At 60.8% G+C, this 54,339-nt stretch carries 62 protein-coding genes, 4 tRNA genes and 1 pseudogene (2 of these 67 cut by a window edge); 15 read left to right on the top strand and 52 right to left on the bottom strand.

Annotated features, from left to right (window positions below):
* The 11 genes from ACSMEV_RS20150 to ACSMEV_RS20200 form a co-directional block, all read right to left on the bottom strand.
* A protein-coding gene (locus tag ACSMEV_RS20150) for a YkgJ family cysteine cluster protein (RefSeq protein ID WP_459206691.1) crosses the window boundary here: on the bottom strand, window positions 1-111 show its 5' end (the start). 276 nt of this gene lie to the left of the window's left edge; 111 of the gene's 387 nt are visible here — the first part of the coding sequence; the start codon lies at window positions 109-111; its stop codon lies beyond the left edge, outside the window.
* Between the two features lie 163 nt (window positions 112-274).
* Window positions 275-1,483 (bottom strand): alanine transaminase, encoded by a 1,209-nt coding sequence (gene alaC / locus ACSMEV_RS20155; protein ID WP_459206692.1) that lies wholly within the window; start codon window positions 1,481-1,483, stop codon window positions 275-277.
* A 171-nt stretch (window positions 1,484-1,654) separates the two neighbouring features.
* Window positions 1,655-2,782 carry a hypothetical protein gene (locus ACSMEV_RS20160; protein WP_459206693.1) on the bottom strand — a complete coding sequence of 376 codons (1,128 nt, stop codon included), beginning with the start codon at window positions 2,780-2,782 and terminating at the stop codon, window positions 1,655-1,657.
* A 124-nt stretch (window positions 2,783-2,906) separates the two neighbouring features.
* A complete protein-coding gene (gene cyoE, locus ACSMEV_RS20165; protein WP_459206694.1) occupies window positions 2,907-3,794 on the bottom strand; it encodes a heme o synthase in 888 nt (295 codons plus the stop codon).
* A gap of 11 nt (window positions 3,795-3,805) precedes the next feature.
* Entirely contained in the window at window positions 3,806-4,147 is a 342-nt protein-coding gene (gene cyoD / locus ACSMEV_RS20170) for a cytochrome o ubiquinol oxidase subunit IV (RefSeq protein ID WP_459206695.1), read from the bottom strand.
* Complete coding sequence (gene cyoC / locus ACSMEV_RS20175) at window positions 4,147-4,770, bottom strand: cytochrome o ubiquinol oxidase subunit III (RefSeq protein WP_459206696.1); 624 nt, start codon at window positions 4,768-4,770, stop codon at window positions 4,147-4,149. The genes cyoD and cyoC overlap by 1 nt, the downstream gene beginning before the upstream one ends.
* Before the next feature lie 3 nt (window positions 4,771-4,773).
* Window positions 4,774-6,792 carry a cytochrome o ubiquinol oxidase subunit I gene (gene cyoB / locus ACSMEV_RS20180; RefSeq protein WP_313738538.1) on the bottom strand — a complete coding sequence of 673 codons (2,019 nt, stop codon included), beginning with the start codon at window positions 6,790-6,792 and terminating at the stop codon, window positions 4,774-4,776.
* A 3-nt stretch (window positions 6,793-6,795) separates the two neighbouring features.
* Window positions 6,796-7,740, bottom strand: coding sequence for a ubiquinol oxidase subunit II (cyoA, locus tag ACSMEV_RS20185; RefSeq protein WP_459206697.1), 945 nt, complete (start codon window positions 7,738-7,740; stop codon window positions 6,796-6,798).
* Window positions 7,741-8,300: 560 nt separating this feature from the next.
* The gene (locus ACSMEV_RS20190) at window positions 8,301-8,807 is read right to left on the bottom strand and encodes a disulfide bond formation protein B (protein WP_459206698.1); all 507 of its coding nucleotides are present in this window, start codon (window positions 8,805-8,807) and stop codon (window positions 8,301-8,303) included.
* Between the two features lie 385 nt (window positions 8,808-9,192).
* Window positions 9,193-9,381: a hypothetical protein gene (locus ACSMEV_RS20195; protein ID WP_296262981.1), complete on the bottom strand. Its 189-nt coding sequence runs from the start codon at window positions 9,379-9,381 to the stop codon at window positions 9,193-9,195.
* Window positions 9,382-9,532: 151 nt separating this feature from the next.
* Window positions 9,533-10,453, bottom strand: coding sequence for a LysR family transcriptional regulator (locus tag ACSMEV_RS20200; protein ID WP_459206699.1), 921 nt, complete (start codon window positions 10,451-10,453; stop codon window positions 9,533-9,535).
* A 116-nt stretch (window positions 10,454-10,569) separates the two neighbouring features.
* On the opposite strand from ACSMEV_RS20200, the gene ACSMEV_RS20205 reads away from it, so the two are divergent.
* Window positions 10,570-11,487 (top strand): DMT family transporter, encoded by a 918-nt coding sequence (locus ACSMEV_RS20205; protein ID WP_459206700.1) that lies wholly within the window; start codon window positions 10,570-10,572, stop codon window positions 11,485-11,487.
* Window positions 11,488-11,540: 53 nt separating this feature from the next.
* On the opposite strand, the gene ACSMEV_RS20210 is transcribed toward ACSMEV_RS20205, so the two are convergent.
* Complete coding sequence (locus tag ACSMEV_RS20210; protein WP_459206701.1) at window positions 11,541-12,428, bottom strand: LysR family transcriptional regulator; 888 nt, start codon at window positions 12,426-12,428, stop codon at window positions 11,541-11,543.
* 214 nt (window positions 12,429-12,642) lie between these two features.
* Between ACSMEV_RS20210 and ACSMEV_RS20215 the strand changes: the two genes are divergently transcribed.
* The 4 genes and pseudogenes from ACSMEV_RS20215 (at window position 12,643) to ACSMEV_RS20230 (ending at window position 17,205) form a co-directional block, all read left to right on the top strand.
* Entirely contained in the window at window positions 12,643-13,803 is a 1,161-nt protein-coding gene (locus ACSMEV_RS20215) for an alpha/beta hydrolase (protein ID WP_459206702.1), read from the top strand.
* A gap of 115 nt (window positions 13,804-13,918) precedes the next feature.
* Window positions 13,919-15,124, top strand: a complete 1,206-nt coding sequence (locus tag ACSMEV_RS20220; RefSeq protein ID WP_459206703.1) for an MFS transporter — start codon at window positions 13,919-13,921, stop codon at window positions 15,122-15,124.
* A gap of 440 nt (window positions 15,125-15,564) precedes the next feature.
* Window positions 15,565-16,089, top strand: a pseudogene (locus ACSMEV_RS20225) (MCP four helix bundle domain-containing protein); the annotation flags it as partial.
* Between the two features lie 408 nt (window positions 16,090-16,497).
* Window positions 16,498-17,205 (top strand): methyl-accepting chemotaxis protein, encoded by a 708-nt coding sequence (locus ACSMEV_RS20230; protein ID WP_459208391.1) that lies wholly within the window; start codon window positions 16,498-16,500, stop codon window positions 17,203-17,205.
* Window positions 17,206-17,292: 87 nt separating this feature from the next.
* On the opposite strand, the gene ACSMEV_RS20235 is transcribed toward ACSMEV_RS20230, so the two are convergent.
* Complete coding sequence (locus ACSMEV_RS20235; RefSeq protein ID WP_459206704.1) at window positions 17,293-17,526, bottom strand: hypothetical protein; 234 nt, start codon at window positions 17,524-17,526, stop codon at window positions 17,293-17,295.
* Window positions 17,527-17,644: 118 nt separating this feature from the next.
* Between ACSMEV_RS20235 and ACSMEV_RS20240 the strand changes: the two genes are divergently transcribed.
* On the top strand, window positions 17,645-17,896 hold the full coding sequence (locus ACSMEV_RS20240) for a helix-turn-helix transcriptional regulator (RefSeq protein WP_314487876.1): 252 nt from the start codon (window positions 17,645-17,647) through the stop codon (window positions 17,894-17,896).
* Window positions 17,897-18,022: 126 nt separating this feature from the next.
* On the opposite strand, the gene thrH is transcribed toward ACSMEV_RS20240, so the two are convergent.
* The 3 genes from thrH to ACSMEV_RS20255 are packed head-to-tail and all read right to left on the bottom strand — an operon-like array spanning window position 18,023 to window position 20,072.
* Entirely contained in the window at window positions 18,023-18,628 is a 606-nt protein-coding gene (gene thrH, locus ACSMEV_RS20245) for a bifunctional phosphoserine phosphatase/homoserine phosphotransferase ThrH (RefSeq protein WP_314487873.1), read from the bottom strand.
* Window positions 18,628-19,245: a LysE family translocator gene (locus tag ACSMEV_RS20250; protein ID WP_314487870.1), complete on the bottom strand. Its 618-nt coding sequence runs from the start codon at window positions 19,243-19,245 to the stop codon at window positions 18,628-18,630. Before ACSMEV_RS20250 ends, thrH begins: the two co-directional genes overlap by 1 nt.
* Window positions 19,246-19,292: 47 nt before the next feature.
* A complete protein-coding gene (locus ACSMEV_RS20255) occupies window positions 19,293-20,072 on the bottom strand; it encodes a 2OG-Fe dioxygenase family protein (protein ID WP_459206705.1) in 780 nt (259 codons plus the stop codon).
* 118 nt (window positions 20,073-20,190) lie between these two features.
* Here ACSMEV_RS20255 and ACSMEV_RS20260 point away from each other — a divergent pair, with 118 nt between their 5' ends.
* Window positions 20,191-21,075 carry a LysR substrate-binding domain-containing protein gene (locus ACSMEV_RS20260; RefSeq protein WP_459206706.1) on the top strand — a complete coding sequence of 295 codons (885 nt, stop codon included), beginning with the start codon at window positions 20,191-20,193 and terminating at the stop codon, window positions 21,073-21,075.
* Between the two features lie 361 nt (window positions 21,076-21,436).
* On the opposite strand, the gene ACSMEV_RS20265 is transcribed toward ACSMEV_RS20260, so the two are convergent.
* The 28 genes from ACSMEV_RS20265 to ACSMEV_RS20400 all read right to left on the bottom strand — a co-directional run bounded on the left by ACSMEV_RS20265 (window position 21,437) and on the right by ACSMEV_RS20400 (window position 40,375).
* Window positions 21,437-22,426 carry a hypothetical protein gene (locus tag ACSMEV_RS20265; RefSeq protein ID WP_459206707.1) on the bottom strand — a complete coding sequence of 330 codons (990 nt, stop codon included), beginning with the start codon at window positions 22,424-22,426 and terminating at the stop codon, window positions 21,437-21,439.
* A 159-nt stretch (window positions 22,427-22,585) separates the two neighbouring features.
* Window positions 22,586-22,789, bottom strand: coding sequence for a hypothetical protein (locus tag ACSMEV_RS20270; protein ID WP_459206708.1), 204 nt, complete (start codon window positions 22,787-22,789; stop codon window positions 22,586-22,588).
* 154 nt (window positions 22,790-22,943) lie between these two features.
* Window positions 22,944-23,552 carry a lasso peptide biosynthesis protein gene (locus tag ACSMEV_RS20275; RefSeq protein ID WP_459206709.1) on the bottom strand — a complete coding sequence of 203 codons (609 nt, stop codon included), beginning with the start codon at window positions 23,550-23,552 and terminating at the stop codon, window positions 22,944-22,946.
* A 798-nt stretch (window positions 23,553-24,350) separates the two neighbouring features.
* Window positions 24,351-25,019: a hypothetical protein gene (locus ACSMEV_RS20280; RefSeq protein WP_459206710.1), complete on the bottom strand. Its 669-nt coding sequence runs from the start codon at window positions 25,017-25,019 to the stop codon at window positions 24,351-24,353.
* A 451-nt stretch (window positions 25,020-25,470) separates the two neighbouring features.
* Window positions 25,471-26,253, bottom strand: a complete 783-nt coding sequence (locus ACSMEV_RS20285) for a hypothetical protein (RefSeq protein WP_459206711.1) — start codon at window positions 26,251-26,253, stop codon at window positions 25,471-25,473.
* Window positions 26,254-26,578: 325 nt separating this feature from the next.
* Window positions 26,579-27,430, bottom strand: a complete 852-nt coding sequence (locus tag ACSMEV_RS20290; protein WP_459206712.1) for a hypothetical protein — start codon at window positions 27,428-27,430, stop codon at window positions 26,579-26,581.
* 141 nt (window positions 27,431-27,571) lie between these two features.
* Complete coding sequence (locus tag ACSMEV_RS20295) at window positions 27,572-27,748, bottom strand: hypothetical protein (RefSeq protein ID WP_459206713.1); 177 nt, start codon at window positions 27,746-27,748, stop codon at window positions 27,572-27,574.
* A gap of 237 nt (window positions 27,749-27,985) precedes the next feature.
* The gene (locus ACSMEV_RS20300) at window positions 27,986-28,441 is read right to left on the bottom strand and encodes a hypothetical protein (RefSeq protein ID WP_459206714.1); all 456 of its coding nucleotides are present in this window, start codon (window positions 28,439-28,441) and stop codon (window positions 27,986-27,988) included.
* Complete coding sequence (locus ACSMEV_RS20305) at window positions 28,438-29,037, bottom strand: tail assembly protein (RefSeq protein WP_459206715.1); 600 nt, start codon at window positions 29,035-29,037, stop codon at window positions 28,438-28,440. Before ACSMEV_RS20305 ends, ACSMEV_RS20300 begins: the two co-directional genes overlap by 4 nt.
* A 71-nt stretch (window positions 29,038-29,108) precedes the next feature.
* A complete protein-coding gene (locus tag ACSMEV_RS20310) occupies window positions 29,109-30,053 on the bottom strand; it encodes a hypothetical protein (RefSeq protein ID WP_459206716.1) in 945 nt (314 codons plus the stop codon).
* Between the two features lie 3 nt (window positions 30,054-30,056).
* Window positions 30,057-30,656 carry a hypothetical protein gene (locus ACSMEV_RS20315; RefSeq protein ID WP_459206717.1) on the bottom strand — a complete coding sequence of 200 codons (600 nt, stop codon included), beginning with the start codon at window positions 30,654-30,656 and terminating at the stop codon, window positions 30,057-30,059.
* Window positions 30,653-30,889, bottom strand: coding sequence for a hypothetical protein (locus ACSMEV_RS20320; protein WP_459206718.1), 237 nt, complete (start codon window positions 30,887-30,889; stop codon window positions 30,653-30,655). Before ACSMEV_RS20320 ends, ACSMEV_RS20315 begins: the two co-directional genes overlap by 4 nt.
* Window positions 30,890-31,291: 402 nt before the next feature.
* Entirely contained in the window at window positions 31,292-33,091 is a 1,800-nt protein-coding gene (locus ACSMEV_RS20325; RefSeq protein WP_459206719.1) for a DUF927 domain-containing protein, read from the bottom strand.
* Window positions 33,078-33,968, bottom strand: a complete 891-nt coding sequence (locus ACSMEV_RS20330; protein WP_459206720.1) for a toprim domain-containing protein — start codon at window positions 33,966-33,968, stop codon at window positions 33,078-33,080. The genes ACSMEV_RS20325 and ACSMEV_RS20330 overlap by 14 nt, the downstream gene beginning before the upstream one ends.
* Complete coding sequence (locus tag ACSMEV_RS20335) at window positions 33,965-34,192, bottom strand: hypothetical protein (protein WP_459206721.1); 228 nt, start codon at window positions 34,190-34,192, stop codon at window positions 33,965-33,967. Before ACSMEV_RS20335 ends, ACSMEV_RS20330 begins: the two co-directional genes overlap by 4 nt.
* On the bottom strand, window positions 34,185-34,469 hold the full coding sequence (locus ACSMEV_RS20340; RefSeq protein ID WP_459206722.1) for a hypothetical protein: 285 nt from the start codon (window positions 34,467-34,469) through the stop codon (window positions 34,185-34,187). The genes ACSMEV_RS20335 and ACSMEV_RS20340 overlap by 8 nt, the downstream gene beginning before the upstream one ends.
* Window positions 34,470-34,471: 2 nt before the next feature.
* Window positions 34,472-35,188 (bottom strand): hypothetical protein, encoded by a 717-nt coding sequence (locus tag ACSMEV_RS20345; RefSeq protein WP_459206723.1) that lies wholly within the window; start codon window positions 35,186-35,188, stop codon window positions 34,472-34,474.
* Window positions 35,185-35,400 (bottom strand): hypothetical protein, encoded by a 216-nt coding sequence (locus tag ACSMEV_RS20350; RefSeq protein ID WP_459206724.1) that lies wholly within the window; start codon window positions 35,398-35,400, stop codon window positions 35,185-35,187. Before ACSMEV_RS20350 ends, ACSMEV_RS20345 begins: the two co-directional genes overlap by 4 nt.
* Window positions 35,397-35,696 carry a hypothetical protein gene (locus ACSMEV_RS20355; protein WP_459206725.1) on the bottom strand — a complete coding sequence of 100 codons (300 nt, stop codon included), beginning with the start codon at window positions 35,694-35,696 and terminating at the stop codon, window positions 35,397-35,399. Before ACSMEV_RS20355 ends, ACSMEV_RS20350 begins: the two co-directional genes overlap by 4 nt.
* Window positions 35,693-36,025 (bottom strand): hypothetical protein, encoded by a 333-nt coding sequence (locus tag ACSMEV_RS20360; protein ID WP_459206726.1) that lies wholly within the window; start codon window positions 36,023-36,025, stop codon window positions 35,693-35,695. Before ACSMEV_RS20360 ends, ACSMEV_RS20355 begins: the two co-directional genes overlap by 4 nt.
* The gene (locus tag ACSMEV_RS20365; RefSeq protein ID WP_401374849.1) at window positions 36,022-36,171 is read right to left on the bottom strand and encodes a hypothetical protein; all 150 of its coding nucleotides are present in this window, start codon (window positions 36,169-36,171) and stop codon (window positions 36,022-36,024) included. The genes ACSMEV_RS20360 and ACSMEV_RS20365 overlap by 4 nt, the downstream gene beginning before the upstream one ends.
* A complete protein-coding gene (locus ACSMEV_RS20370; protein WP_401374846.1) occupies window positions 36,171-36,398 on the bottom strand; it encodes a hypothetical protein in 228 nt (75 codons plus the stop codon). The genes ACSMEV_RS20365 and ACSMEV_RS20370 overlap by 1 nt, the downstream gene beginning before the upstream one ends.
* A 317-nt stretch (window positions 36,399-36,715) precedes the next feature.
* On the bottom strand, window positions 36,716-37,018 hold the full coding sequence (locus ACSMEV_RS20375) for a helix-turn-helix domain-containing protein (protein ID WP_459206727.1): 303 nt from the start codon (window positions 37,016-37,018) through the stop codon (window positions 36,716-36,718).
* Window positions 37,018-37,278: a helix-turn-helix transcriptional regulator gene (locus tag ACSMEV_RS20380; RefSeq protein ID WP_459206728.1), complete on the bottom strand. Its 261-nt coding sequence runs from the start codon at window positions 37,276-37,278 to the stop codon at window positions 37,018-37,020. Before ACSMEV_RS20380 ends, ACSMEV_RS20375 begins: the two co-directional genes overlap by 1 nt.
* A gap of 104 nt (window positions 37,279-37,382) precedes the next feature.
* The gene (locus ACSMEV_RS20385; RefSeq protein WP_459206729.1) at window positions 37,383-38,204 is read right to left on the bottom strand and encodes a hypothetical protein; all 822 of its coding nucleotides are present in this window, start codon (window positions 38,202-38,204) and stop codon (window positions 37,383-37,385) included.
* Window positions 38,205-38,343: 139 nt separating this feature from the next.
* Complete coding sequence (locus ACSMEV_RS20390) at window positions 38,344-39,657, bottom strand: tyrosine-type recombinase/integrase (RefSeq protein WP_459206730.1); 1,314 nt, start codon at window positions 39,655-39,657, stop codon at window positions 38,344-38,346.
* Between the two features lie 161 nt (window positions 39,658-39,818).
* A tRNA-Thr gene (locus tag ACSMEV_RS20395) sits at window positions 39,819-39,894 on the bottom strand.
* A gap of 52 nt (window positions 39,895-39,946) precedes the next feature.
* Window positions 39,947-40,375, bottom strand: a complete 429-nt coding sequence (locus ACSMEV_RS20400) for a pilin (RefSeq protein WP_459206731.1) — start codon at window positions 40,373-40,375, stop codon at window positions 39,947-39,949.
* Window positions 40,376-40,597: 222 nt separating this feature from the next.
* Between ACSMEV_RS20400 and ACSMEV_RS20405 the strand changes: the two genes are divergently transcribed.
* The 6 genes from ACSMEV_RS20405 (at window position 40,598) to ACSMEV_RS20430 (ending at window position 45,852) form a co-directional block, all read left to right on the top strand.
* A complete protein-coding gene (locus ACSMEV_RS20405) occupies window positions 40,598-41,803 on the top strand; it encodes a type II secretion system F family protein (protein WP_459206732.1) in 1,206 nt (401 codons plus the stop codon).
* 1 nt (window position 41,804) lies between these two features.
* Complete coding sequence (locus ACSMEV_RS20410; RefSeq protein WP_459206733.1) at window positions 41,805-42,671, top strand: prepilin peptidase; 867 nt, start codon at window positions 41,805-41,807, stop codon at window positions 42,669-42,671.
* Complete coding sequence (gene coaE, locus ACSMEV_RS20415) at window positions 42,671-43,294, top strand: dephospho-CoA kinase (protein ID WP_459206734.1); 624 nt, start codon at window positions 42,671-42,673, stop codon at window positions 43,292-43,294. Before ACSMEV_RS20410 ends, coaE begins: the two co-directional genes overlap by 1 nt.
* On the top strand, window positions 43,291-43,491 hold the full coding sequence (yacG, locus tag ACSMEV_RS20420) for a DNA gyrase inhibitor YacG (protein WP_296262966.1): 201 nt from the start codon (window positions 43,291-43,293) through the stop codon (window positions 43,489-43,491). Before coaE ends, yacG begins: the two co-directional genes overlap by 4 nt.
* Window positions 43,492-43,575: 84 nt before the next feature.
* The gene (locus ACSMEV_RS20425; protein WP_413046353.1) at window positions 43,576-44,205 is read left to right on the top strand and encodes a DUF1780 domain-containing protein; all 630 of its coding nucleotides are present in this window, start codon (window positions 43,576-43,578) and stop codon (window positions 44,203-44,205) included.
* A 351-nt stretch (window positions 44,206-44,556) separates the two neighbouring features.
* Window positions 44,557-45,852, top strand: coding sequence for an NAD(P)/FAD-dependent oxidoreductase (locus ACSMEV_RS20430; protein ID WP_459206735.1), 1,296 nt, complete (start codon window positions 44,557-44,559; stop codon window positions 45,850-45,852).
* A gap of 188 nt (window positions 45,853-46,040) precedes the next feature.
* On the opposite strand, the gene ACSMEV_RS20435 is transcribed toward ACSMEV_RS20430, so the two are convergent.
* The 7 genes from ACSMEV_RS20435 to rluD form a co-directional block, all read right to left on the bottom strand.
* Window positions 46,041-47,252, bottom strand: a complete 1,212-nt coding sequence (locus tag ACSMEV_RS20435; protein ID WP_459206736.1) for an MFS transporter — start codon at window positions 47,250-47,252, stop codon at window positions 46,041-46,043.
* 456 nt (window positions 47,253-47,708) lie between these two features.
* Window positions 47,709-47,784 (bottom strand) — tRNA-Lys (locus tag ACSMEV_RS20440).
* A gap of 6 nt (window positions 47,785-47,790) precedes the next feature.
* Window positions 47,791-47,867: transfer RNA gene (locus ACSMEV_RS20445), tRNA-Pro, on the bottom strand.
* Window positions 47,868-47,871: 4 nt separating this feature from the next.
* Window positions 47,872-47,947 (bottom strand) — tRNA-Asn (locus ACSMEV_RS20450).
* A gap of 383 nt (window positions 47,948-48,330) precedes the next feature.
* On the bottom strand, window positions 48,331-50,895 hold the full coding sequence (clpB, locus tag ACSMEV_RS20455) for an ATP-dependent chaperone ClpB (protein WP_296262958.1): 2,565 nt from the start codon (window positions 50,893-50,895) through the stop codon (window positions 48,331-48,333).
* A gap of 123 nt (window positions 50,896-51,018) precedes the next feature.
* Window positions 51,019-51,759: a peptidoglycan editing factor PgeF gene (gene pgeF / locus ACSMEV_RS20460; RefSeq protein ID WP_459206737.1), complete on the bottom strand. Its 741-nt coding sequence runs from the start codon at window positions 51,757-51,759 to the stop codon at window positions 51,019-51,021.
* Window positions 51,756-52,718, bottom strand: a complete 963-nt coding sequence (gene rluD, locus ACSMEV_RS20465; RefSeq protein WP_313738516.1) for a 23S rRNA pseudouridine(1911/1915/1917) synthase RluD — start codon at window positions 52,716-52,718, stop codon at window positions 51,756-51,758. Before rluD ends, pgeF begins: the two co-directional genes overlap by 4 nt.
* Before the next feature lie 148 nt (window positions 52,719-52,866).
* On the opposite strand from rluD, the gene ACSMEV_RS20470 reads away from it, so the two are divergent.
* Both ACSMEV_RS20470 and ACSMEV_RS20475 read left to right on the top strand, forming a co-directional pair.
* A complete protein-coding gene (locus tag ACSMEV_RS20470) occupies window positions 52,867-53,886 on the top strand; it encodes an outer membrane protein assembly factor BamD (protein ID WP_459206738.1) in 1,020 nt (339 codons plus the stop codon).
* 92 nt (window positions 53,887-53,978) lie between these two features.
* Window positions 53,979-54,209, top strand: coding sequence for a PP0621 family protein (locus ACSMEV_RS20475; protein WP_459206739.1), 231 nt, complete (start codon window positions 53,979-53,981; stop codon window positions 54,207-54,209).
* A 47-nt stretch (window positions 54,210-54,256) separates the two neighbouring features.
* On the opposite strand, the gene thiO is transcribed toward ACSMEV_RS20475, so the two are convergent.
* Window positions 54,257-54,339, bottom strand: partial view of a glycine oxidase ThiO gene (thiO, locus tag ACSMEV_RS20480; RefSeq protein WP_459206740.1) — the 3' end only. It continues 1,015 nt past the right edge of the window; only the last 83 of its 1,098 coding nucleotides appear in the window; the start codon falls outside the window, past its right edge; the stop codon is at window positions 54,257-54,259.

A 54,339-nucleotide genomic window follows, 5' to 3' on the forward strand; every position in this document is an offset into this window, starting at 1 on the left:
CAGATCGTCGGGCACCAAGCCGCCGGACGACTGGCATTCGCCCCAGAAGAAGGACACACGGAAGTACCCGCAGCAGGCGCCGCAGTCAAGGCAAGGGTTGTTTTCGGACATGATGCCACGGAGAGGGAAGGATTGAGGGAAGCGGGCCTGGCCCGCCGCTCTTTGTAATCCAAGCCCAGGCGGCTGAGAAGAGGGGCGATGAAAAATAAATGGGCAGCCGATAGCTGGTCGAATCGGCCCCACCACGGGTCGATACCCGTGGCGAGGCGAAAGCCTACTTGTGGATCAGGCCATCGGCCCGGAACATCTGCCGAATGCCACGAATGGCCTGGCGGATGCGGTCCTGGTTCTCGATCAGGGCGAAGCGCACGTGGTCGTCGCCGTAATCACCGAAACCGATGCCCGGCGACACACAGACCTTGGCCTCGGCCAGCAGCTTTTTGGCGAACTCCAGCGAACCCAGGTGCGCATAGGCCTCGGGGATCTTGGCCCAGACGTACATCGACGCTTTGGGGTTCTCGACCATCCAGCCCAGCTCGTGCAGCCCCTTGACCAGCAGGTTGCGCCGCTGGCGGTACTGCTCGGCGATGTCGCGCACGCATTGCTGGTCGCCTTCCAGGGCCGCGATGGCCGCCACCTGCAGAGGCGTGAAGGTGCCGTAGTCGTGGTAGCTCTTGATCCGCGCCAGAGCACTGACCAGCTCGGGGTTGCCGACCATGAAGCCGATGCGCCACCCGGCCATGTTGTAGCTCTTGGAGAGGGTGAAGAACTCCACGGCAATGTCTTTGGCGCCGGGCACCTGCATGATCGACGGCGCCTTCCAGCCGTCGTAGACGATATCGGCGTAGGCCAGGTCGTGGATGACCAGCACGTTGTACTGCTTGGCCAGCGCCACCACGCGCTCGAAGAAGTCCAGCTCGACGCACTGCGCAGTGGGGTTGGAGGGGAAACCCAGGATCATCATCTTCGGCTTGGGGATCGACTCGCGGATCGCCCGCTCCAGCTCGTTGAAGAAGTCCACCCCCGGCACCAACGGCACCGAACGCACCTGGGCACCGGCGATCACCGCGCCGTAGATGTGGATGGGGTAGCTGGGATTGGGCACCAGCACCGTATCGCCCTGGTCGAGGGTGGCCAGCATCAGGTGCGCCAGACCTTCCTTGGAGCCGATGGTGACGATGGCCTCGTCGTCCGGGTCGATGTCAACCTCGTAGCGGTCCTTGTACCAGCGGGAAATGGCGCGGCGCAGGCGTGGGATACCGCGGGAGGTGGAGTAGCCGTGGGTGTCGTCGCGCTGCGCGACCTGTACCAGTTTCTCGACGATGTGCGGCGGCGTGGCGCCGTCGGGGTTGCCCATGCTCAGGTCGATGATGTCCTCGCCACGGCGGCGGGCGGCCATCTTGAGTTCGGCGGTGATGTTGAAGACGTAGGGAGGAAGACGATCGATGCGCGCGAAACGGCGCGGCGAAGGGGTATCAGCCATGGAAGCCTCTAAGACGTAAGCGCCCGGAACCGTCCGAGCGACGTTGGCCACTGCGGTGGCCGAAACAGACGATACTGCCGTTCGACCACTCTTGCAAAGCGATATTTCTTGTTTAAGGCATCAATTCAGGCTTTTTTAATTGAAATCAGTTTCATGGATAGCGCTTGCACATCATCGCAGGTGTCGGTAGCTGTCCACGCTGATCTGCGTTGCATGCAATCCTTCGCAAGGCTCGAGCGAATCGCCGGTGATCTTGCTGAACAGGGTATCGCCGATGCCCAAATGCACCAGCCGATCGTCCGGCTCTCCCTCGGTCATCATCGTATAGGACACCGAGCGCATGGCCACGTACTGCCCGTCGTCCTGGACCATCTGCTGGTGGTGGCCCATCAGTTGCCGATCGTCCAAGCCCAGCGTTTTATCCAGCTTCGTACCCCAACGCGCCAGGCACACCTCGGCGAAATGCCGCACCACCAGGCCCGGCGCTTTCAGCGCATCGCCCTCGCCATCGCCATGTATCGAAGCATTGCCGACCAGCGTGGCGTGACGACCGGGCATCGGATAGACGTGCAGGTGCGTCGTCGATTCGACCTTGGGAATCACGCAGGCGAAACCTTTGGAGCGCTCGTCGCGCGAGTAGAAGCCCACATACTCCTGGACGTTTTCTGCCAGCTCGACCCGCTCGGTGCACATGTTGCCCACCCCCGGCACCGGGTCGATGGCGAAGATGCTCACCGGCACCGCGCTCAACTCCGGATCTTGGGCCATGGCGTTGGCCAGCATGTGACAACTGATCCCGCCCCTGCTCCAGCCCACCAGGTTCACGCGCTCCGGAATCACCGACTTGCGGAACTGCTTGATGATCTGCTCCTGCAACTGCTGTGGCGTGGTCTTGCGTTCGCCATAGTCGTAGGTGCGCCAGAACCAACTGCCCGTTTCGCTGGGCGGCGGGATTTCGACGCCGGCGCTCTGCAGCTTCTGGTACTCCTCTTCGCTCAAGTGCTGGCGCTGCCAGTCGGCCTTGCCCTTGATGACCTGAAGGGCATGCTGGACGTTTTCCTCCCAGCCCTTGCCGAACAGCTGGCCGGTCCAGTTGAAGTAGCGTCCGGGTTCGACGAACAGCTGGTCGTCCTGAAGATTGCCGCTGCCCGGCCCGTCCATGACGATCCAGTCGGCGAACTCGCGGCCCTGGTCATGGCTGGCCAGGGTCGAGACCAGCTCGCCGTTCCAGTAGTTGGCGTTGTGGGCGTCGAAGCTCTGCGAGCCGGTGCCACAAAAATATACGGTGAATACGCTCATGGGTTTGCGTCCTGATCAGTAAGGAGGCGCAAGACTGGAACGATTTTCGCCGCCACCGCAGAGGGAATCGCGCGCATAAAAAAACCCTGACACCAGGCCAGGGTTTTCGATTACCGCACTGTCGTCACCGCGCGTAGGTCATCAGCACATCGGCAGCGGTCTGGCTGTCCACCGACATCATCAGGCTCAGGGCCATGACGGTGAGGATGGAGAAGCCGAACACCTTGCGTGCCCACTTGCTGTCGTCCTGGGCCTTGTAGCCGCCCCAGGCCATGTACAGCCAGTACAGGCCCATCGCCGCCGCTACTACCAGATAGCCGATACCGGCGTATCCGCCGAGGGTCAGCATGAGGGTGGCCAGCACGAAAGCCAGAATGTACAGCAGGATCTGCTTCTTCGCGGCCAGCACGCCACGCGCCACCGGCAACACCGGAATGTTGGCGGCGCGGTAGTCGTTGAAGCGGAAGATGGCGATGGCGAAGCTGTGCGGCATCTGCCACAGGCTGAACATCACCAGCAGGGTCACGGCGGCCAGGTCGAAGCTGTTGCTCACGGCGCAGTAACCGATCACCGGAGGCATGGCACCGGACAGGCTGCCGACCAAGGTGCCGTGCACCGATTTGCGCTTCAACCATAGGCTGTAGAAGCCGACGTAGACCACGAAGCCTGCCAGCGCGCAGTAGGCCGCCAGCGGGTTGGCCTGGACGTACAGCAAGCCGAAGCCGGCCACGCCCAGCAGCGTCGCGTAGACCAGCGCCACGGTCAGGGACATACCGCCCTGGACCATGACGCGGTTCTTCGTACGCTCCATCTTCTGGTCGATGTCGCGGTCGATGCAGTTGTTGAACGCACAACCGGAAGCCACCACCAGGCACGTACCGACGACCACTGCCAACAGCAGCGTGAAGTCGATGTGGCCCTTGGCAGCCAGAAAGAAACCGCCTGCCACGGAAATCACGTTGCCGAAAATGATGCCGGGCTTGGTGATCTGGATGAAGTGCTTCACGGACATGCAGTCTTACCTCACTTGGCCATCATTTCGAAGTGGATGCTGAAAATGATCCACAGCGACAGGCCGACCAACAGTGCGATCACCATGATGGTGAAGAGGAACGTCGTCAGGTTGTTGCGTTGCGCTTTCGAGCGGTCCATGTGCAGGAAGTAGAACAGGTGAACTACGACCTGGACGACGGCGAGCGCGACGATGACCAGGATGGTCGTGCTCTTGGTCAGGTTGAACATGCCCGGGTACATCGCCATCGCGAACGGAATCGCGGTCAGGATCACCGACAACACGAAGCCGATGGCGTAAGACTTCACGCTACCGTGGTTGTCTTCGTGGTGCGTGTCGTGTGCATTGGCCATTACAGAACCCCCAGCAGGTAGACGACGGTGAAGACGCAGATCCAGACCACGTCCAGGAAGTGCCAGAACAGGCTCAGGCAGCTCATGCGGGTCTTGACGCTCGGCGTGATGCCTTGAGTCTGCAGCTGGTACATCAGTACCGCCATCCAGATCAGACCCGAAGTCACGTGCAGACCGTGGGTGCCTACCAGGGCGAAGAAGCCCGACAGGAAGCCGCTACGGGTCGGCCCGAAGCCCTCGTTGATCAGGTGGTGGAACTCGTAGATTTCCATCCCGATGAAGCCGGCACCGAACAGGAAGGTGACGGCCAACCAGCCCAGCACACCGGCCTTGTTGCCCTTGAACATCTGCAGCATGGCGAAGCCGAAGGTGATACTGGACAGCAGCAGCAACCCGGTTTCGACGGCCACGAATGGCAGTTCGAAGATGTCGTGACCCGACGGGCCGCCGGCAAAACTGCCGGACAGCACCGCGTAGGTGGCGAAGAGCGACGCAAACAAAATGCAGTCGGTCATCAGGTAGAGCCAGAAACCGAAGACGGTCATCTGGCCCGAGTCGTGGTGGTGATCGTCGTGACCATGGTCGTGACCATGATCACCAGCGTGGATTACATGACTGGACATTGATTAAACCCGTTCAAACGTTTCGACACGAGCGCTACCGGTAGGTACGCCGGCGAGCTGCAGGGCCCGTTGACGTTCACCTTCGATGCGCGCGACTTCCTCGGCAGGCACCATGTAGCCCTGGTCGTCACGTGCAGCGTGGCGAACGAAGACTGCGATGGTCGCAACCAGGCTGACGCCGACCAGCCACCAGATGTGCCAGACGAAGGCGAAACCGAAGACCGCCAGCAACAGGCCCATGAACACACCGGTGGAGGTGTTGTTCGGCATGTGGATCGCTTCGTACTTGGCCGGAGCCTTGTACGCAACGCCCGCATCCTTGGCTTCGTGCCAGGCGTCCAGGCCGACTTTTTCCGGCATGGTGGCGAAGTTGTAGAACGGTGGTGGCGACGAAGTCGACCATTCCAGGGTACGGCCGCCCCATGGGTCGCCCGACACGTCCAGGTTCTGGTTGCGGTCGCGAACCGATACGTAGAGCTGGATCAGCTGGCAGGCGATACCGCAAGCGATCAGCGCGGCACCGGCGACGGCGACGTACAGGTAGGGTTCCCACAGTGGGTTGTCGGTGTGGTTCAGACGACGGGTCATGCCCATGAAGCCCAGCGCGTACAGCGGCATGAACGCCACGTAGAAGCCGGAGATCCAGAACCAGAACGCGGCCTTGCCCCACTTCTCGTTCAGGGTGAAACCGAACGCTTTCGGGAACCAGAACGCGAAGCCTGCGATGTAACCGAAGACGGCGCCACCGATGATCACGTTGTGGAAGTGCGCGATCACGAACAGGCTGTTGTGCAGCACGAAGTCCGCGCCCGGTACGGCCAGCAGTACGCCGGTCATGCCACCGATCGAGAAGGTGACCATGAAGCCCAGGGTCCACATCATCGGCGGGGTGAAGCGCACACGGCCTTGGTACATGGTGAACAGCCAGTTGAACAGCTTCACACCGGTCGGGATGGAGATCAGCATCGTCGCCAGGCCGAAGAAGGTGTTGACGCTCGCGCCGGCACCCATGGTGAAGAAGTGGTGCAGCCAGACCGCAAAGCCGAGGATGGCGATCGCACCCGATGCGTAGATCATCGCGTGGTGGCCGAACAGGCGTTTGCTGGAGAACGTCGAGGTGACTTCCGAGAACACGCCGAAGGCCGGCAGGATCAGGATGTAGACCTCAGGGTGACCCCACGCCCAGAACAGGTTGACGTACATCATCGGGTTCCCACCAAGCGAGTTGGTGAAGATGTGGAAGTCCAGATAACGGTCAACGGTCAGCAGTGCCAGTGCGGCGGTCAGGATCGGGAACGAAGCCACGATCAGGACGTTCGCCCAGGTGCAGGTCCAGGTGAAGATCGGCATGTCCATCAGTTTCATGCCAGGCGCGCGCATCTTGGCCACGGTGACCAGGAAGTTCACGCCGGTGAGCGTCGTGCCTAGACCCGATAGCTGTAGCGCCCAGATGTAGTAGTCGACACCTACCCCCGGACTGTACTCGATGCCGGACAGCGGCGGATACGCGACCCAACCGGTCTTGGCGAACTCGCCGACACCCAGGGAGACGTTGACCAGGATGACGCCTGCGACCAGTAGCCAGAAGCTCAGGGAGTTCAGGAACGGGAAGGCAACGTCGCGCGCACCGATCTGCAGAGGCAGGGCCAGGTTCATCAGGCCGGTGAAGAACGGCATCGCCATGAAGATGATCATGATCACACCGTGGGCGGTGAAGATCTGGTCATAGTGCTCAGGCGGCAGATAGCCTTCGGAGCCACCGGTGGCGAGGGCTTGCTGGGAACGCATCATGATGGCGTCGGCGAAGCCGCGCAGCAGCATGACCATGGCGACGATGATGTACATCACGCCGATCTTCTTGTGGTCGACCGAAGTCAGCCACTCGCTCCACAAGTAGTTCCACTTGCGGAAGTAGGTGATGCCACCTGCCACAGCGATACCGCCGAGCGCGATGATGGCAAGCGTCACCATCACGATCGGCTCGTGATACGGTATCGCCTCCAGACTTAATTTACCGAACATCTCTTACTCCTCTGCCCCGGCAGCTGGTTGCTTACTCGAATCCACACCCTGGGTTGTGGCCAGATCCTTGCTGCCTTCTTTTTCGTGGCTAACACGGCCGCGGTTCATGCCTTCGTACTTGTCGACGATCAGCTGGAACTGCTCAGGCGATGCCTCGCTGTACAGCACGACTGGATTGTTTTCAGTAGGTTTGGCCAAGGCCTCGTAGGTGGCCTTGTCCAGCTTCAACGGCGAACGCTTCACTTCGGCGACCCATGCATCGAAGTCAGCCTGGGAAGTGGCCGTCGCCTTGAACTTCATGCCGGTGAAACCGGCGCCGCTGTAGTTGGCGCTGATACCGTCGAATACACCTTCCTCGTTGGCGATCAGGTGCAGCTTGGTGGTCATGCCCGCCATCGCGTAGATCTGGCCACCCAGGCCCGGGATGAAGAACGAGTTCATCACGGCATCGGAGGTGACGCGGAAATTGATCGGGGTGTTGGCCGGGAAGTTGATCTTGTTCACCGTGGCAATGCCTTGCTCGGGATAGATGAACAGCCATTTCCAGTCTAGCGCGACCACGTCGATCTGCACCGGCTTGACGTCGGAGTCGAGCGGACGGTACGGGTCCAGGCGGTGCGTGGACAGGTAGGTGACATAACCCAGGGCGATGATGATCAGGATCGGGATGATCCACACCGCAGCCTCGATCTTGGTCGAGTGCGACCAGTCGGGGGTGTAGGTGGCCGACTTGTTGGAAGCGCGATACTTCCAGGCGAAGGCCAGGGTCATGATGATGACCGGCACTACCACAAGCAGCATCAGGCCGGTTGCGATCAGGATCAGGTTCTTTTGCTCAATGCCGACCTGGCCCTTGGGGTCGAGCAGGGTCCAGTTGCACCCACTGAGTAAAAGCATGCCTAAAACGGGCAATATGCCAAACAGTCTGGGGTAACGCTTTTTACTCATCTCACGACCTCTAGATCAGCTTGCTTCAATGCAATTGTGTTTTGGTAGCCGACGTTCCTTCCTGCCAAACGCCAGCATTTCTTAGCTCGAATACGCGCCGGCCAATGATCCGACTGCAGGATTTGGCGAGGAACGTGTTCGACGGTGCTTTAGGTACTATAGGCAAACGGCCTGTGCTGCAGACCAAGTCCATTTGGTGCGAGAAAAACGCGGAGGGGTATCCGCCCGGAATCGCCGCAGGCGAAACTTGACGAAGTCAGCAAAAAGGAGCGCTGAGGCTTCCTTCTATCCTGCGACTCGCAAGCAGTTGCCGAACGGAAATTGGGGGCGATTGTAGTTAGCTAGCCAGACGGTGACTATGACTTATTGAGCAACAGTCCTTTACATAAACCGTAACAATAGGCCATGCAAAATCAACTTTGCGACAGTTTGTCGCACCCCCCACGAAGACCCTGAAAGCCTTTGGCGATGCGGCTTTCAGCGTTCTCGCAAGCGCCTCCGGGCTAGTTGCCGCCGTTGCCGGGGACTTCTTGAAAGCCCCCTGCCCTGCGGCATTTTGTCTAACCCTTGCGGCGGTTGCGCACGATGCCGAGCGGCACCAGCACCGCAGTGAGCACGAAGGCCACCAAGGCCCATTGCGCCAGCGACAAACCCAGGATCGGCGGGTAAGGCGTGCTGCAGAAACCGTCGACCTGGAACGCCAGAGGCCACAGCTTGGCGAGCGGCAAATCGTCGACGATCGGTTGCAGGGTATCGATGCCGCAACTGACCATGGGGTTGGCGAGTATATAGACATGGTTGCCCGCCGCAACAATCCCACCGATGGCACTGACCACCACCAGCGCCTCGCAGACCGTCAGGCTGCGCCGCCCGGGCATGGCCGCGCCGAGGAAGGCGAACACCGCGATGAACAGCAAGGCGTAGCGTTGCAGGATGCACAGCGGGCAAGGCGCCTCGCCCAAGACGACTTGCATGTACAGCGCACCGCCGATCAACGACAGGCAGATGACTCCAAGCAAAACCAGAAAGCGCCGTTCCCGGTTCAAGGTGGAGGAGAGTTCGTTCATTGCCGGGTCCTTCGGTGAAAGAGGCTTGGGTGGAAAATCACGGCGCACACCTGAGTCGCTAGGACTCGAAGTAGGTGAATCGGTTCAACGAAGGGGTCGATTCCGATACGCCCCAATGTCGGCAACCGAGGTTGCGACAGCGGGAGTGAAGAATACAGAGATTAATGAAGGATTAAAGGTAAACGAGAGGAAGGCGCTTTCATTTAAGACGCGCAGGAGTGTGGGTGCCAATATGGCCAGGATGGCGAGCAGTCAGAAGGTTTTACGGGGCGAAGCGGCACGTACGGCGCGTGCGAGGGCGATCGGTGACGCTACCGGGCCCTCGTGTGTGCGAATCTACTTTGATGAGCACCTATCGGGCGCAAGCCGCGCCCCAGGGCTAGGATCATGGACGTTTCTCGTTCAGCGACTCCTGCAGTGCGAGGGAGGCCGCCAGGCGGGTCACTTCCAGATCGTTGTCGGAATACAACCGCTGACCGGTCTCGTCTTCGATGCAAAACGCTTGGGTAACCCCTGACTCGCGCAGCTCTTCAGGGACATCGCTACCGTGGACCTTGATGACATGAATGGACATGACGCTCTCCTAACCAGGACGTTGAATCTTTTGGATGGAGGCGAACGGCGATAGGTTCGAACGGGGGTGGGGGTGATCCCGACCAACGGATTTGCGGGGATAGTTCCCTCGAAAAGATGTAATGCCGAGCGCTTTGCGGGTGCCGCCAAGGTCATGCCGACCCGCCGGTGTGAGCGATCAGATAGTCGATGAGCACGCGCACCTTCGCCGGCAAAAAGCGCGTCGGATGATAGAGCAACCAGATCTCGCCCTGGTACTTGCCTGGATCGAGCTCCCACTCGGGCAACACGTGGAGGACCGTTCCACGCAGCAGGGCGTCTCTGGCGATGAAGTCCGGAAGATTGGCAACGCCCAGACCACTCTCCGCGGCACTCAACCGTGCACCCGCATGGTTGGCGGCATAGCGGCCGCTGACCTGGACAGACTGCGTGCGGTCTGCGTGCCGTAGCCTCCAGCGATTGTCATCGGGCGTTTCACCCAGACACACGCACTGATGCCGGGCCAGGTCCGAAGGTACGCTCGGGGCGCCGTTCTTTTGTAAATAACCAGGGGATGCGCAAAGCAGCCAACGGACTCTGCCCAACGGCCGCCCGGCCAGCCCTTGCGGGGGGCGGTCGGTGAGACGGATCACCAGGTCCAGGTCATCTGCGAGCGGGTCGGCGTCGAGGTCGTTGAATACCAGTTGCACATCGATCTGCGGATGATGCTTTAGAAACTCGAGCACGAGCGGGTGCAGCACCGTGCGCGCGAACTGCGTAGGCGCGCTCAGCCTGACCCGCCCTTTAGGCGAAGCGGCGAGCTCGCCGGCCACATCCACCGCACTGTTGGCCGCTTCGAGCATCCGCGTGCAATGGCGGTACACCTCCATCCCGGATTCGGTCGGACGAATGCGCCGCGTCGTACGTTCCAGCAGCTGCGCACCCAACGATTGCTCGAGGCGCTTGATCTGCCGGCTCACCGACGAAGGCAGCATGCCGAGCTGGCGGGCCGCTTCCGAGAAGTTGCCTGCGTCGATGACGCGCACCAACAGCGCCATGTCGGCCAGGGATTCGTGCAACTGGGCAGGGGTCATCGTCGTATCGTCTGGGGGGATTTGTGCGAACGCAGCATAACTGATGTGCCAGACCGATGCGTTGTCTTGGCCTGTGTGCGGCTCGATACTGCCCGCCTCTACGACGGGGCCTGCCCATGAACGACCAGCGTAAATCGTTACTCATCAGCGACCTCATGCTGCTAGCCGTGGCAGTGGTATGGGGCACCAGCTACGGGGTCGTGAAATCGGCCTTGGTGTTCTACCCAGTGCTGGGGTTGCTCGCCCTGAGATTCACCCTCACCTTCGTCATCCTGAGCCCGGCGCTGCGGCAGCTGGCCGGACTATCGCTGCGCCAATACCTGGGCTTGCTGAGCACCGGGCTCCTGCTGCTGGGGATTTTTCTGAGCGAAACGTTCGGACTGCTCCATACCTCTGCCACGAATGCGGCGTTCCTCATCAGCCTTTGCGTGATGCTCACGCCCTTGGTCGAGTGGGCGTGGCTGAAAAGAAGGCCCACCCGGCTGGAGTGGTTGGCCGTGGGCATCTCCATGGTCGGGGCTGCGCTGATGGCACTGCACGGCGAGTTCGGAATGAACGTGGGGGATGCACTGATCTTGCTGGCCGCAGTGTGCAGAGCCGTGCAGGTATGCCTGGTCAAGCGCGTCGTGCAAAGCAGCCAGATTCCGGCCTTGGCTGTGACCGCACTTCAATCTGGGGTCGTTGCTTTGGGTTGCGTGCTGTTGGCGTTCATCGCCCTACCGGCGCCGGTGGAAAGCCTTGCGAAGGTCGCCGACCCTGTGGCGTTTTGGGGCTACGTGGCATACCTGGTACTGGCCTGCACGCTGTTCGCATTTTTTGCCCAGAACTACGCGATAAAGCGCAGCAACCCGACGCGGGTCTCGTTGTTGATGGGCAGCGAGCCCCTGTTCGGCGGGCTGTTCGCAGTGCTTTGGCTCAATGAGTCCGTGACCGCGCAAGGCTGGATAGGGGGCGGTTTGATCTTCGTGTCGTGCGTTCTGGCCAGTCGGAAATGGTCGTTCTGGCGGTTGAAGGCGGCGGCTTCCGTTGCCTGATGGCGCTGCATACCCGGCCATTGACTTCTCCCTGTCCCTCGCAGGAGTCGCCCCTACATCCGCAACGCCTGCAAGACCAGCGAAAACGCTGCCGAAGGCTGGCGCCGGCTCGGGTAATACAGATAGTAGCCGGCAAACGCCGGACACCAGTCTTCGAGCACCCGCACCAGCCTCCCCTCTTCCAGATGCGGCGCAAACTCTTCTTCCGGCAACCAGGCCACGCCCAGCCCCGCCAGCGCGGCATCGGCGATGTTGGGCGACGTGTTGAAGATCAATTGCCCCTCCACACGCACATTCACCTGACGGCCCTTGTTCTCGAAATCCCATACGTACAACCCACCCGAAGTTTGCATGCGTTGGTTGATGCATCGGTGGGCAAGAAGGTCCTTCGGCGTTTTTGGCTTGGGGCGGATAGCGAAGTATGCCGGCGATGCCACTACGGCCATGCGCAAGGGCGGGGTGATCGGCATCGCGATCATGTCCTTGTCGAGCGTATCGCCCATGCGCACGCCAGCATCGAAACGATCCGCGACGATATCGCGCAGTCCGTAGTTCACGTCGAACTCGATGTGCAAGTCGGGGTATTCGAGCAGCAGCGGCGTCAACTTGGGTAGCAGTGTGGTCCTCAGGATGTGGTCGCCGCTGGTGATGCGCACCGTGCCAGCAGGTTTGTCGCGCATCTGCGTCAGTTCGTCCAGTTCGGTCTGGATCGCGTCGAAGCGGTGCCCTGCCGCCGCCAGCAAACGCTCGCCCGCTGCGGTGAGGGAAAGGCTGCGCGTGGTGCGCGTCAGCAGACGAATCTGCAAGCGCGCCTCCAGACCGCTGATGGTCTGGCTCAACGCCGATTGGGTGATGCCGAGCACGGCAGCAGCGCGGGTGAAGCTACCTTCGCGGGCAACGGTCACGAACGCGAGCAAGTCGTTGAAATTGGGTTTGGCCATGACGGGAGTATTGCACAGCGGATTGATTAGCAGAGCTTATAGGCATATTCGCTATTGAGTAGCTAGTTCGATGGGCCTGCAACGTCGAAGATTGCAGGCATCGTCAACGGCGTGCGCAGTATCGGGATCACACTGGAACCAGATTCGCCCGTTCCGCTGCGTGCGCCATTCGCTTGTGCCCTTTCAAGCGCTATCGCCTACCGATGGAGCCCTCATGACCGCGCTGACCGAACCTTTCCCGGAGCATCCGAACACCCCTCCAACCGACCTCGCCCGCCGCGCCATGCTGCAAATGACCGGTACAGGCATCGCCGTGCTGGGCATCGGCGCTGCCCTGCCGAGCGCCACCCTCGCCGCAACCCCGCCGTCCCTCGAGAGGGACTGGGACAAAATCTTTCCCAAAAGCGGCCGGGTCGACCACCAGAAAGTTACCTTCAAGAACCGCTATGGCATCGCCCTGACAGCGGACCTGTACCGCCCACGCAACGCTAAGGGCGAAAGGCTCCCGGCACTCGCCGTGAGCGGCCCCTTCGGCGCGGTCAAAGAGCAGGCCTCCGGTCTCTATGCCCAGACCCTGGCCGAGCGCGGTTTCGTCACCCTCGCCTTCGATCCGTCGTTCACCGGTGAAAGCGGCGGTGAAACACGCAACGTCGCCTCCGCCGACATCAACACCGAAGACTTCAGCGCAGCCATCGACTTCCTCGGCTTGCAGCCTTACGTCGACCGCGACCGCATCGGCGTCGTCGGCATCTGCGGCTTCAGCGGCATGGCCCTCACCGCGGCCACCAGCGACTCGCGCATCAAGGCGCTCGCCACCGCTTCGATGTACGACATGTCACGCAGCATGAGCCGCAGCTACAAAGACAGCTACACGCCCGAACAGCGCCACGTCGTCATCGACTACCTGAGCCAGCAACGCTGGACCGACGCCGAACTCGGCAAACCCGCCCTGGGCTACCACGAAGTGCCTTTCGATGCACACGGCAACATCGTCAAAGGTCAGCGGGTATTGCCGGAAACCTTGCCGAACGATCCAGACCCGGTGTTGGCGGCCTTCTTCGACTACTACCGCACACCGCGCGGCTTCCATCGCCGAAGCGTGAACTCCAGCACTGCCTGGACGGCCACTACGCCCGTGTCGTTCTTCAACTTCCCGATGTACGCCAACCTCGACATGATCGCGCCGCGCCCGCTGCTGTTGGTGGCCGGCGAGCACGCGCATTCGCGTTATTACTCCGAAGATGTCTACAACGCCGCGTCCGGGCCGAAGCAGTTGCTGATCGTACCGGGTGCGGACCACGTGGACTTGTACGACCGTCTGGACAAGATCCCTTTCGACGCACTGACGGCTTTCTTCCAGAAACATCTGGCCTGAACGGCGATGCCCTAACCTGTCGCAAACCTTCCTATCGAGCCAAGCCGCTGGCTGCTCCGCCTGACGGTGGAGGCGGCCAGTCGCCTTGCACCCTGCCCTACCCGACGAGTGATCCATGACCGACCAAAGCAACAGCCCCACCTGGGACGCCGTGGCGTCAGAGCGCAATTCGACATCCCAGGCCCACTGGAGCGGGGTCTTCGCAATGACCCTGTGCGTCTTCGCCCTCATCGCTTCCGAATTCATGCCCGTGAGCCTGCTCACCCCCATCGCCACCGACCTTGGGATCAGCCAAGGCATGGCCGGGCGCGGCATCGCCATCTCGGGCGCGTTCGCCGTCCTCACCAGTTTGTCGATCAGCTGGCTGGCCGGCAGCCTGGACCGCAAGACCATCCTGCTCGGCCTCACCGCCCTGATGGGCCTTTCCGGCGCCGTGGTCGCGCTGGCGCCGAACTACTTCGTCTACATGCTGGGGCGCGCCTTGATCGGCGTGGTGATCGGCGGCTTCTGGTCGATGTCGGCAGCGACGGCCATGCGCCTGGTGCCTGCCGCCCAGGTAGCCAAAGCGCTGGCGATCTTCAATGGCGGCAACGCCCTGGCCACGGTCATTGCCGCGCCGCTGGGCAGTTACCTGGGGGCAGTGGTGGGCTGGCGCGGCGCGTTCCTGGCCCTGGTACCGATTGCGGTGGCCGCGCTGGTGTGGCAATGGGCGAGCTTGCCCGCCATGAAGGCCGACACCCAGGCGCCGGCGGCCAGTTCCGTCTTCACCTTGCTCAAACGCCGCTCGGTGGCCTGGGGCATGGCAGCCAGTGGCGCGTTCTTCATGGGGCAGTTCGCGCTGTTCACCTACGTGCGGCCTTTTCTGGAAACTGTGACGCAGGTGGGGGTGAGCACGCTGTCATGGATGCTGCTGTTGATCGGTGTGGCAGGTCTGGTCGGCACGGCAGTGATCGGCGTGTTCATCAAGCGCGGGCTGTATGTCACGTTGATGGTGATCTCGGTGCTGATGGCGAGCATTGCGCTTGCGCTGATCGCGGTGGGCGGTCTGGTGATGCCTGTGGCCGTACTGCTGGGGTTTTGGGGCTTGCTGGCGACGGCGGCACCGGTGGGTTGGTGGAGCTGGGTGGCGCGCACTCTGCCGGACGATGCCGAAGCTGGCGGTGGACTGATGGTGGCAGTGGTGCAACTGAGTATCGCGCTGGGGTCGACGCTGGGCGGTGTGTTGGTGGACGGCAGTGGCTACAGCGGGGCGTTCGTGGCCAGTGCTGTGGTGTTGATGGTGGCAGCGGCGTTGACGGGGGTGGCGGGACGGCTACGGTGACGGATGGGCACCTGTAAGCGGCGGATGTGGGGCATTTCTGCTCAGGCATTCGGGTTAGAGTCAGATTTTTCGTACGCAGGCCGGTTGCGGCCTGCTTCCTGGCGGATTCGGATTTCACAGGTGGGCATGACCACCGATTTGCGCACATAATCGCAAATGGACAGCGCGTCAAAAATTTCATGTTCGGGCCTGACATGAGCAAGCTTCATCCGTAGGCCCGCTTCCGTGTGATCCGCCCCATATGCCTTAGCCTGCCTGGCTGGCTTGCCTGCTCGACCATCGTCCTGGCCCGCCTTCGAAATAGCCCTTCCCTATCGGAGTAAATGCCAAGGATCAATTAGCGCGCGCCACTGTCACTACATAGTATCGCTTTGCCATTACTCGGTTTTCCGCCAGTAGTCGGCCCGGCACCCCTCCCGCCCGCGCAGGTTTACCCAGGCATGAACAGACCCATCCCCCTCGCTACCCGTATCGGCCTTGGCTTCGCCGCCATCGTCTCGCTACTCGTGCTGGTCACCGCCGTTGGCATCCAACGGGTCGGCTTCATCGACTCGACGCTGGAACACGTCAGTGAAAACGCCGCCAAGATCCAGCGCTACGCGATCAACTTCCGCGGTAGCGTGCACAACCGCGCCATCGCCATCCGCGACGCCGTGCTGGTCGACAACGACCGCGACCTGGCCCGCCACCTGAGCGAAATGACCGAGCTGCAAAAGGCCTACACCGACTCGGCCGGCCCCATGGACCAACTCTTCGCCGAGCGCGGCGTGTCGCCCAACGAGCAGCAACTGCTGCAAGCGATCAAGGAGATCGAAACCCGCACCCTCGCCTCCTCCAAGGCCGTGCTCGACCTGCGCCAAGCCGGCGACATCGCCGGCGCGCAAGCCTTGCTGCTGCGCGAGACCTCGGCCGATTACAGCGAATGGCTCAAGCGCGTCAACGCACTGATCGACCATGAAGAAGCGTCGATCAAGCAACAGTTGAACGAAGTGCAAAACACCGCCAGCCAATTCCGCGGCCTGATGCTGGGCGCCACCGGCGTGGCCCTGGTGCTGAGCATCCTGCTGGCCATGGTGATCATGCGCTTCGTGCGCTCGACCCTCGGCGCCGAGCCTACCGACGTCGGCCAGGCCATAGAACGCCTGGCGGCGGGCGACCTGTGCCAGACCATCGACACGCCCTACCCGCGCAGCGTGATGGGCGTACTCAAGACCGCGCAGGACCGTCTGGCTGACACCATCGCCCAGGTGCGCCTGGCTGCGCAGGCGGTCAACCAGTCGTCCACTCAGTTGTCGCAGACCTCCAGCGCCAACAACGAACAGATCGGCCTGCAAACCCACGAAACCCAGCAGGTGGCCACAGCCATCGCGCAAATGGCAGCCACCGTCAACGAAGTGTCCGGCTATGCGGCCAAAGCGGCCGAGGCCACGCGCCAGGCCGACCAGGAAGTGGAGCAAGGCAACCGCCTGGTCGCTAGCTCCACCTCGGCCATCGAACAGTTGGCGACCACTTTGGCCGACACCACCGACACCGTGGAGGAAGTGTCGCGCCAGGGCGAGCGGATTGGGACGGTGGTGGATGTGATCAACTCCATCGCTTCGCAGACCAACTTGCTTGCCCTGAACGCTGCTATCGAAGCCGCGCGTGCGGGTGAGCATGGGCGTGGTTTCGCCGTGGTGGCGGATGAGGTGCGGTCGCTGGCCAACCGCACGCAGCAGTCGACCGAAGAGATTCGCGAGATGATCAGCAGCTTGCAGACGGGGACCGAGGCGGCTAGCCGGACCATGCGTAGCAGCTGCGAGTTGGCGGATTCCACGGTGAGCCAGACGCGCGATGCGCAGCAGGCGTTGGCGCGGATCAGCCAGGAAGTGGGGGCGTTGAACGATATGAATGCGCAGATCGCCAGCGCTTCGGTGCAGCAAAGCGCGGTGGCGGAGGATGTGGCGCAGAATCTGACGCGGATTCATGGATCGACGGTGCAGACAGCGACGGGGTCGTTGCAGGTGGCTTCGGCGAGTCAGGAGTTGACGGAGCTGGCGGAGCGGTTGGCGGAGAAGGTGGCGATGTTTAAGGTGCGGTGATGGTGGAAGGCCTGGCTGTTGGTTGGGTTTGTTAGACCTGGGGCTGCGCCAGCTGTGGGCTGGCGGCAGCCTGGTGGCTCCAATCGGTCAGATCAGGTCAGGTCCGGTCTTATCTCTGAGGCTGATCAGCTTTCCGCACTCCTCGCCCGCTAGCTGGCTGATGATCTTGATCGCTTGGTGGATGCCTGCGGTTTTGCGCAAGGCCGAAGGAGCGTTGGGACCGCATTCCAGCGCTTCGTCGTGGTCGATCAGGGCTTCGCTTAGTAGCTCGAGCGTCCAGGCGTAGCTTTGGATTTTGGATAGTTGCTCTTGGTCGGTCATCAGGCGCGCTCCTCGGTTCGAAGGCAATGCGGATCAAGCGGCTGATGCTAACAAAAACCTATTTTGGGATAAACCTAAATCAGGATTATTCAGGTATCCGGTTCTGATCCGGTGCTATATGAAAACTATCCACTCCACGCCATACCAAAGGTTGCTTGCCCTGCTGGTAGAAGCCCGCAAGGCAGCGAAAATGACCCAGCGAGATCTCTCGGAAAGGCTTGGACGGCCTCAGTCCTATGTATCGAAGTACGAGAGGGGTGAGCGGCGGTTGGATGTGATCGAGTTTATGGAAATTGCTCGGTATATCCAGGCCGATCCATATGGCCTGCTGCGCCAGGTGGATTCCATGCTGATAGACCAAGACGCCTGACGCAGGCGCTCAAACGAAGGCGTTTCAAGTTCCACTGACTGAATGCCTGGACCGGGGCGCAGGGTACGCGCCGGTCAAGGCGAGGTGCATCTGCAAGTCATGCAGAGTGCTTCTTCAAGTCTTCCATCACGCTACTTGAGCGAGAATTTCACCCAGGCTCTGCACCACCTCCAGATCAGGCGCCGCATCGAGCGTCGCGATCGAAGGGTTGATCAGGAAGCCTTGAGTGGCCCGCCGCAACATCGCGAGATCGTTGAACGCATCTCCGACCGCCAATACCTCGAGTCCATGCTCAAGGGCCTCGTCGACGTGCTCCACTTTTCCAGTTCTCGGGAAGTAGCTCACTTCCGATACGAACCCTTGTTCGTCCGTGCGCAAATTGTGGCAAAGCGCATGGGGTTCGCCCAGTTTGAGCAGAAGGGGTAAGGCCAGCTCATGAAAGCAGTCCGACACGATATTGACCTCATAGCCTTTGGCTTCAAGGCTTTTCAGAAAGCCCGCCGCGTCGGGAAAGGGTGAAACGCCCCTGATGATCCACTGAACGGCTTTGAGGGTAATGCCGTGACTGCGCAGCAAGTCGATACGCCGTCGCATCAGCGCGTCATAATCGGGAAACTCGCGCGTCGTGGCGAAAAGCGCTTTCACCCCAGTGCTCACCGCGATCTTTGGCCAGAGCTCAGGGACCAGTACGCCTTCGAGGTCGATACAGGCAACTTTCTTGTGGGCTGGCATCAATGGCCCACCCCTGGCAGTACCAGGCTGATGCCCAGACCTATCAACGCAGAGCCGATGACTTTGTCGATCACGTGCTGCTTGGACAGCATGCGCTGACGTAGCGCTTCGGCCGAAAAGAAGATGGCGACCAGGCTGAACCACAACCAGTGCGATACCGACATGAACAGGCCGTATGCAAAGTTCACGGCCAAGGTGTTATTCGCCTGCACCACCTGGCTGTAGGTGGCGACCACGAACAGCATGGTCTTGGGGTTCAACGCATTGGTCAGGAACCCCATGCCGAACGCTTTGCCCGTCGAGGGACGCGGCCCGCTCGCAGTGCCGAGTTGCAGTGTGGATTTGCTGGTAAACGATTTCCAGCCCAGGTACACCAGGTAAGCGGCGCCGAGCAGTTTCATGGCCATGAACAGGACCGGCGAGTGGGTGATGATGATGGCGATACCGAATACCGTGTAGAAAACGTGTACCTGCACGCCACATGCAATACCCAATGCCGCCGACAAACCGCTGCGACGTCCGTAGGAGTAGCTATTGCGTGTCACCATCGCAAAGTCCGGGCCAGGGCTTATGACGGCCAGAATGGTAATCACCGCCACCGCTATCAATTCATTCATGGGTACGACTCCTTTCGGCGGCATGCGTGGGCATGCCGCGTCATCATTCAACGCTTTTTGAAGGTGATTACCAGCACGTCCCGAAATGCAGGCTGCAGCGGGTCGAGTTGAACGATCGGCGTCACCCCATGCATGACCTGCTCGTCGTTGACGATCGCCGCTTCCATCTCGTCGGCCAGCGTGTACTTGCTCAGCGGCCGTTTATGGCGATCGTAGATGGTGGTCTCGCCGTTGATGACGTTCACCCGGTTCACCATCATCATGAACACGAAGTTCACGCCGTCGCGATGAACACCCTCCGGCGTGGGCGACGCGGCCAACTGTGACGCGTCGATCCGGAATTGATGCACTTCGACATGCCAGCCGTAGAACGGCGCCAAGCGACCGAACAGCGTGCAACAAAGCTCCATCGCCGCTGTGAAGACGCGGTTCTCGCAGATCGACAACTCCATGGGGGCGAAGTCCCGCGCGATCCCACCGTTTAGGTTGTTGTAATCCAGACTCTGGTAATGCGGCTGATGAGGTTTGGGTTCAGCGATAGTGGAGCCCGGCGCCACGCTGTAGGTGGCATGGCGGCGTGAACGGTAAGTGCCGCCGTCGCGCATGAACCGGTCTTGCTCCAACCGGTTCCAGCTTTGCTGAAACGCGGCCCAGTCATCCGTCGCACCTGGCTCGATGGCGCACAGCAAGTCCGCCACTTTGCGGGCCGACATGAAGGAAAAGTCTTTTTGCGCGATGTTTTCGCACAGAAGGTTCAAGCGCGAGTGGGCGCTGAAGTACGCAGGGTCGATCGATACTTCGGGGTTGAAGTGTTCTACCGTATTCACAGGCTCCATCCTATTAGTTCGTGCTCCTCATGAGCACGTTCAGGGCCAGAGCATGCCGCCTTGTAGGCCTAAGGAAAATCGATTTATAGTCGCGCAAATCTGTGAGATTTCATCGCCTATGAAACTGCCTGCCCTGACAGCCTTCCACTTTTTTACAGTGGCCGCCCGAACCGAAAGCTTCGTCCATGCAGCGCGACTGCTACATGTGACGCATGGCGCCGTGAGTCGCCAAGTGAGGCAGTTGGAGGAGGCGATTGGCGTAGAGCTGTTCGAGCGCCGCAACCGCGCCATCTTCCTGAACGACGCGGGAAGGCACCTCTACAACCTGACCGGCCCGTTCTTCGAGCAGCTCGAAAGCACGGTGGGCGCACTTCGGCGCGAGTCGCGCGAGGAAACCATCGTGGTCTCGTGCGAGCCCACGATCGCGATGAAGTGGCTCATACCTCGCCTGCCTGAATTCCAGGCCGCCTACCCTGCCCTGCAAATCCAACTGCTTGCAGCGGGAGGCCCCATCGATTTTGTTAGGTCAGGCGCAGACGTGGCCGTGCGGCGCGATGACTTTTATTGGGACGATACGGTTCATGCACAGACCATTTGCGAGGAATGGATAGGCCCGGTGTGTACGCCTTCGCAATGGGACAAACATCGGCAGCTCGATGGGATGCCTTTGTTGCGGGCCAAGACTCGGTTACAGGCGTGGGAAAGCTGGATGCGGCTGAGTGGGGTTTCTGCGCCTAGCTCGATGAAGATGGATTATGAGCATTTTTACCTGTGTAATCAGGCGGCGGCGGCCGGGCTGGGCGTGAGTATGTCTTCAGTGTTGATGGTGCAGGATGAGCTGAAGTCGGGGCAGTTGCTTGCGCCTTTGGGGTTTGCGCGGGATGGGTCGCGGTATTGTTTGCTGTCGCCTAGGGCAGTTGGGGAGAGTGCAAAGGCTGAGGCTTTTCGAGATTGGGTTACTGGCCAGATGCAAGCGAGCTTGCAAGGCGTAAAGGTGCTTTAGATTGATTTCGCGTTTGCAGGCCTTATTTCCCGTTATCGCATATAGAAACCGACTAATAATCTTGCTTGAGCTTCTTTATCTGGCAACGTTCTGCCGGAATCACTCTGCGAACCATGTTATTGCCTGCGAACGAACCTAGGTAGACAGGAACGGCAAAGCCCGCACTAGGCGGGCTTTGCGGGTTTTTTCATAGGCAGTCATGGACCGCTAGAAACCTATTTCTGGTGCGGAGACAGGAATCGAATCAGGCACCTACAGACCAGCAAAATTAATGATTGATCAATGAAAATGGTCCACCCGTATACCTAAACGTATACCTAAACTCGAAGGTACCCCCGTAACGAGGGCACCTTTCAAGAAATCAGTCCGTAGATTCCTCATCGTCGGAATCATCCGCAGCCGCTACCTCTGGCTCGAGCAGGCCGCTTTGAGTGCTGCCTAGGATGTTGGCTGATTGAATGGCCCCAGCCTTATACCGCCCAAGCACCAGAAGCTCGACTGGTTCATGCTTCGCGAAGGCCAACGAGATCTCCTCGATACATTTGGCAGCGTTCTGCCCACGGAAGAGGTCCGTCTGGATCTGGCCGGTCCGCTCGCTGTATAGGACCACCCTCCATTTATCCTCAAACCTCTTGAGCTGAACGATTTCATAGGGCCCATCAATGCGGCTAACGGCGGTAGCTTCACGCCCTCGCTGATTGATAGCCTCAATCTGTGGCTTGGTGAGCTCAACGTCACCATAGGTGATTTTGTTGGCGTCGTAGGCGCCTTTAACCAAGCTCATAGCAGCTTTGCCCATGTCCGCTTGGAGCTGAGCTAGGTGCTCGTTTTGGTTGAGGATCTGAGCCACCATCTGTTGCTTGTTAGCGTCGGCCTGGATGGCCGCCTGCGTGTCCATCCAGTGCACACTCCCATAGGTGGCACTCGCCAAGAAAGCGGCTCCCAGAATGGTTGTTACAAGCTGTTTTCCCGTCATGCGTTCGATGGCCCTTGCTCCTAAGCTGGTGAGAGCACTCCACAGCTCCGTCTCAGTGTCAGTGCTTCCCTCCTGCACATTGAAAACGAGCTCTATCTCTTTGCGATCATCCTCGGTCATCGACTTTGCAGTCTTGCCATAAGCTATCGAAGCATAGGCGCGATTGATCGCGGCTTGATAGTCGATCAGCGCCTTAAGAACGCCAGTTGGAAGCGAGCTGTGGTACCGCTCCCCTTCGATATCAATATCGAGCTTGGGCCAGCCGTCAAACTTGATCAGCACACTGCAATTGTCGAAAACTCCAGCAATCGCCTGCTCGAAGTAATGACGCGCCTCCCCCTCAGAGGTGACCACAAGCTCAACGACGTCAGACATCCCTTCCTCCCCTTGTAGGACACCGTGCTCCAGGCTCTTTGCGAAGCATCCAGTGTGCGGTAGGGCTTATACCGCCTTGCGCAGAGATTCGCCAGCAACTAGCCGTCACGAAACGATCGGCGGATGGTGGGAAAAATCCGGGGGGCTTCCAGCCAATGACTAAAGCCCCATCCGCATGATGATCTGGCGCGGTTCTATTTCATCGCGAAGCGCCCGGCTGGCGTCCATGGTCATCTGGTTGAGCGCCTTGCTCTCGAATGCCTCGGCCATGGCAGCGGCGTTCCTGACGATCAGTAACGCCAACACAGGCGGGAAGGTGATCGGTTCCGGGTCGGGTAGGTAGTCACAGTCAATAACGGACATGGGGCCGCTCTCGGTGTGATGGCGCTCAACGTGGTAGCTGGGTAGTTCTCGAAAGGCTCGGTCATCTACTGGGCCTGCGCCACCTGCACATTTTTGTTGCTCCTGCGCTTTCTTGCCAGACCTGCCGGCCAACCCTCGCCTGACACGCATCCACTCAAATGTAAACCTGCTCCCTTCGCACATCGAAGTATTTGCTGGCCAGCGCAGTCGGTGACGTCCGAATACCGCACTGGTCAGCAATCATCGCTGCCCGATGCCAAAGCTCCACCGGAGGGGGCGAGCCATCGTAGGGCGATTTTAGCAGCGCGTTCCGATCAGCCAGTTGGAAGTACACGCCCAGGGGCGCAGCGGCAAACTCCTGCGTTTCTGTACCCAAGCCACCTGGACGGCCGGCGCCGTACGTTAGTGAGCAGGGCAAATCGGTGTCCACGTCGATGCCAGCATAGACTACGCCGCTGAGTCTTTTGCCTTCCACTCTATCTGGATAAGCAACCGCTGCGTCGAATATCTTTCCATCAATTTCGACCCAGGAATGATCGAAGATGTATCCGTATCCGGCCACCTCTCCAATCCTGATTACCGAGTCGATACCTCGCTCCTTGAGCAACATATGGAGAACGGCCGAACTCGAGTGGCACGCTGCGAACCAACCCGTGGCCTCGATGTATCGTACCAATCCGGTAAACATCTCCCCCACCACCTTCGGGGTCCCAGTTGCGGTGGAGATATTTGTCACTGCTATAGCTAGTTCGTTGATTTGCAAGACGGGCCCTCCAAACTCGTAATGCACCCGTCCAACTGCGGGGTGCGTATTCCACGATACGTTGGGGCGCCGTTGCCTAAGTGCAAGTCTCTCGTCAGTAAGCGTCTGCGAACCCGGCCATAGGCCTTAATCCTCGGCCCCGGCCGCCCTTTCAATGGCCCGGCATGTCAGGTTTTGTCAGGTTCTGAACCTCTCGATTTCTCTTGACGAGCACATACGGTAATTCTTGACGGCCACCGCTCCTATAGGCCCGTCAGATTCAGCGCCAGCCCTTGTACAGCAAGGCTTACAGCCGATCCTGCTCAAGCGCCAGCGGCTGAATCCGTCAAGGCCCTGTCAAGGATTCCGTCAAGGCCTGTCAAGAATTTCGCCATCCCCCGGCCATTCTGGACGAGTACACGCCGGTCTATGGTGGTCAGCCTCCCGCGCATCAGGAAAATCACCGTTCCCACGCCATTCCACCTGCTGGTGGTGGCGCCGATCCGTCCAGAGCCTGTCCAGAAGCCGTCAGGGGTCTGTCAGGGGTGAGGCATGGGCCAAAGCCTCTGCTTTGACGGCGTCCAGCACCGGGAAGACCTCAGACGCACGGCCACAGGGGGTACTGCTATCTGCCCGGCCCGTACTCCGTCAAAGCGTGGTCAAAGTAGCGCCCAGCACCACCGGCAATGTGAGACGGCGCCGGCCGACAGTCTTTACCAGCACGGCATGACATAGGGCCCCAGGCGCTCAGTCCATACTGGTTCCGTCTCATGCCTGTCTCACATTCGGTAAAGGCTGGGTAAAGCTAAGTCTGCGGCGCTATTGGGCTGCGGCGCTGGAAATCTGATCAAAGTCGAGTCGCCCCCCGGACAAAGCAGCCTGGATCAGTTGCTCGCGAGCGACGGGGTAAATCGCTTTCCCTACATGCCCCTTGTATTCCACCAAAGCCCAGAGACAACTGCTCACGCCAAAATCCAAGAGAACTGTGCGCTTGGCATGTAACCAGACCTCGCGTGGCTTTTTCCAGGACCATGCACGGTGCCCACGATGCGATCCTTCAAGGTTTTTAAACTCCTTGCCGTGGAAGAGCTCCACGAGATCTGATTCGGACGCCCTCGCATCTAGCTCTGCTCGACGGAAGTAACCGAGCCATGAGGTCGCTGCCTGAGGTCCAAAAATTGGCAATGCTAGTCGGTACTCTTCAAGCTGGTAATGTTCTGGGTCTGGCAGAGCAGCTCCGAGGCTAATGTGTTTGCTGAAGCCCTCTGCATTGACAATCCAGATCATATTCTCGCCGTAGAACTGCTCCCTGCTTTGCATCTCATCTATCGGCATTGGTGAATTCTGCAGCTCAATCACTAGGTCATCAGGCCGCCGGATATCGGCTATGTGCTTTTCCCCTGTAGCCTCATCGCAGCGGACATTTTCACGCCACTCGAACGGGAAAACCTCCTTCCAAGCCTTGTGCCATGGACCTTCATTTTCCATCCAGGGGTCGCAATGGCGTCGACCGGCATGCGCCCAGTGCCAGCGAACGATCGGCCCACACTTCGCCTGAGCTGGCGCCCCGCACCTCTCACAAACACCCTTCAGCCCAGGAGCCGGCGGCATTCGTTGCCCATCAACAGCTGCTATGTCCATTGAAGCCATGAAACTTCCCTCCTGAAACGGGCCAAAGGAGAATAGCTCGGGCCAGGCACAAAACCGACCTGACAGCCGGCCGATCTCTGTGCGGCAAGCATTGTGGTTTTCATGTGGTTATTCGCGGCAGGCGCGGCAGATCGATTGCTACCGGCAAGGCCATCATACCGTGGAAACCGGAATGGAAACCTGGGCCTGGCAACCTCAACATTTCTCAACAGGCAGCCCGCCCAAGTTCACGCCGGCGCCGCGGAGAGAATGGACGAGCCAGGAGTTAGTAACAATCACGAATGGCTTGTCAGTCGCTAGGAAGGTGCCGCTTGGAACCGCTCCAGTTGAAGCAATTCAGCACCTCAATGAGCACGGACTGTAAGCGCTCCATCGATTCGGGAGAAACATCAACTTCGCCGTAGTGCCCGTCAGCCATTGTTGAGCCGTATCTTGATCCATTCAAGCAATTCAGCATCAACACTCCGCCTGGGGCTTTTACCATCGTGTTGTCGATCGGCTTGAGGTCTATTTTAGCCCCTCGCACCCCAAGCCCTCTTGCTCGGTCCTCTTGATGCTGAGCTGAATTCCTAACCCCCCGCAAATGAGGGAAATGCTCATTCATCTTGTTACTTAGTTGAGTGATTTCTGGTGGAACGCCGGCGGTTTTGCTGAGAACCGTGAGGAATTTGTCGAATGCATCCATCGCATATAGAAAAGCTCTGGCATAGATGAAAACGACGTTGTGTTGCAGCTGACGGGGTACTCGGCCTTGAGACCATTTCTCCCGTTTGTGTATCACCTCAGCCTCAAAGTAGGTCTCCATGTAGTGATCACGCCTGAAGACTCCCCTAGCCTGAATTAGCGCGTCCTGTATCTCACTACGTCGCGCCCTGTCTCTCTCCCAGTCATCGTGACTGTGAGAGGGATTTTGGGAATCGAGTATCCGGGCTTGGTGGAATAGGTTCAAAGCTGTATTGGCTTCAAAAAAACTCCCTTCGAGGTGCCGAAGCAGGCCCTCCACCTCCCAAGACAACTGGCGGTCTTCCATCTCAAGCCAAACGCCAGGCACAACCAGCTCAAAAACCCACATTCCATGCTCCTCGTGCGCGGGAGAGATTGGGCTCCATTGTAGCCACTGGTTCGCGCCATGAGAGCTGCGAACCATATGCGCGAACCACCGGTGTGAACTCGCCCAGCGCCAGAATGCTTACCAACAGCGCGTATCTGGCTGCGTACCGCGGCAGTATCGCGCACTCTGACTGCGTGAAGATTGTGCGTGGAGCACTGCGCGAAACAGGCCCGGCACTGCCTGCTGTAGCTCCCCTTTTCTTGGATACTAGGGTGGCTACCGGGGATCAGTCCCGCGCCATCGAGCTCCCGAAACGCATAGATCGCATATTACGGAGACAATTTAACTACGAACCTATAACGTATGTGTAAGCAATAAAATCGGGAACATCAAATACATCTCCTCCCACTGCAATATCTCGCCTATTTATCTTGTCGGGGTTACTCTTGACATACTCACCCAGTGAAGCCAAGAAGCCAAGATCATGCGCATCTTGCATATCAATATAAAATGAAACCAACTGGTGGCTACCTTCCGCAGCGACCATCGCGGTAATATGACCTAAGTCAGAGCCCAAGCCAGCCGCTATTTGGGATATCTCCAGCAAGCTGGCGGATAGTGGTGTCCGACTAACTACCATTTCGTATGCTCGCTTTCTGAGTTCGGTACCCCAAATCGTAACCGCACCATCAACCAACAGCTCCCAGATTGGAGCATCGTAGTAGGGGCATGGGTTACCAGACCAATATGCATGGATTCCGGTATTCCATACTTGACTGCCGCTGTGCCGGAGCATGAGCATCCAAGTGATCCAATTTGCATCTAAGCGTGTTTTATTTGACTTAGCGGACACCCCCACATCAGTTAGATTATCTATTCTAATATGCCCACCCTTTCCTCCCCACGCCTGATCTTCTGCAACAGCAAGCGCACTTTCAGGTGTATCAAATACGAAAAGACCTCTTAACCGGGAAGTACTGTCGGGGAAATTTTGATGCCGATGATCTTCAAGGATTTGTTCAAACTCAAGCCTTTCCCAATCCTTATCGATCACAATTCTCGCAAGAGTCATGGAAAGGAACGACCCCGTAGGATTGCAATTTGCAATGAGACTTTTACTTAAAAGCACGCCACGGTAGACATTCCAAGCTACCACAGGATGCTCAATATCAAGATACATGAAACCTTCTAATTTCATCTTCCGTGTACTCGAAAGTTAAATAAACAGAAAAATTCTCTAGCAAATTCGCTCGTCGTTATGCGCGAAACTCTGAAGCAGATAACAGGGTCTGTCTCACGCCACAAAACTGTGAGGTAGCATTTCGTGGAGCGGAATCAGTCACAAGCAGCTCTTCGTCGACTCCAGCGCCGTTGCTCTACCAGCGCCAAAATCCATGTACCAGCGCTGATAGAACTTCACATCGCTGCCGCTGGCGGACCTGCTGATCTGCAAAATCTCGTTGGTGCCCATATCGTCACCACTTAGCAGGCGGTAACCGCTTTCGGTTTCAGCCAACGTAGCCCCTGGGCGACTCTCCTGCCACTGAGGGAAGACGCACAGAGCGTATGCCTTGGGCTGCTTGGCTGTCTGAGCAGAATAGGTTGGGCCCTTCCGAATCAGTTCACCGGGTGAATAACAGCCCGCGACACTGAGGGCAAGAGTTGCGATTATGGCTAGGCCGGTAGAGCGCATGGTTCAGTCATCCGTTACTCAAGAAACGGAAACGCTAACATGCGCCCGACCAAAGCCCAATCAGTGACGACGCTCTCCGAGCATTTCGGCGCCAGCGGCAACAGCGAAAGAACGCCGCCAGCTCTCCACAAGGTCGCCCTTGGCACTTGGAGACAGCCCCGTCAGGTAGACGACCGCAGGATGATGACCACCAACGGTGCTAATCAGATCTCGCGTATTCACGCCATGGTCGCTGCAGAAATCTGCAAAAGCTTGGTTAGCTGCGGCGATCTGATCAAAACATTCCAGCTTAGCGGCGCCATCCATAGCTGAACTCGCGAAGTTCAATGCCAGGCCGCGCATTTCGCATTCGAAAAGCTGGGCCACACGACATAGCATTCTCGTCGTGTTGAGAAACTCCAGGCTTGCCACTTCCACATGCTCTGTGGGGCAGTTATCTATCAACTGGCGGACCTGGGCGTGATCTTTTTGAGCGATGGCCTTAATCGTGTGGGCGATCCTTTCACGTACGTTCATGCCTTGTCCTCCGCGACAATCGAGGCCGAAATGATCGCTCCTCCCCAGCGACGTTCGCCGATGCAGATTGGTACGGGGTTACCGCTGGCGGTAGTGTTTTTGGCTGAGCCGAATGCATATGACGGGAGGTTTTCAGGGGCCCCACTCTGGGACAGCACACCGGCTTGAGGACTTAGCATCTGGATTACGCCGCCGGCCGTAGATCCAATGCCCGCGGCAAGGAATGCTGCCTGAGATCCTGGTGCGACAAAAAACGATGCGATGATGAGCACTACCCCGATGACGGTTTGCAGAACCCCTGCCCGTTTGCTGCCATGAATCACGGGTACGAACCACAGCTCCCGAGCGCCGCCCAGGTCTAGTTCATCCTGTCCGATGTTTTTTCCGTTCTTGAATACCGCGAACCTAAGTCCTCGACTTTCAGCATCGGCCACGTCCTGGGCAAAGCCCGGATAGTTCACGTCAATAGCCTTGACCGCCTCCTTGGGGTCGCCCCGGTCCAGCAGGAAACTCTGTTCCTTGAAGTATTTTTTTTGAAGGAAGCCGCCAAGGCGCACTTTCGTCCGAGGGGTGTAATGAGCTGCTGTAGCTGCCATGAGTCAACTCCTTGATGCGCCGCTGGCGCTTGTTGTGGGCAAATGCCCGGTGGTGTGGTTAATCAGGCCGGTCACCCGATCAGGTTGCAAACGATTGCCTCTGACTCGGCCATGTCGTCGCGCTGGCTGGCGATCAGGTAGCGGAATACGGCCAGGGCCTCGGACTTGTCGCGGGGCCGGATCTGCGTCAGCAAGCCGAACACGAACCAGTCACGCGCCGTCGCGTCAGGCGGCCCATCGCTGGCGTCTCGGTCTACGGCGTTGCGCAGCCGGTACAGGTGATCCCAGTAGTCCAGTTCGTACAGGCAATCAGCCAGGGTGTGGGGTAGCAGCTCAGGGTGGGCGTTGAACCGGGCAGCCACTTCGCTCTTGTCGAAGTCACCGAATTGGCCGGTAGCCTCTAGCCCGCGCAGCGCATCGATGCAGAACGATTCCGCCTTGGTGTCAGCGAGTAGGGCATCACCAAAGCGAGCGTTACCCTCCAGCCTCAGCCGGTGCCGCTCGATAGCCCGAGTGGCCAGCGCCTCCAGGTCAGCGAAGCCGAACGACGACATGGCGGCGAATGGGTGGCCGGGGTTGCTAGCCACCAGGTGAGCCGTATAGCGCTTCTCCAACACATCAAGCGGCGTTTTGATCTTCTTGGCGCCCTCCATGGCCCGGTCAATCAGCGCCGCCTGACCGGTGCCGATGATCGAACGCAGCCAGAGCACCGCATCCACTTCCTTGTCGCCAGTGACGACCTCCTGTGGCGGCAGCTCGGGTACGCTTGGAAGCGTCTCGGTGCTGGCGCTGATCGGCGGCAGGGCGAACAGGGCGCGGTGCCGCTCGTTGTCGCGGAATGCCCCGGACCGTGAAATCAGGGTCTTCACCGTTCCCAGCGGCAGACCGGTGATCTCGGCCACCTCACGCAGCGAGTGGCGGCGGCGTAGCTCCAGCACCTGCTGGCGCTGCTCGTCTGAAACCCGCTGTTTCGTCTTGGCGGGTGAATCCGCCTGTTTCATTGCTGGTGCGGCCATGGCTTAAACCACGCTTAGCTTGGGTGGCAGTTTCGGCCCGAGTGGCGCGCCAGGTGCGAACGGGTCAGGCAATACGCCATCCGGGCAATCCCTGATGAAGTCCGCCATGGCCGCGTGACAGGCGTTGAACAGCGGCGCGTCATTCCACTCCTGCGCCCGGCGCTCTGCGCTGTCCTCCAGCGCATGGGTGAACACAAGGTCTTCCAGATTGGTGACGCCCTCCCGCCTAGCCTTTTCGCGCTCCACCGTGTTCACGTTCAACAGGTCGCACAGGCGGTCGACCCCCAGGGTTTGAGCCAGCCTGTCATGATCGAACAGCAGTGACCGGCCAAACCCGGCCAGCGCCACCAGCGCCTTGGCTCGCTCTACGGATCGGTGGGTCTGCGCTTGCTCCTCCAGATCGACAATGGCCTGGCGGGTGAACGGCAGGAACGCTTTCAGCTTGCCCGCCTGGCGGCGCATGACGCGGCGCTCAGCGTGGATCGAATCCAAGTTGCGGCCGATGTTGCGGCAGATACGCCGGGTGGTGATGAGCTGCGTGCTGGCGCTGATACCGGGCTTTGAGGCGATATCGCACAGGCGCATGGTCGGGGTCATTGTCATGGGTGGGCCTCCATGGGCGTGTTGTCGTAGGTGGCGCGCAGCTCGGTACCGATCAGGCAGTGGCGACCAGCGGGCGCATAGCAGCCCCGGCAGGTCATCACATGGCTGATATACCGGTCGCGGGCCTGACGCCATTCAGCCGTGGCATTGGCGGCGTTGGCGTAAGGGCCTGATGGCAATCGGGCAGGCTCGACCAGCACCAGGCGCGGACGATCCGGGGCGCGTTTCGCCATTAGTGGTTTGCCTGCGCCAGCAACGTTCGGCGGCATGTGATTGAGCAGGTCGGATAGGAGGCTCACGGCGTCACCTCGCCCGAATTTCCATAAAGCCCAAATGTGTCTGTGAAAAAAAATCAGGGGAACGGGGGAATGCGGGGAACACCCAGTGTTTCCGGGGCCTCCAGCGGGGGTACGTGTTCCCCACCCGAAAAACGGGGGAACAGTGATAACCAAACATCAGGAAAGGCACAGGCGCTTATATTCAAAAACATGTTTGTGTTCCCCCTGTTCCCCAGAACTTCATGAAGGGGGAACGGCTACAGGCCGCGTATTTACTGGCCGTTCCCCCGTTCCCCCTGTTCCCCACGTTTTTAGGTTCCTGTGGATTCGGGCATTGGCGTTGGATGGTGATGACGGTCATAGGCCACCGCCTTCGCTATCCATGGCGTCGGGATCGATCACATACAGGCGGGCAGACCCACCAGCAGGCAGGCGGTATTTCTTGGTCCTGCGGCTGTCCCTATCGGTATCGTGCTTGGCGAGAGCGCCAGCGCCTTCCAGCGCCTTCACGACACGCGCCAGCCCGTGCCCATGAGCGGCCTCAGTCAGTGCGGACTTGTTGAACAGGTACAGGCGTTTGGCGCCCACCACCTCCCAGTACCCGGCGCGGTTGAACACCTTGGTGTCCGGCGTCTGGTCTTCTACGTCCGAAAACCGGCTACTGCCGTGCTTGTCGATGAAGTCGAGGATGCCGGCCAGGATTTGGCGGTCTTCGGCATTGCCACCGCCCACCCGGCTCAGCCACTCGCCGTACAGCAACTGGCAGTCGGCCAGAGCGGTGCCCGGCGTCCAGGGCAAAAGGTCGTAGGCAATGGCCATTTCGCCGGCCAGCGCGATCACCGCGAAGCGATCCGCCACCCGTCCGGCCTGGGCGTTGTCCTCGGTGAACTGGGCGCGGATACCGGCGAAGTCCTCCAGCAGGCCGGGGCGGTCATCGCTGGCCAGCAGCTTTTCCACGAAGGCCGGCCCGATGTGCCCATGGTTCGCTCCTACAGCCACCGTGAGCTGGCGGTGGAAGTCGGCGCCCTCGAGGCCGTGCAACTCATCGAAGGCGCGGTATGTGCGGGTACCGGCGTTCACGTCAACCATGCGCAGCTCAGCGCCAGCGTGGGCGGCATTGCCGCTGATGGCCGCGTGCTCGGAAAGAGAGCGCTCACCGCTGGACAGCGCCAGCAGGCGCCAGCTCAGTTTGCCGCGGGCCTCCCGGTCACGGGTCATGGTGCCCTTGCCCTGGCCGTTGGCGAGCGAGTAGGCCATTTCCTGTACGCGCTTGGGATCGGCCCGTTTGATCTCGTCCAGGGGCAGCATGGTGTCGTTACGACTGGACGCCTCGATCTCCAAGCCGCCCTTGGTCATGTCCCACGATGCGGCGAAGATGCCGGGGTCGCCCCATACGGATGAGCCGATCAGTTGCGCCAGCGACTTGCCGCTGGAGCTGTCGCCCACCAAGTGAACACCGCCACCCAACACACCCACTAGGCTCAGCAGCGGGCCAGCGAGGGCGCAGCCGATGGCCAAGGTCAGTACCGGGTTGCCCTCGCACTTGGCCGCCACCTCGGCCTTCCAGCCCTCCAGACTGCCGCGCACACTAAAAAGGTTTTGCCCCTTGGCGCTGGCCTGATAGCGCACCTTGTCGCTGCCGATGGTGCGCCCAGGCAGCACAAAGGCGCCTGACTCATGCCAGCCGGGGCGGCAGGTGGTGGCGAACACCTCTGCAGGCCGCTGCTCCAGCAGATACTCCATGAACTGGCCGCGCTTCTTCAGGGCGATGATGACGCCCATGCCGAACAGCGTCCGCCTGGCGTCCTCGCCACTCCCGCCGAACACCTCCATAGGAATGATCCAGTCCTTGGGGCCGCTGTCGGTGAGCAGCCGCAGATATCGACCTTCGCTGCCGTCATCGCTGTTGGTAGTACGGGCAGCGACGGTCACGGGCGTGGCGATCCACTCATCAGTGATCGGGCGGTCGCCCTTATCGTCGTCGCTGTCGTCTTCGCCGGCGCTGCGCTTGAAGCCGTGCCAGTACACGCCGGGCTTGAGCCTGCGGCCCTTCTCATTGGTCACCCAGTGCTCGTACACGCCCCAGCACGGGCGATCAGGCTCGACCTTGGGCGCTTCGGGGCGCAAGTTGATGACGTTGGTATCAGGCGGGCGCATGGCGGTACCTCCAGGCGGCGAGGTCGTTGAAGTCGGAAAGGGTGAGCGGTGCGTCGGCTGGCCACTCGGGGAAGGTCACCAAGCCACCACATGCGGCTGCGGCGTCATGAGCGGCTGTGCGCCCCGGGTTACCCTTGCCTTCGGCCTCGGTTTCGCGGTCGTCGTCGCCGGCGAGGATGATTTCAGTGCCGGGGTGGTCGGCTCGTAGCGCCAGCGCCACCGCTTTCAGGTTCCCGGCATTCATCGCGCAGGCGACCGTGTACCCGCTTGCGTGAAGCGTTGCGCCCGTGGCCCAGCCTTCACAGATGCACAGTGGCTTGTCCGGCGTGATGCGCCCCAGTGGCGAATAGGCGCCCTTGATCCGCCCGCCATACAGGAAGCGCTTGTCGCCGTTAGGGGCAATCCGTTGCAGGTTCACCAGCACACCACCGGCATACAGCGGGATCAGCAAGTCGTCGCCACGCTGGCGCAGGCCGTGGGCACGAATGCCCTTGGCAACCAGGTATGGGTGGGCCGGATCAGCACGGCGAGCATCACGCCACCAACGTTGAGCTTGGCCGGTCGCTTTGAACTGGCGCCGTTGCCGTTCGGCCTCCCGCTGGCGCCGGGCCTGCTCGATGCGCTGGCGCACCTGCTCGGCTTCGCGGGCGTCCACCGGCTCACGGCTACACCAGGTGCTGGTGCCGCCCGTCTTCCAGCTCCCAAATGCGCCCGAGGCGATGCCATCGGCAAATAGGCAGTACCAACCGTTGAGCGTGGCGGGCTTGTCGCCGGGTACGTGAAATCGGTGGATATCGCCATCGTCCAGGGGCAGCCAGTCGAGCGGCCCGTAGACCGATTGGAGCGCGTCACGGAAAAGGATCGTCGCGTCGGTCATGCGGCCCCCTGCGGTGGCGTGAAGCGCTTGGCGAGCCGCTCCAGTTGATTTGTCAGGCACTCCAGTTCCGGGCAGTGACAACCAGCGCCACTCTCTGCGATGCGCAGTTCCAGGAAGCCCACCAGGGTTTCAACTAGCAGCGCATAGCTGGCGCTGTCGATGTGGGAGCCAGCAGTCGGTGGACCACCGGCACCCTTGCGGCGAATAGGCGTGACCTTACTCATGGCTCACGCTCTCGGCGCCAGCGAAGGCCCGGCAGACCTGGCCATTGTTCACCGCGTGCCAGTAGGTCAGATCGTCCAGCGACTCGACGAGACAGGCCGTCACCACGGCCTCAGCACTTCGCAAAATTGCGCGGCCACACTCGGCGTCAGCCTGGCTGAGGAATGGCCCCATCAAGGCCCGTTCGGCCTTCGGATGGCTCACGTAAAACAGTTCGGTGGCTTTCTTCGGGCAAGCCGATCCCGTCAGCGCAGCGAGGCGCTGTTGAAAACTGGTCATGTTTAACTCCTCAGTCTGGAGTCGCGGCGATGAACGCGGCGGTGGTTTCGGGTGTGCTCAATCAACGCCGGCGAGACGTGCGGTCCGACGAATGCGACCAGCTCCTCGGTCTTCAGCATTGAAGTCGGTACAGAGGCATACTGGCCGGTCGGTAACGCCCTGGGCATCCTGCGCTTGCGAGGGAAGTGCCTTTGCAGCAGCGCGAGATCATTGGCCATGACCTCCTGCATACGCTTGCCCGTCTCGCTCAAAGGCAGCGGCTCGCCAGGGCGGACTTGCTCCCAGGCGTAGCGGTCTGCAAGCATCTCGTTCACGCGGTAAATCACTTTGTGGCACTGGTCGCTTGTCACCTGATCGGGTGCGAGGAGCAAATTCCAAAGCGAGAAGTTGTCGAGGTGATGGCCGATCTCGTGATGCAAGATGAACGGATAAATCTCGCGGTCATCCAGCGCCGACCAGTCGATTTCCGGGCGAGCAACGCTGCGGAAGCGGCCTGCGTTGATGCTGGTAGCCAGCTTGATAGCAACCCGCTCGTCACACTGGATTTGATCGCTCGAAGCGTCACGCACGATAGGTTGCGCCCAGCAGCTATATTCGCCCCAAATTCCGCCAAGCTTGGTGAAGGTGGTGATCGTCAAACCCAGGCCGCTCTCCTTGGCCAGTTTGGCGAAACCACGGTATTGCGTGCGTGTGATGCGCAGGGTGGTATCGGTCTTCACAGATCACCCCCTTGCTCAGCAACCATGTCGTCAAGCAGTTCGGCCCAGGCCATGGCGGTGTGCTGCGCCATCACGGCGGTGACACGGGCGGCGATGATGGGCATGGTGGGCGATGCAATAACACCTAGCGCCATACTTAGCAGCACCAGCACACCTTGCACGTCACGCAGATCGTCCTGGACAGTGCTCGGGGACTGAATAACGGGAGTCATACAAGACCTCCGTTAGCAGCAGGCTGGCCAACAACACGATGCGAGGCACCAAGGTGGCGATGGCGCCAGCAATAATTGCCACTGAACGACTGTATCTGCTCGAGGTGACGGGCAATATCGCAAGCCAGCTCATTGTGATACCCGCCCATCGCCGGGATCACCAGCGTCAGCAGGATCTTCTCCAGCCTCCTGTGCTCTTCGCGGGCGAAATTCATGTAGCACATCTCGCGGGCGTCCAACACCGCCTCAGACAGAACCTCACCGTCGATAGCCGCTACTGCCGGGAAATTAGTCATTGAGCACCTCCGGATTGGGCTGCGGCCTTGAAATGCTCAACTAGCGCAGCGCCTGGGCGCGGCTGGCGCTGGCATTTCTCCAGCGCGGCGGAAACTTCTTCCGATACGCGCAAGGCATGATCCAGGCCGGCCAATGAACCGCGGCAGCGACCTTGAATGCTGATTGATGCGGACGGGAAATCAGCGCCCACGATGGCCGCAATATCCGTAGCAATGCCGCAGCCGATCACCGGAGGAATGCGGAACATCGCTTGGCCAGGCATGGTGACCACAACCTGAGACTGAATGAAGCCCTGTACAGCCTCGACGGCCTGCTGGACGCAAGTCACAGGGCACCGCCTTGCGCTTCCAGAGCGCGGGCGATCTTGGCGTGATGGTTGTAGCGGGCGAGACGGACAGAAAGGGAAGAGTTTGCGCGAAGTGCGGCCAAAGCCAGGCGGCGGTGGGCGTATGCGCGAAGGCTGATGTTCTTCATCACTGGGCACCACCCTTCAGCCAGAAGCTACGGTAGACCTCATAGGTCGCATCATTGAGGCCAGGGACGAAGCGAGTCGCCAAGGTCTTCGCCACCTCCCCTTCAAGGGCGGCAGTGATGCGGGAAAGCTCTGATGGAGTGGAGTAGCGCGTAAGCGTCTTCAGCAGCTTTGAGCAGTAGGCGCGCTGATGCTCGCGGGATATTTCGGACGGATTGAGGGCGTGCATGGGTCGAGCTCCTAACGTTGAGGAGCTGCCACGAACCGTCGCCAAACGATTTGGGGTGGCAGCTGTACGCAGGTTGGCGAACCGGGACGTTAGGAACCCGGCAGACCCGAAGGTCTCCCGCACACAGCCGCCATAACACGGGACTGCGGGCACAAAAAAAGCGCCTGCAATCGTGATGGGGGCGCCTATGCGCCTAACGTGTGACGGGTCGCCAAACCCGGTCGCTGAATTGGCAGCGACGGGCGAACCATACCGAGCATCACGATTGCCTGCAACCAGAAATATCGACCGTTCATCGCGGTTCTTGAGCGCCGGCGTCATGCGGCCACCTTCTGCGCCGGGCCGGTGCTCAAATAGTAGGTAGCTACCTTCGGGTGCTCGCGGCCTTGATCATCCTTCAGCGTGCCCAAGTGGGTGGCGATATTGTGGCCCAGGCCCCGCAGTTCAGAGATGCGCGCACCAGGGCGTAGGATGTTCAGCAACGTGATGGCCTGGAAGGTATTGATCGAACCGTGCTGGCGCAGATACGCAAGAAGACGGGTGCGCTGCGCGCTGCCGCTGGTATCATGGACGTGCATATCTTTGGGGCTGGCCTGTTGGTCGGCCTTTCTTTTGCTCATTAGGCAGCCACCTCGCGCAATGCGATGCGCTGGCGTACCCAGGCCTGGATCTCCGACAAAACGAACCCTACGGGTGAGCCCCGCGACTTGCTGTTGCTCAGCGATACAGGCCGGGGAAAGGTCGGGTCATCCTTGAGGCGCTTGTAGACGGTGGCGCGGGCCAGACCGGTGATGGCCTCGACCTCGGGGAAGCGGATGATGGTGTTGGCAGGGTCGAACTGAGGCGCTGCGGAAGCTTCGAGTTGGCGGATGTTGTTCATACCTGTTTCCCGTTGTTGGCAATGACGGGAATCAGCGTGTCAGGTGATGGTCTGCCGGGCATTGCAACTGCAATTCCTAAAATTGCAATTACAATCTCTAAGGGCTATTCCCGGGTCGCAAGCTCTCTAGCTTCAGCTTTGCTGTGAGCCGCACTCTCAGCGTCTCTAGCGACTTTTTTTGCATCTGCCATGAGGTGTTTCAGTGTCGTCTCACTTGCCCCCGCCCACCCCTTAGCAGAAATCTCAGAGATGATGGTTTCTTGTGTGTGACGATTACGGGTGGTGGTGGTGATGTACTCAACCATTCCCGCGATGAGCAAGTAAGCAGATTTTTTTGGAGACCCTGTTGACTGCTGCTGGAAGAGCTCCCGCTCCCGAGCAAGCTCATCCCTCAGCTCTCCAAGCTGCTCATTTGCTTGATGCAAACTCAGCAGCGCCTGCTGCTTTTCAGCTCGAAACTGGCCAGCGACCCGCTGGTACTCTTCAATTTTACGTGCCTGAACCGCAAGCTCCTCAGCATTGATAAGGTCAGCTAGAGCCTGGACGTGCGGTGATTTGAAAACAGGGGCGAAGTCTTCGAACTGACCTGTAGTGAACCAGCGGATTTCTGCATGGTTAATCGAGCTGTCCAACTCAAAAATCATGACCTTACCCAAAAGCTGGAAAGTAACCTGAGTACCAAGCTTGCTTCTAAGCACCTCCGGATTTTCCACTAAGTGGTAACCAGAACCACTCACGTTCTTTAGCCAGCTCTCCTCGTCGTTCCCCGAGCAACCGCTACCAACATTCACATAGACAGGTATACGCCCAGCCTCACAGAAGCTCAGAACTATGTCCTCGGTGATATTGGCCTTGGTCAATGACCTAAGCCACTCAGCTGCCTGATCCGGTCGCAACCAAGGAAGAAGTCTGTAAACCTTATCCATGCCCATCCCTTTGGGTATCACGATCCAATACGTGAGCCCACAGATAACGCGGCAGGCTTCCAGATTTCGTCGAGTGCTGGTTACTTAACCAGTGATAGTACAGTCTATATCTGTCCACCAATGCAATGGAAGGCCCGCATCAGGCCCTCTTGATCGGCACCACATTGACATTCTGCTCGGCACGATGCGCGTAGTCGTATGGGGTAACGTGCTTCTCGCGGTTCGCATCGAGGTAGTCCGCCCACCACTGAACCATCAGCCGGCGCTCCTCAATGTATTCGGCCTTGTGGATGTACGCCGCTCGCACGCTGTTGCGCTCTTGGTGGCTCATCTGCCGCTCTACCGCGTCTTTGCTCCACAGTCCCGACTCGACCAGGGCTGAACAGGCCATAGCCCTGAAGCCATGCCCGCATACCTCGGTCTTGGTGTCGTACCCCATGCGCCGAAGCGCCTTGTTCACCGTGTTCTCGCTCATCGGCTTCCAGTGGTTGCTGTCACCCGCGAACACCAGGTCGAAGCGCCCGGTGAGCTGGCGCACCTGATCAAGCGTGGCCAGAGCCTGACGGCTCAGCAGCACCAAGTGGGGCGTGCTCATCTTGGAGCCGCGATGCGAGTTCTTCACACCCTCGATCTGCTGGCGCTCCCCGGGGATCTCCCACATGGAGCGCCCCGGGTCGATCTCTGGCCAGCGAGCAAACCGCAACTCACTGGAGCGGATAAAGACCAGCAGGGTGAGTTGGGTGGCCAGCCGGGTCAGAGGCCGGCCAGTGTCGCTGTCGATTCTTTGCAGCAGCTCAGGCAGCCGATCCAGCGCCAGCGCAGGCCGGTGAACGGTTTTACGTGTGGCGGTTGCGCCTTGTAGGTCGACTGCAGGGTTCGTGTCGATGTGCCCGTGCTGGACAGCCATGCGCATGATCCCGGTCATGTACTGCCGTAGCCGGCCGGCAGTATCCAGAACTTCGCGCTTTTCCACAGCCTTGAGCGGCGCCAGCAGGTCGCGGGTCTTCAGGCCGGCCACCGGCCGCTGGCCCAGGGCCGGGAGCAGGTAAGTTTCGATCCGCCGCCACACCGTCGCGGCATGACCTCGTGACCATTTCTTGGAACAGGCCTCATGCCAGTCCTTTGCCAGCACACCGAAGGTGTTGGCCCTCACATTCGCCGCTTCGACCTTCCCCTGCCTGGCGCTCTCGATCGGATCTTTGCCATGCGCCAACAACTCCAGCGCTTCGGCCCGGCGCTCACGAGCGGCTTTGAGCGTCAATGCGGGGTAGTTGCCGAAGGTGGCCAGCCCCTCCCTGCCATCCGGGCGCTTGAACTTCATGCGCCAGGTCTTGCTGCCGTTCTTCTTGACCAGCAGAAACAGGCCCTGGCCGTCGAACAGGGTGTAGTCCTTGTCCCGCGGCTTGGCTGCCTCGCATTTGGGGTCTGAGAGGGGCGTAACGGTGCGTGCCATAGGTATACGTTTTCTCGTCGAACCGGCGCATACCCTAGCGTATAACTAAATTCGGTATATACCTAGAGACAGAGCGAGACAGCTAGAAACAAGAAAGCCCGCACTTGGCGGGCTTTTCAGGGGGTTCCGTATGCAAGAAGATACGTAACGAAACAGCTGGATGGTGCCGGAGACAGGAATCGAACCTGCGACCTTCGCGTTACGAGTGCGCTGCTCTACCGACTGAGCTACACCGGCGTGTTGCGCAACGTACCACTGCCGCGAACGTTACGCAAACCTATGTTTCAACTCACGAATTCCCCGCCCCACCCGCTGCAGTGCACCCACTGGGCGCCAAATCCTCCTCTACCGTCGTAGCGCAGCTCCACCCCGCGCCCGTACGCGTCAACGTCAACGTTTTCCCAAGAATGCTCGCCGGCGCCTCGACCAGCGTGCACTCCAGGCTTCCCGTGCCCGCGGCCGCATCTCCCACCGCCGTGATCGCGCAATGCCCCGTTGCCGCTTGGCCGCCGAGCGCGGCGACATCGGCGACGTCCTTGCCCTCCACCAAGCGCAAGTCCATGGGCGTCTTTAACGCCGAGATTTCCAACAGCGCCGCGGCCGCCTTCGAGCGCGCCTGGTGGCTGGTGTAGCTGGGAATGGCGATGGTTGCCAGGATGCCGATGATCGCCACCACGATCATCAGCTCGATCAGGGTGATACCACGTTGTTGCTGCATGGCTAGCTCCTTGGTCAGTGCGTAGACCCGTGGCGTGAACATGGGGCCGGGAGGCCCGTATGGGTAACGGTTCGGCAACCTCTTGTCACGCTCGCGGGGACGGACTTCATGTCCGCTGCACTACTCTAGTGAGCCTCTCGCAACGCGCACGGCACAAGCTGTTGCGGGAGTTTTCTCGGGGGTTGGCCCCCGGCCCTTTCACGTGATGGAAAAGGATTTCCCATGACTCGATCTTTACCTCTGTTCGCCTGGGAAGGCGTCGATGCCCAAGGTGCGACCGTGAGCGGCCAGCAACCGGGGCGCAGTCCGGTGTTCGTGCGCGCTCGGCTGGAGGCGCAAGGCATTCGGGTGGCCAAGGTGCGGCCTGCCGGGCAACGGCGTTGGCGCTGGCCGCAAATGACCAAGGCGGACCCTGCGGGTTTCAGTCGGCAACTGGCGACCTTGCTCAGCGCCGGTATTCCCTTGTTGCAAAGCTTCGAGGTGATGGGCCGCGCCGGGGCGGACGCCAGCCTGGCGGCATTGCTAAAGCGTTTGCATCAGCAGGTGTCGGCGGGGCTGTCGCTGGCCGATGCCATGCAGCAGCACCCGGCGTGGTTCGATGCGCTGTATTGCAACCTGGTGCGGGTGGGCGAGCAGTCGGGCACCTTGGAGCGGCAGTTGGAACAGCTGGCGGGGGTGCTGGAAAGGCGGCAAGTGCTGCGGCGCAAGGTGCGCAAGGCAACCACCTACCCGGCGATTCTGTTGCTCACGGGCCTGGGGGTGGCGGCGTTGCTGCTGTTGGAGGTGGTGCCGCGCTTTCAGGGGCTGTTCGCCAGTTTCGACAAGGCGTTGCCGCCCTTCACGCAGTGGGTGATCGACTTGTCCGAGGGGTTGGCGCACTACGCAGTTGCTACGTTGGTTATCGCCGTGCTGTCTGGGCTGGCGCTGCGCTGGCTGTATCGCAGCCATGCACCAGCGCGGCAATGGATGCTCGAGCGGGTGCTGGCGCTGCCGGTGCTGGGCACGCTGTTGGGCGAGGCGGCGCTGGCGCGGTTCTGCCGTAGTTTGGGTACGGCCTATGGCGCCGGGGTCGCACTGCTGGATGCCTTGGAAAGCGTGGCCAAGGCCTGCGGCTACGAGCTGCACGAACAGGCGGTGCTGCGCTTGCGCCGGAGCATGGCCAATGGGTTGGGACTGAACCAGGCGATGGCGGCAGAACGGGTGTTTCCAGCCATGCTGGTGCAGATGATCGCCATTGGCGAGAGCAGCGGCACCTTGGACCTGATGTTGGACAACGCGGCCAGCCACTATGAAGCGCGGGTCGGGCAGTCGATGGACCAGTTGTCCACCTTGCTGGAGCCGGCGATCGTGCTGGTGCTCGGCGTGCTGGTCGGCGGGTTGGTGGTGGCGATGTACTTACCAATCTTCCAGCTGGGGAGCTTGTTCTGAGATGCAGGCCTGGACTTTGTTGATGGACGACCCCGGCCTGTTTCCTGTCTTCGCTGGGCTGATGGGGCTGCTGGTCGGTAGTTTCATCAACGTGGTGGCGCATCGGCTGCCGATCATGCTGCACCGCCGATGGCGTGGGGAGGCGCAGGCCATGCTGGAACTACCGATCGAGAAGCGGCGCCGCTTCAATCTGGCATGGCCCGGCTCGCACTGCCCCCGGTGCAACCACGCCCTGCGCGCCTGGGAAAACGTACCGGTTCTGAGCTACCTGATTTTACGGGGCCGTTGCTCGAGCTGCGCCAACGCCATCAACCCACGCTACCCGCTCGTGGAATTGCTAAGCGCCGTACTGTCAGCGCTGGTCGCTTGGCGCGTGGGACCAAGTATCCAATCCCTGACTCTACTGTTGGTCACCTGGGCGCTGTTGAGCCTTAGCCTGATCGACTGGGAGCACAAGCTGCTACCCGATGTCATCGTACTGCCGATGCTCTGGCTCGGCCTGCTGGTCAACACCTTCGAAATGCACGTCACGCCACAGAGCGCCCTATGGGGCGCCGCGGCCGGCTACCTCAGCCTATGGACATTGTTCTGGCTCTACAAACTCGCCACCGGCAAAGACGGCATGGGCTACGGCGACTTCAAGCTCCTGGCGCTATTGGGCGCCTGGGGCGGCGTGCACATACTGCCTCTCACCCTGCTGATGGCCTCGGTCGGCGCCGCGCTGGTCGGCCTTTATCTGATATGCCGAAGCCACGCCCGCCCAAGCCATGAAATGCCTTTCGGCCCCTGCCTGGCCACGGCGGGGTGGATCATGCTGCTGTGGAATGATGAAATACACACTTCCTACCTGCACATGATCGGCATCTGATGAGCACTGCGGCATTTTCCCCTTGGATTCTGGGCCTGACGGGCGGCATCGGCAGCGGCAAGAGCGCGGCCGCTGAGCGCTTCGTCGAGCTGGGCGTGCACCTGGTCGATGCGGACCAAGCAGCGCGTTGGGTGGTGGAGCCGGGCAGGCCTGCCTTGGCGAGCATCGTCGAGCGCTTCGGCCCAGGCGTGCTGCTGGACGACGGCCAGCTCAACCGCCCCGCCCTACGCGCACTGATCTTCGCCGACCCCGAGCAACGCCGCTGGCTCGAAGCCTTGCTGCACCCGCTGATCGGCCAGGAGATCTTCAGTTACCTGGCCAAGGCCGAGTCGCCCTATGCGGTGTACGTCTCGCCTTTGCTGATCGAATCAGGCCAGTACGCCAAGACCCAGCGCATTCTGGTAATCGATGCACCCCATGAGTTGCAGATGCAGCGCACCTTGCAGCGCGACGGTACCGACCCTGCGCAGGTGGAAGCGATCTTCAAGGCGCAGCTCAAACGCGAAGACCGTTTGCGACATGCCGACGACGTCGTGGTCAATGACCGGGACGTGCTCTGGCTGCGCGAGCAGGTCGACCGGCTGCACCACTTTTACCTGACTTTGAAAGGAGGCCAGCCATGAGCCAGCCACTGACCGTAGACTGCCCCACCTGTGGCGCCCCCGTGGAATGGAAGGCGGCCAACACCCATCGGCCGTTCTGTTCCGACCGCTGCAAACTGATCGACCTGGGCGCCTGGGCCGCCGAGGAGCACAAGATTCCTGCCGCGCCCGAGGCCGAAGACGAGCTCTATTCGGGCGACCTGGAGCCGCGCCACTGATCCAAAAGCGCCTTGCCGGAACGAGGCGCTTTTTTCACGCGCAAACAGCATCTTACCGTCATCGATAGCAGCTAAGCTCAGTGCATGGACGACTCAGACTACCTGCGCCTGCTCACTATCCAGGCCGAACAGGCCAATGCCTTTCTTTCCAATGCCCGCAAATGGGAGCGTGAGCGTTGGGTCTGCCAGCGCCTGCTGCAAGGCCTGAACATCGCCTACCGTAACGAAGACTTCACACCGGCCGGGCAGGAACCGCCCGATGTGCTGTTTCACGACGCCGCCTTCGAAGTGTTCTTCGTGCTCGACGAAGGCCGACGCCTGAACGACGAATGGCGCGAAGAGCTGCAACGCCGGCGCAGCGCCTTTTCCCTCGCTCAGTTGGTCCGCCGCGAAGCCCGGCCGCGACGCATCAGTGCCCAGGAACTGCTGGCGCGCCTGGCGCCAACTTTGCGCAAGAAAGCCCACAACTATGTCGAGCGCGGGCTGGACCTCGGCGAGCTGGACATCATCGCCTTCGCCAGCCTCAAGCGCGAAGTACTCGACCTCAACAGTCATTTCCCGCCGCCCACCGAGTACCTGCGCCAGGGCTGGCGTTCGCTGTCGCTGGTGGGGCCGACCTTCGCTCGCGTGCTGTTCGCCCATCCCAATGCGCCGGACTTTCTGCGTAGCAACCTGGGCCGCAGCATCGTCTTCGACGTGGGCATCAGCCTGTAAGCCAAGCCGGCCGTTGGACGCATTTCCACCGCATGGATGAAAAGGCTTATCATCGCCCCAATCGCCAGAACGCTGTGGCGTTTGCGCAGTCACATGCGTCTACCTGAGGCCCCTTCATGAGCCGCTGCCCGAATCGCCACGATCAGTGCCGCACCGATCCGTACCCGTCAGCCCCTGCAACGTGTCGAGCACTGGCTCCACAAGCGGGTGACTGCGGTCGATGCTCAGAGGTCGTTCAGCCGCCTGTGCCGGGAACTGGCGCTACGAGCCGCTTCGCGCTCGCCCTTCCCTCGCTCCGTGCTGACGCCGGCCCTTGCGGCCAAGAATTTTTCAACCTTAAGAGATGTCTCCATGACTCATCGTATCGTGATCGTCGGCGGCGGCGCCGGGGGCCTGGAACTGGCGACCCGCCTGGGTAATGGCCTGGGCAAGCGCAAGCAGGCCGAAGTGACCCTGGTCGACGCCAACCTGACCCACATCTGGAAGCCGCTGCTGCATGAGGTGGCCGCCGGCTCGCTTAACTCGTCGGACGACGAACTCAACTACGTCGCTCAGGCCAAGTGGAACCACTTCAATTTCCAGCTCGGCCGCATGAGTGGCCTGGATCGCCAGAGCAAGATGATCCAGCTCGCCGCCACCCTGGACGAAGAAGGCCGCGAATTGCTGCCAGCACGTACCCTGGGCTACGACACCCTGGTAATCGCCGTCGGCAGCAACACCAATGACTTCGGCACCCTGGGCGCTGCGCAGCACTGCCTGTTCCTCGACACCCGTAAGCAGGCCGAGCGTTTCCATCAGCAACTGCTCAACCACTACCTGCGCGCCCATGCCGGCGATGTGGCCAGCGAAAAGATCAGCGTGGCCATCGTCGGCGCAGGCGCCACGGGCGTGGAGCTGGCGGCCGAGCTGCACCATGCCGCCCATGAACTGGCGGCCTACGGCCTGGACAGCATCAAGCCGCAAGACATGCACATCACCTTGATCGAGGCCGGCCCGCGCGTGCTGCCGGCGTTGCCCGAGCGCATCAGCGAGCCGGTACACCGCACGCTGGGAAAACTCGGCGTCACGGTGATGACCGGTGCGTCGGTCAGCGAAGTGACGGCCGACAGCCTCAAGACCAGCAGTGGCGAGGTCATTCAGGCGAGCTTGAAAGTGTGGGCGGCGGGTATCCGTGCGCCGGCGTTCCTCAAGGATATCGACGGACTGGAGAGCAACCGCATCAACCAGTTGGTGGTGCGCCCTACCCTGCAGACCACCTTGGACGACGACATCTTCGCCTTTGGCGACTGCGCGGCCTGCCCGCAGCCGGACAGCGACCGCACCGTGCCGCCACGTGCGCAGGCGGCGCACCAGCAGGCGTCGATGCTGGTCAAGAGCCTGACCGCGCGACTGGAGAACAAGCCGCTACCAACCTACGCGTACAAGGACTACGGCTCGCTGGTGTCGCTGTCGCGCTTCACAGCGGTGGGCAACCTGATGGGTAACCTGATGGGCAGCGTGAAGCTGGAGGGCTGGCTGGCGCGGATGTTCTACGTGTCGCTGTACCGCATGCACCAGGTAGCGCTGTACGGGTTTTTCCGCACGGCGTTGATGATGCTGGGCAGCAAGATCGGCCGAGGTACCGAGCCACGGCTCAAGCTGCACTGATGTCTGTGCCCGCGCGGCCTGGCCTAGGGCCGCGCGGGTTTGGCGAGTTTCGACGCCACCTTGCCTCAACTGGTCGTCGCCTAGCTATTCAGTGCAGGCGACGCATGACCAAAGCCTCCTCCGCGACTCGTCGCTCACACAGCTAAACCAGGCGCCCGAACTTGAGCCACCTGGATCCCGCGCCACCCTCAGCACTCGCTGATCTGGGCCCTATCGGCCGCCCGCCGACTGCGCAACAGCAACAGCAGGCACCATCCGGCCGTCACCAGTAGCACCAGGCTGGTCGCACCGAACACGAAACGCAGACCCAACGAGCCGGCCGCAAACCCGCCGAGCACAGGCCCGACGACTTGTCCCAGGTACTGTGCCGAGGTCGCATAGCCCAGCATCTTGCCGACCTTGTTTGCCCCGACGTTCTGCCGGATCACCGCCAACACGCAGGGAATCAACCCGCCCAAGGCCAACCCCATCGCCAGACGCAGCACGATAAGCTGCCAGACCTCGGTGACCAGCGCCTGCGGAATCAGCAGCAAGCCGGCGACGCCCAAGCACGCCACCACCACTCTCAAGGCGCCGACTCGGTCGGCCAGTTTGCCCAGGCGTGGCGCCGAGAGAATGCTGCCCAACGCCGAAGCCGCCATGCACAGGCCTGCCAGCCAAGTCACTGACTGTGTGTCGACGCCGAGGGTGCGCACGTACAGCGTGACGATCGGTTCGATCGACATGTTGGCCATCATCAGGATCATCGCCACCAGCAGCATGCTCAGCACGACGGACATGTCGGGCCGCACCACGGTTTCACTGGCGGCCTTGGCCTTGCTGCTTTTCGTCACACCCTTGGGCGAGGTGATGAACAGGCAGGTGGCCAGGAAGTTGAAGAAGATCAGACCGCTGGCGCCCAGGAAGATGGTGCGGATGTCCATGACCGTGGGCAGTACACCGCCGAGCAGCGGGCCGACCAATCCTCCCGCCATGATGCCCGACGACAGCATGCCCAGCGCCCAGCCGGAGCGCTCATTCGGTGTCTGCGCCGCGACCAGGACATAGGAACCGGAGGTGTAGCCACCGGCGAGGCCGACCAGCAGACGCAGCGCCACCAGTTGTTCGACGTTTTGCGCCATCCCGATCAGCCCCATGCTGACCACCATGCCGAAACTGGCCCGGATCAGGTTCTGGCGACTGCCGTAGCGGTCGGCCAAGTGGCCCCACAAGGGTGCGACCAAGGCGGCGCTGAGGAAGGTGGCGGCGTAGGCGATGCCGGACCAGCGGGCGACTTCGGCATCGCCTGTGGCGCCTAGATGTTCCACATAAAGGGGTAGGAACGGCAGCAGCACGGTCATGGCGATGATGTTGACGAACGATCCGAAGAAACAGATTGCCAGGTTCCGCTGCCACTGCATTGCCTTCGCTCCTGCGATAGGGATGGGGAGTGTGCTCGAGTGGGCGTGTGCGTCGTGGCACACGTTGCCGTGTTCGTTTGCGCGAGTGCTACTGCATTCAAACACAACGGGTTGGTTGGCAACATCCCGTTACTTCTGAGTAGAGCAGTTCGGTTCAATGCTGAATGGTCGAAGACACAGAGGCGGTCGGCGCCTTGGTTCATCTGCGATAGCTGGCAAGGCCGATCTAATCCGGCAGGCTTCGCGGCGCCTGTATCGGGGCTGCTTTGCAGCCCATCGCGGCTGAAGCCGCTCCTACAGGTCATAGCTGACCGGCACCGGGGATTGGTCTCATGCCTGGACAGGGGTGAGTGAGCTTGGTTTTTCGAGCGCACACGAAAAAGCCCGCCGTTAAGGCGGGCTTCTTCACATTTTCGGCTAACAAGCGACTTACACATCGCTTCGTCATCTTGAAAATGGTGGGTCGTGTAGGATTCGAACCTACGACCAATTGGTTAAAAGCCAACTGCTCTACCAACTGAGCTAACGACCCTAAAAATGGTCGGGGTGAGGGGATTCGAACTCCTGACATCCTGCTCCCAAAGCAGGCGCGCTACCGGACTGCGCTACACCCCGAGATTGGCTCCGCGACCTGGACTCGAACCAGGGACCCAATGATTAACAGTCATTTGCTCTACCGACTGAGCTATCGCGGAACTGAACTTCGGTAAATCTACTACCTTTACTACTTCGAAGCTTGTTTCATCTTCGATCTCTTTGGCTATCCGCTTTCGCGTTATCGCTGCTGAGGCCGGCTATTCTACATTCTTCGTTTTGCTTGTCAACCACTTTTTTTCGTTCAACTTACTGATTTCTAAGTAAGTTTTGCGAGCCCCGATGCTGCTGGTGATTCGCTTAGTGCCTGACAACGCGGCGTATATTAGGGGCACTCGAAATCGGATGCAAGCAAAAAAATCACATTTTTCAGCAAGTTATCCAAAAACCCTGGGAAGCCTCGATTTTACGGGGCTGATACCCGCTGCATGCCAGGCTCAGACAAAAAGAACCCCGCCTGAGCGGGGTTCGGGAGCGACGGTTTTTACTCGAAGACGATCTCGTCCGCCTCCACTTTGCCGGTAATCGCCGTGCCCGGCATGAAGGTGCCCGACAAGATCAGCTGCGCCAGCGGGTTTTCGATCCAGCGTTGGATCGCCCGTTTCAGCGGTCGCGCGCCATATACCGGGTCGTAGCCGACGGCGATCAGCTTGTCGATGGCCTCGGGTTGCAGGTTCAACGTCAGCTCGCGCTCTGCGAGGCGGCTGCGCAGACGGCCCAACTGGATCTCGGTGATACCGGCGATCTGCTCGCGGCCGAGCGGCTCGAACACCACCACTTCGTCGATCCGGTTGATGAACTCCGGACGGAAGTGCGAGCTCACCGCATCCATGACCGCCGCACGCTGTGCATCGCGGTCGCCGACCAGTTCCTGGATCTGCGCCGAGCCCAGGTTGGAGGTCATCACGATCACCGTGTTGCGGAAGTCCACCGTGCGCCCGTGGCTGTCGGTCAGGCGACCGTCTTCGAGCACTTGCAGCAGGACGTTGAACACGTCGGGGTGGGCTTTTTCCACCTCGTCGAGCAGCACGACCGAATAGGGCTTGCGCCGCACCGCCTCAGTCAGGTAACCGCCCTCTTCATAGCCGACATAACCTGGCGGTGCACCGATCAGCCGTGCCACGGAATGCTTCTCCATGAACTCTGACATGTCGATGCGCACCATGGCCTCTTCGGTATCGAAGAGGAATTCGGCCAAGGCCTTGCACAGCTCGGTCTTGCCGACCCCGGTCGGGCCGAGAAACATGAACGAACCGCTAGGCCGGTTCGGGTCGGACAACCCGGCGCGCGAACGGCGCACGGCGTTGGCCACGGCGATCACCGCCTCTTCCTGACCGATCACGCGCTGGTGCAGCAGCCCTTCCATCTTCAGCAGCTTGTCGCGCTCGCCTTCGAGCATCTTCGAGACCGGAATGCCGGTCCATTTCGACACCACTTCGGCGATTTCTTCCTCGGTCACCTTGTTGCGCAGCAACTGGTTCTCGGTCTTGCCATGCTGGTCGACCATTTGCAGGCTGCGCTCCAGGTCCGGGATGACCCCGTATTGCAGCTCGGCCATGCGGCTCAGGTCGCCCTTGCGCCGTGCGGCTTCCAGTTCCTGGCGGGCTTGCTCGATCTTTTGCTGGATCTGCGCCGAGCCTTGTACCTCGGCTTTCTCCGAGGCCCAGATTTCTTCCAGGTCGGAATACTCGCGCTCCAACCGCTCGATTTCCTCGGTGAGCTTCTCCAAGCGCTTCTTCGCCGGCTCGTCCTGCTCTTTCTTCAGCGCCTGGGACTCCACCTTCAACTGGATCAGGCGGCGATCGAGACGGTCGAGCACCTCGGGCTTGGAGTCGATCTCCATGCGGATGCGGCTGGCGGCCTCGTCGATCAGGTCGATGGCCTTGTCCGGCAACTGGCGGTCGGTGATGTAGCGGTGGCTGAGCTTGGCCGCGGCGATGATCGCGCCATCGGTGATGGCGACCTTGTGGTGCACTTCATAGCGCTCCTTCAGGCCGCGCAGGATGGCGATGGTATCTTCCTCGCTCGGCTCCTCGACCAGCACCTTCTGGAAGCGGCGCTCCAAGGCGGCGTCTTTCTCGATGAACTGGCGATACTCGTTCAAGGTAGTAGCACCGACGCAGTGCAGCTCGCCGCGCGCCAGGGCCGGCTTGAGCATGTTGCCGGCATCCATCGCACCCTCGCCTTTGCCGGCGCCGACCATGGTGTGCAGCTCGTCGATGAACAGGATGATCTGCCCTTCCTGTTTGGACAGCTCGTTGAGCAGGCCCTTCAGGCGCTCTTCGAATTCGCCGCGGTACTTGGCGCCAGCGATCAGCGCGCCCATGTCCAACGCCAGCAGGCGCTTGCCCTTGAGGCCATCGGGCACTTCGCCATTGATGATGCGCTGGGCCAGGCCCTCGGCGATGGCGGTCTTGCCCACGCCCGGTTCGCCGATCAGCACCGGGTTGTTCTTGGTGCGGCGTTGCAAGACCTGCACGGTGCGGCGGATCTCGTCGTCACGACCAATTACTGGGTCCAGCTTGCCTTCTTCGGCGCGCTTGGTCAGGTCGACGGTGTACTTGTCCAGGGCCTGGCGCGACTCTTCGGCGTTGGCGTCGTTGACGGCCGCGCCGCCGCGCAGGTTGTTGATGGCGTTCTCCAGGGCTTTCTTGCTCACGCCTTGGCTGAGCAGCAGTTTGCCCAGTTTGCTGTTCTCGTCCATGCCTGCCAGCAGCACCAGCTCGCTGGAAATGAACTGGTCGCCGCGCTGCTGCGCCAGACGGTCGGCCTGGTTGAGCAGACGTGCGAGATCCTGCGACATGTTGACGTCGCCAGTGGGGTTCTGGATCTTCGGCAGTTGGTCGAGGGCACCGACCAAGGCCTGTCGCAGGGCATTGACGTCGAAGCCGACCTGCATCAGCAGCGGCTTGATCGAACCGCCCTGCTGGTCGATCAGGGCCTGCAATAGATGAAGCGGCTCGATGGCAGGGTGATCCATGCCAACAGCCAGGGATTGGGCATCGGATAACGCCAGTTGTAATTTGCTGGTCAAACGGTCTATGCGCATGGGAGTACCTTCCTAATAAGGGCAGGCCGGAGCGATGGACACACCTGATGAAGAAACCTGCCAGAGATAACCAATAGATGAGGTTGATTCTGGAAGATTCAAGCGCAGTGGGGTTGATGCAGATCAGCGCGGCTTGAGCCAGACCAATGAGGCGAAGCGCCCGCCTTGGGGCGTACGGCGGTAGGAATAGAAGCGTGGGTCGGAGACAGTACACAGGCCGCCGCCATACACGGCAGTGACGCCGCGGGCGGCGAGACGGATACGCGCCAGGGCGTAGATGTCGGCCAGCAGCTTGCCAGGCTGTGCGCCAGGCACGAACGCTGTGTGCGCTTCGGGATGCTGACGGGTGAAGGCCTCGCGCACTTCCAGCCCGACTTCGAACGCCTGTGGGCCGATGGCCGGGCCGAGCCAGACCAGCACTTGGTCGGGCGCGATCGCCAAGGTGTCGAGCGTGGCCTCCAGCACACCCGCCGCCAACCCGCGCCAGCCGGCATGGGCCGCCGCCACGCGGCTGCCGGCGCGGTCGCAGAACAGCACGGGCAGGCAGTCGGCGGTCATGGCGGCGCAGGCAATGCCGGGAGTGGAAGTCCAGCAGGCGTCGGCCTGGCACACCCGCTCGGGATCGGCGTGCGCCACGTCTACCCCATGCACCTGTTTGAGCCAGGCCGGACGCACCTGCAAGGTGCTGCTCAAGCGCTGGCGGTTCTCGGCCACCGCCTGCGGCGCATCGCCGACATGGTCGCCGAGGTTGAAGGTGTCATAAGGCGGAAGGCTGACGCCGCCCGCACGCGTAGTGACGCAGGCGCCGACGTTGGCCGGCGCGGGCCAGTCGGGAAACAACAGCGCCTGCGCCAGGGGCGTCATCCGATGAAGTCGCTACGGTCTTGCTTGAGCAGCGACAGCAACCAGACGAAATCGTCGGGCAACGGCGACTCCCAGCCGATGGTCTCGCCCGTGGCCGGGTGCACCAGCTTGAGGAAGCGGGCATGCAGCGCCTGGCGCGGGAAAGTCTTGAGCGCATCGACCAGGGTCGGGCTGGCGGCCGGCGGGATACGGAAGCGACCGCCGTAGGTCTGGTCACCGATCAACGGGAAGTTGACGTGGGCCATGTGCACACGGATCTGGTGGGTACGCCCGGTTTCCAGCTTGACCCGCACGTGGGTGTGCAGGCGGAACCGCTCCAGCACACGGTAATGGCTGATGGCCGGCTTGCCGCCTTCGGTGATCGCCATGCGCTGGCGCTGGCCACCGTGGCGGCCGATGGGCGCGTCGATCTTGCCGCCTGCGGTGACCACGCCGAGCACGATGCATTCATATACGCGGCTGACGCTGCGGCGCTGCAACTGGTCGACCAGGTTGGTCTGTGCCTGCAAGGTCTTGGCGACCACCATCAGACCGGTGGTGTCTTTGTCCAGGCGATGCACGATACCGGCGCGCGGCACGTTGATGATGTCCGGCACATGGTGCAACAAGGCGTTGAGCAAGGTGCCGTCGGCATGCCCGGCGGCCGGGTGTACCACGAGCCCTGCCGGCTTGTTGATGACCAGGATGTGCTCGTCCTCGTAGACGATGTCCAGTGCGATGTCCTGGGGCTCCCATTCGCCCTGGGCCTCGTGCTCGGCTTCGAGTACCAGGACCGAACCGCCATGGACGGTATCGCGCGGGCGCAGCACCGCACCGTCGACCGTCAGACGGCCGTCCTTGATCCACGACGAGAGGCGCGAACGCGAGTACTCGTCGAACAAATGGGCGGCGACCTGGTCGAGGCGTTGACCGCCCAGTTCGGACGGGACTTCTGCACTAAGTTGGATGATCTCGGACATGCTCGATTCAGCGGGCGTACAGCCTTTGGTTTCGGCTGCGTGCTTGTGGTTAAATACGGCTTCTTTTGCCCCGGGTCTTTCCGGGGGCGCTCATCATAACAGGACGGCACCGCCCAAGACAGCGGCCGTCAAAGGGACGCAAGCCGCCATGCAAGTGAAACACCTGCTGCTGATCGCCATCCTCGGACTCACTGCTGCCTGTTCCTCGAACAAGGAAGTCATTGATGAGAACCTCAGCGAAGCCGAACTGTACCAGCAGGCGCAAGCTGATCTGGACAACCACAGCTATACCAGCGCCACCGACAAGCTCAAGGCGTTGGAGTCGCGCTATCCCTTCGGTCGCTATGCCGATCAGGCGCAGCTCGAGCTGATCTACGCCAACTACAAGAATGCCGAACCCGAAGCCGCCAAGTCGGCTGCCGAGCGCTTCATCCGTCTGCACCCGCAGCACCCGAACGTCGACTACGCCTACTACCTCAAGGGCCTGACCTCGTTCGACCAGGACCGCGGCCTGCTCGCCCGCTTCCTGCCGCTGGACATGACCAAGCGTGACCCAGGCGCTGCCCGCGACTCGTACAACGAATTCGCCCAGCTCACCAGCCGCTTCCCCAACAGCCGCTACGCCCCCGATGCCAAGCAGCGCATGATCTACCTGCGCAACCTGCTGGCGGCGTACGAAATCCATGTGGCCGACTACTACCTGACCCGCGACGCCTACGTCGCCGCCGCCAACCGCGGTCGCTATGTGGTGGAAAACTTCCAGGAAACGCCCTCGGTGGGCGACGGCCTGGCGATCATGGTCGAGTCGTACCAGAAGATGCACCTCGACGACCTCGCCGCTACCAGCCTGGAAGCGTTGAAGCTCAACTATCCCGAGCACCCGAGCCTGGTCGACGGCCAGTTCGAACCCAAACGCAAAGAGGCCGACGACCGCTCCTGGCTGTCCAAAGCTACCTTGGGCCTGATCGAAACCGACACACCGCTGCCGCCAGGCGAAACCCGCGCCAACCAAGACGTGGTCAAGCAGTTCCAGGACGCCCGCGATGACATCCCGCGCGAACTACTGCCCAAGGACGAGAACGGCGATCCTATCGAACCCGCCGGCCCGAAAGACGCCGAAGTCGACCGTTCATGGTTCAGCTATGCCACTTTCGGCCTGTTCGACTGATCGACCGCTGTAGCACGAAGGGAGGCCCAGGCCTCCCTTTTTCATGGGCTGCGCCCTAGACTGTGCCTTTCCCTTCCGACAAGCCCGACACCATGATTCGTCTCCTATTCTGGATCGCCCTGATCGCCGCCGCCTTCTGGCTGTGGCGCAAGTTCAAGATCAGCCAGCAGCCTGACCGCCAGGCGTCGCTCGATGACCCGCTGCGCATGGTGCGCTGCGCCCACTGCGGCGTGCATTTGCCCGATGATCGGGCACTGCAGCGTGGCAACCATTGGTATTGCAGCCAGCACCATCTGGAGCAAGGCCCGACTACCACGCGTTGAGCCCAAAGCTGCGTCAGGCGCCCTGTGCGCCTGACGAAGACTGCCCCTCAGCCCAGCCGACCCTCAGGCGCATAGGGCGTAGGATCGATGATTGGCGACCCGCCGGTCAGCAGATCACAGAACAACTGGC

The organism is Pseudomonas sp. MLB6B (genome assembly GCF_054508135.1).

Coding starts and splice junctions, on each gene's coding strand:
- alaC (WP_459206692.1), bottom strand. CDS start 1,483: ATGGCTGATACCCCTTCGCCGCGCCGTTTCGCGCGCATCGATCGTCTT.
- ACSMEV_RS20160 (WP_459206693.1), bottom strand. CDS start 2,782: ATGAGCGTATTCACCGTATATTTTTGTGGCACCGGCTCGCAGAGCTTC.
- cyoE (WP_459206694.1), bottom strand. CDS start 3,794: ATGTCCGTGAAGCACTTCATCCAGATCACCAAGCCCGGCATCATTTTC.
- cyoD (WP_459206695.1), bottom strand. CDS start 4,147: ATGGCCAATGCACACGACACGCACCACGAAGACAACCACGGTAGCGTG.
- cyoC (WP_459206696.1), bottom strand. CDS start 4,770: ATGTCCAGTCATGTAATCCACGCTGGTGATCATGGTCACGACCATGGT.
- cyoB (WP_313738538.1), bottom strand. CDS start 6,792: ATGTTCGGTAAATTAAGTCTGGAGGCGATACCGTATCACGAGCCGATC.
- cyoA (WP_459206697.1), bottom strand. CDS start 7,740: ATGAGTAAAAAGCGTTACCCCAGACTGTTTGGCATATTGCCCGTTTTA.
- ACSMEV_RS20190 (WP_459206698.1), bottom strand. CDS start 8,807: ATGAACGAACTCTCCTCCACCTTGAACCGGGAACGGCGCTTTCTGGTT.
- ACSMEV_RS20195 (WP_296262981.1), bottom strand. CDS start 9,381: ATGTCCATTCATGTCATCAAGGTCCACGGTAGCGATGTCCCTGAAGAG.
- ACSMEV_RS20200 (WP_459206699.1), bottom strand. CDS start 10,453: ATGACCCCTGCCCAGTTGCACGAATCCCTGGCCGACATGGCGCTGTTG.
- ACSMEV_RS20205 (WP_459206700.1), top strand. CDS start 10,570: ATGAACGACCAGCGTAAATCGTTACTCATCAGCGACCTCATGCTGCTA.
- ACSMEV_RS20210 (WP_459206701.1), bottom strand. CDS start 12,428: ATGGCCAAACCCAATTTCAACGACTTGCTCGCGTTCGTGACCGTTGCC.
- ACSMEV_RS20215 (WP_459206702.1), top strand. CDS start 12,643: ATGACCGCGCTGACCGAACCTTTCCCGGAGCATCCGAACACCCCTCCA.
- ACSMEV_RS20220 (WP_459206703.1), top strand. CDS start 13,919: ATGACCGACCAAAGCAACAGCCCCACCTGGGACGCCGTGGCGTCAGAG.
- ACSMEV_RS20230 (WP_459208391.1), top strand. CDS start 16,498: ATGGCAGCCACCGTCAACGAAGTGTCCGGCTATGCGGCCAAAGCGGCC.
- ACSMEV_RS20235 (WP_459206704.1), bottom strand. CDS start 17,526: ATGACCGACCAAGAGCAACTATCCAAAATCCAAAGCTACGCCTGGACG.
- ACSMEV_RS20240 (WP_314487876.1), top strand. CDS start 17,645: ATGAAAACTATCCACTCCACGCCATACCAAAGGTTGCTTGCCCTGCTG.
- thrH (WP_314487873.1), bottom strand. CDS start 18,628: ATGCCAGCCCACAAGAAAGTTGCCTGTATCGACCTCGAAGGCGTACTG.
- ACSMEV_RS20250 (WP_314487870.1), bottom strand. CDS start 19,245: ATGAATGAATTGATAGCGGTGGCGGTGATTACCATTCTGGCCGTCATA.
- ACSMEV_RS20260 (WP_459206706.1), top strand. CDS start 20,191: ATGAAACTGCCTGCCCTGACAGCCTTCCACTTTTTTACAGTGGCCGCC.
- ACSMEV_RS20265 (WP_459206707.1), bottom strand. CDS start 22,426: ATGTCTGACGTCGTTGAGCTTGTGGTCACCTCTGAGGGGGAGGCGCGT.
- ACSMEV_RS20270 (WP_459206708.1), bottom strand. CDS start 22,789: ATGTCCGTTATTGACTGTGACTACCTACCCGACCCGGAACCGATCACC.
- ACSMEV_RS20280 (WP_459206710.1), bottom strand. CDS start 25,019: ATGGAAAATGAAGGTCCATGGCACAAGGCTTGGAAGGAGGTTTTCCCG.
- ACSMEV_RS20285 (WP_459206711.1), bottom strand. CDS start 26,253: ATGTGGGTTTTTGAGCTGGTTGTGCCTGGCGTTTGGCTTGAGATGGAA.
- ACSMEV_RS20290 (WP_459206712.1), bottom strand. CDS start 27,430: ATGAAATTAGAAGGTTTCATGTATCTTGATATTGAGCATCCTGTGGTA.
- ACSMEV_RS20300 (WP_459206714.1), bottom strand. CDS start 28,441: ATGAACGTACGTGAAAGGATCGCCCACACGATTAAGGCCATCGCTCAA.
- ACSMEV_RS20305 (WP_459206715.1), bottom strand. CDS start 29,037: ATGGCAGCTACAGCAGCTCATTACACCCCTCGGACGAAAGTGCGCCTT.
- ACSMEV_RS20310 (WP_459206716.1), bottom strand. CDS start 30,053: ATGGCCGCACCAGCAATGAAACAGGCGGATTCACCCGCCAAGACGAAA.
- ACSMEV_RS20315 (WP_459206717.1), bottom strand. CDS start 30,656: ATGACAATGACCCCGACCATGCGCCTGTGCGATATCGCCTCAAAGCCC.
- ACSMEV_RS20320 (WP_459206718.1), bottom strand. CDS start 30,889: ATGGCGAAACGCGCCCCGGATCGTCCGCGCCTGGTGCTGGTCGAGCCT.
- ACSMEV_RS20325 (WP_459206719.1), bottom strand. CDS start 33,091: ATGCGCCCGCCTGATACCAACGTCATCAACTTGCGCCCCGAAGCGCCC.
- ACSMEV_RS20330 (WP_459206720.1), bottom strand. CDS start 33,968: ATGACCGACGCGACGATCCTTTTCCGTGACGCGCTCCAATCGGTCTAC.
- ACSMEV_RS20335 (WP_459206721.1), bottom strand. CDS start 34,192: ATGAGTAAGGTCACGCCTATTCGCCGCAAGGGTGCCGGTGGTCCACCG.
- ACSMEV_RS20340 (WP_459206722.1), bottom strand. CDS start 34,469: ATGACCAGTTTTCAACAGCGCCTCGCTGCGCTGACGGGATCGGCTTGC.
- ACSMEV_RS20350 (WP_459206724.1), bottom strand. CDS start 35,400: ATGACTCCCGTTATTCAGTCCCCGAGCACTGTCCAGGACGATCTGCGT.
- ACSMEV_RS20355 (WP_459206725.1), bottom strand. CDS start 35,696: ATGACTAATTTCCCGGCAGTAGCGGCTATCGACGGTGAGGTTCTGTCT.
- ACSMEV_RS20365 (WP_401374849.1), bottom strand. CDS start 36,171: ATGAAGAACATCAGCCTTCGCGCATACGCCCACCGCCGCCTGGCTTTG.
- ACSMEV_RS20370 (WP_401374846.1), bottom strand. CDS start 36,398: ATGCACGCCCTCAATCCGTCCGAAATATCCCGCGAGCATCAGCGCGCC.
- ACSMEV_RS20375 (WP_459206727.1), bottom strand. CDS start 37,018: ATGAGCAAAAGAAAGGCCGACCAACAGGCCAGCCCCAAAGATATGCAC.
- ACSMEV_RS20380 (WP_459206728.1), bottom strand. CDS start 37,278: ATGAACAACATCCGCCAACTCGAAGCTTCCGCAGCGCCTCAGTTCGAC.
- ACSMEV_RS20385 (WP_459206729.1), bottom strand. CDS start 38,204: ATGGATAAGGTTTACAGACTTCTTCCTTGGTTGCGACCGGATCAGGCA.
- ACSMEV_RS20390 (WP_459206730.1), bottom strand. CDS start 39,657: ATGGCACGCACCGTTACGCCCCTCTCAGACCCCAAATGCGAGGCAGCC.
- ACSMEV_RS20400 (WP_459206731.1), bottom strand. CDS start 40,375: ATGCAGCAACAACGTGGTATCACCCTGATCGAGCTGATGATCGTGGTG.
- ACSMEV_RS20405 (WP_459206732.1), top strand. CDS start 40,598: ATGACTCGATCTTTACCTCTGTTCGCCTGGGAAGGCGTCGATGCCCAA.
- ACSMEV_RS20410 (WP_459206733.1), top strand. CDS start 41,805: ATGCAGGCCTGGACTTTGTTGATGGACGACCCCGGCCTGTTTCCTGTC.
- coaE (WP_459206734.1), top strand. CDS start 42,671: ATGAGCACTGCGGCATTTTCCCCTTGGATTCTGGGCCTGACGGGCGGC.
- yacG (WP_296262966.1), top strand. CDS start 43,291: ATGAGCCAGCCACTGACCGTAGACTGCCCCACCTGTGGCGCCCCCGTG.
- ACSMEV_RS20425 (WP_413046353.1), top strand. CDS start 43,576: ATGGACGACTCAGACTACCTGCGCCTGCTCACTATCCAGGCCGAACAG.
- ACSMEV_RS20430 (WP_459206735.1), top strand. CDS start 44,557: ATGACTCATCGTATCGTGATCGTCGGCGGCGGCGCCGGGGGCCTGGAA.
- ACSMEV_RS20435 (WP_459206736.1), bottom strand. CDS start 47,252: ATGCAGTGGCAGCGGAACCTGGCAATCTGTTTCTTCGGATCGTTCGTC.
- clpB (WP_296262958.1), bottom strand. CDS start 50,895: ATGCGCATAGACCGTTTGACCAGCAAATTACAACTGGCGTTATCCGAT.
- pgeF (WP_459206737.1), bottom strand. CDS start 51,759: ATGACGCCCCTGGCGCAGGCGCTGTTGTTTCCCGACTGGCCCGCGCCG.
- rluD (WP_313738516.1), bottom strand. CDS start 52,718: ATGTCCGAGATCATCCAACTTAGTGCAGAAGTCCCGTCCGAACTGGGC.
- ACSMEV_RS20470 (WP_459206738.1), top strand. CDS start 52,867: ATGCAAGTGAAACACCTGCTGCTGATCGCCATCCTCGGACTCACTGCT.
- ACSMEV_RS20475 (WP_459206739.1), top strand. CDS start 53,979: ATGATTCGTCTCCTATTCTGGATCGCCCTGATCGCCGCCGCCTTCTGG.